The following is a 57671-nucleotide window of genomic DNA, read 5'->3' as shown; positions in this document are numbered from 1 at the left end:
TTAGGTATACTAATCTATTTAAGTGCGCATATCTACTTATCTATAATATTTAATGAATATATAATGGCACATATATTCTGTAAACCTAATTTATCAGAACGATAGACTTAAATTGATTTATATTTTAATGTCAAATTTTGTTACATTTGGTGAAAACTCAATGTAAATGATAGAACATTTGAAGACCTTGTAATAAAATAGTCCGCAGAGAGTTATAGACACTTTTTATTACCTGTAGTGTGTTTATAATGAAACTTTAAATATTTTTTATCTAACTTTATATTTACTTTTTATGTAGCTTTTGAGTATAGCAGTGATTATATTTGTATATGATTAGGTAGTTTGTTCACAAAAACTTGTTGTAAACTATTTTAATTGTATATAAGCTATCATATGAATGTTTAAATAGTATCTAAACCTATGCTAAATTGGGTGTGATGCTGCAAATTAGTGGTATATAAAGTTTATTCATACAATAATTGTCCTTTGGAGGAAGTTTATGAAACTTAATAAAATGACGTTAGCTATAATTGCTGCAGCTACTGCACCAATGATCGCTTCAGCTGGTGTAACCGTTAGTCCATTATTACTTGGTTATCACTATACCGATAACGGTGATACTGTAGAAGACATGGAAAAAAAGCTTGGCTTCTCTGAAGAAAGCGATCTGTATACAGGTGCTGCTCTTGGTATTGAATTAACACCTTCTACTCAATTCCAAGTTGAATATGGTGTTTCTGATTCTGATGCTACTACTAACGATGGCGATGTAAAAATTGGTAAATCAGAGCATGAAATGATCTCTGGTAACTTCTTAGTAGGTTTTGATCAGTTTTACGGTTATAACGACAGCCCATTTCGTCCATACGGTTTGATTGGTGCTGGTCAGTCTAAAATTGAACTTACAAAAGATTCAGGTGCAACTGCCTCTACTAAAGATACTATTGGTAACCTAGGTTTAGGAGCTATGTATCGTGTCAATGATGCTTTAAGCTTACGTGGTGAAGCGCGTGCAATCCATAACTTCGACCATGACTGGTGGGAAGGTATGGCTTTAGCAGGTCTTGAAGTCGTTCTTGGTGGTCACTTAGCACCAGCTGTTGCAGCACCTGTACCACTTGTTGAACCTACACCACCTGTAATCCTTATTGAAGCAGATAAAGATACAGACGGTGACGGCGTACTTGATAAGTTTGACCAATGCCCTAATACACCACCTAATGTTGTGGTTGATAGCGTAGGTTGCCCAGTTCAAGAACAATTGGTTGATGAACTGAAAATGGAACTACGTGTATTCTTCGATAACGACAAATCTGTAATCAAACAGCAGTATATGCCTGAGATTGCTAAAGTTGCTGAGAAGATGCGTGAATATCCTAACTCTTCAGCTAGAATTGAAGGTCATGCTTCAAAAACTGGTCCATCAGCTAGTTATAACCAACGCTTATCTGAAGCACGCGCTATTGCTGTTAAAGGTGCTTTAACTAATCAGTTTGGTGTTGCACCAAACCGCTTAAGCACAATTGGTTATGGTTATGAGCGCCCAATCGCGCCTAACGATACTGAAGAAGGTCGTGCTATGAACCGCCGTGTATATGCTGTTATCACTGGTAACAAAACAATGACTGTTGATAAAACTATAAACTAAAATTATTAGTAATTTCCTAATTATTTAATAATGATTTGTTTAGTTTCAAAAAAAGTCACCAACTTGGTGGCTTTTTTTAATGCTCTAGATTTAATAGTTAGCAACTCATGTCAACACATATTTAAAACTAATTATTAACTGTCATATATTAGTGTTATACTGCACCCCTTAAAAAGTAGTTATTTATTACCCGCAAAATATTGAGTCTTTAAAATTATGTCAAATGAAATAGAAAATTTACGCAATATCGCTATTATAGCTCACGTTGATCACGGTAAAACCACTCTTGTTGATAAACTATTACATCAATCAGGTACGTTCGATGATCGTGCAAATATTGCAGAACGCGCAATGGATTCAGGCGCAATTGAGCAAGAACGAGGCATTACGATTCTTGCAAAGAACACAGCCATCAAATGGCAACATCCTGATAGAGATACAGAATACCGAATTAATATTGTAGATACTCCAGGTCACGCCGACTTCGGTGGTGAAGTTGAACGTGTCATGTCGATGGTAGACTGCGTTTTACTTGTAGTTGATGCTATAGATGGCCCTATGCCACAAACGAGATTTGTTACCCAGAAAGCTTTTGAACAGGGTTTAAAACCTATTGTTGTTATTAATAAGATTGATCGCCCTGGTGCTCGCCCTGACTGGGTTATGGATCAAATCTTTGATTTGTTTGATAATTTAGGTGCTAGTGATGATCAGTTAGACTTCCATATTGTCTATGCTTCGGCCTTAAATGGGGTCGCAGGTTTAGACGCGGACAATCTTGCTGATGACATGACGCCACTATTTGAAACCATAGTAGATGTTGTTGAACCACCACAAGTAGATGCTGATGCACCGTTTCGTATGCAAATCTCTAGTCTTGACTACAACAACTTTGTTGGGGTTATCGGTATAGGACGTATTGAACGTGGTCGTGTAAAAACAAACACACCAGTAACGGTTATTGATAAAGATGGTAAAACACGTAATGGCCGTATTCTAAAGATTATGGGCTATCATGGTCTTGAACGTATTGAAGTTGATAACGCTCAAGCGGGTGATATTGTATGTATCACAGGTATTGATCAACTTAATATTTCAGACACCATATGTGATCCTGATCATGTCGAAGCGTTACCGCCTCTAACAGTCGATGAACCTACGGTTTCAATGACGTTCCAGGTTAACAATTCGCCTTTTGCTGGTCGCGAAGGGAAATTTGTCACCTCACGTAATATTCGTGAACGTCTAGATCGTGAACTTATTCATAACGTTGCATTACGCGTAGAAGATACTGATTCAGCAGAGAAATTTAAAGTTTCAGGTCGTGGTGAGCTTCATTTGTCAGTACTAATCGAGAACATGCGCCGTGAAGGTTATGAATTGGCTGTATCTCGTCCTGAGGTTATCGTAAAAGAGGTAGATGGCAAACTTCAAGAGCCTTATGAAAATGTTATATTTGATGTTGAAGAAGAGCATCAAGGCGCTATTATGGAACAAGTTGGGTTGCGTAAAGGTGAAATGTCAGACATGCAGCTTGACGGTAAGGGTCGTATTCGTATCGAAGCGACGATGCCAGCACGAGGCTTAATTGGATTTCGTTCTGAGTTTCTAACTTTGACCTCGGGCTCTGGTATTTTAACCTCAAGCTTCTCACACTATGGTCCGCAGAAAGCTGGTGAAGTTGGTGGTCGTACAAATGGTGTATTAATTTCTATGGCTAATGGCGTTTGTTTAGGTTACGCATTATTTAACTTACAGAAGCGTGGTAAGCTCTTCGCTGAGCCTCAGCTTGAAGTTTATGAAGGTATGATTGTTGGTATTAATTCACGTAGCGATGACATGGTGGTTAATCCAACTACAGCTAAGCAGCTGACTAACGTACGGGCGAGTGGTACTGATGAAGCCTTGACATTAGTTCCGGCGATTAAGCTGACATTAGAGCAAGCGCTTGAGTTTATCGAAGATGATGAATTGGTTGAAGTGACACCTAAGTCTATTCGTCTTCGCAAGCGTTATTTGACTGAAAGTGAGCGTAAGCGCCACGGCCGTAAGAAAGAGAAGTAATGGATAGTGAGTATTATTAAGTTGTTGATATATTTAATATTAATTTAGCTTACAAATTAAATACAGTAACGCTTATATCTCAAGGGTTAACATAGCACACTTATGTTAACCCTTATTTTTATAAATTTTATTTGGAGAACAGTTTATGAGTATGATGTCAGAATTTAAAGAATTTGCCTTGAAAGGTAACGTCATGGATCTTGCGGTAGGTGTTATCATTGGTGGCGCATTTGCTACCATTACGACTTCATTGGTCGAAGATATCATCATGCCTATAGTGGCGTTTATATTTGGCGGAGAATTAAACTTCGAAAATATGTTTGTTATTTTAGGAGACAAGCCAGAAGGCGTAATGATGTCATATGAAGCTTTAAAAGAAGCAGGTGTACCTGTTTTAGCTTACGGTAACTTTATTACTGTACTTATAAACTTCTTAATCTTAGCATTTATTATTTTTATGATGATCAAAGGAATGAACTCACTTCGCCGTAAAGAAGAAGCACAAGAAGATGCGCCTGAACCATCAGAAGAGGCTTTATTGTTACGTGAGATTAGTAGCAAGTTGAATAAATAATTGAATAGATAAATAAATAGTTTGTATATAATTATTTAGATATTTGCGCTTCGTAATATACTTAACGAAATCTAATGCTATAAATGATATCTAAAAGCGTTGAAACTCAAATTTATAGTCAAACTAAAGGGGTGAACATTATTGACATGTTCACCCCTTATCTTTTTATTAGTTAGTTCAATTGAGCGATACACATAGCTTATATAAACTATTCAGGTAGTACGATCACATTATCATTGGTATTAATTAAAATCTCTGAAGGCTGATCTACAATAATTCTAATCTGATTGTCAGTTTCTACCTGTGATTTATAATAATTATCTTCAGCGACGGTACATCCTAAACATCGATTCATGGCCTCCCAAGGCTCTGCGACCATTTTCTGCGCTGCCATATCACTGTTACCGCCCGCAATAGAGAAAGGAAGGCTTACGACATAAGCGGCCGTCCCAACGATGGCATTGACCAGTTGTAGGGGTTTACTAACCACTGTATCTACAACCATAGTTTCATAGGAGGGGCCGAAGTCCTGTTCATCAATCTCTATGGCAGCAAAACTTGGCGTCGCTATCGTTAACGCTAATCCAAGTGCGGCAATGGTACTAAATTTACTGTTTTTAAATTTAATGGTGCTGGATTTAAATGACATGTTATATCCTTAAGAGAAACTCAAGTTAATAATTCTTGGATTCGTCAACAAACTCTAGGCTTTGAAATTTGTATAAAAGTTTATTAAAGCAAGTTGTGTCTTCTTAATCAAGCGATGAATCAATTAATTCAAAACTAAATAAATATGAGGCTCAGTTAAACATTCAAATATGGAACTGGCGGTGACTATTTGTATTCAATAAGTAGAGAAATTTTGGACACTTAGTCTTTCTAAGATATAAAATTTATCAATGCAGTGGAATAAAGTAGTCCTAATATATGAATGTTTAACAGACCCTAGTTCAACTTTATACTAATTTAAATGCTGACAGTTAGGACAATAAGTACTTGATCGTCCTGAGATAACGGTCTTTTCTATAGTGGTGTCACAATTGGGACAAGGTTTATTAGGTTTGCCATAAATATTTAACGTTTGTTGAAAGTATCCAGTTGTACCTGCAGCAACTGTAAAATCACGTAGCGTTGTACCGCCCTTTGTGATTGCACGTTTAAGAATTTCTTGTATATGAAAGGCAAGCTCATTCAGTTGTTTTTTATTTAATGTATGGGCAGGCGTACTAGGATGTATCTTAGCAAAAAACAAACTTTCAGTTGCGTATATATTCCCAACACCAACGACAAATGTTTGATCCATAATAACCGATTTAATTGGGCGTTTGATAGGCTGTAAAGGACGCTTTGAGCTCTTTTTAGACAACGTGTTTTGAGTAATACGGTGAATACGATCATAAAGGTAGTCACCCGTAAATGCATCGCTTAATGGCTCCGCGCCTAGATGATCAAATAGTTTATTAGCATAGTCATCAAACCACAATACTGCCCCAAATCGGCGAGGATCATGATAATGAAGCTGAACAAGGGGCTGATTGATCGCGTCTGGTTGATGTAGATTCAGCTGAAACTCAATAATTAGATGATCGTGTTTACGTTTTTCAGTGCCAGCTTCAAATTGCTGCAAGCTTCCAGACATACCTAGATGAATGATCATCTTTTTAGTATAAATTAAATGATCTATCTTATTACAATCTTTGAACGTGGGTTCATCTTTAGTAAAAGTTAAAATAAGATATTTCGCTCGACGTTCAACATGTGTAAATACATAGCCTTTAAGTGAATCTAAGTCGCTAGGTATCGGCCAGCGTAATTTTGGTTGAAAGATTTGGATATTTTGAACTTGTGCACCTAATAAGGGATCAAGGCTTGATTTGGTAGTTTCAACTTCAGGAAGTTCAGGCATAACGATGGTGCTCATCAAAACAACAGCTTTGTACTTACTGTTTACTTATTAGAAGATATGGGGTTTAAATAACTTTAGGTAATGAAGCAATAGTTTCTGTAATAAATAATATTTGATAGCATAAAGCTTCTCGAACCATATACTTACATTTATACAGCGCGTCTTGCATGTAGAATACCGGGCTGCTGTTCGAGCTTAGCCAAAAGCTTGGACAATTGAGATAAGCCTGTCACTTCAAGTTTAAACTTTAAATGAGCGACATTATCATCATCACTATTGGTATCAACCCCTCTGATATTGATGTTCTCTTTATCAATTACCTGAGTTAAATCTCGTAGTAAGCCTCGTCTATCATAAGCTTCTACAATTATCTCGACAGGTTGGAAACTGGTTTGCTGAGAAACCCATGAGGCAGGGATCTGGCGTTCAGGCTCTCGCTCAATCAGTCGAGCGTACTCAGCACAGCCACGATTATGAATGGATACGCCACTACTCAAGGTGATAAAGCCAGCAATTGGTTCACCATAAATAGGCTGACAACAGTTAGCAAAACGCACTTGTATATTATCTAATCCATCTATATTAATTTTATAAGCATCTAAAGTGCCGGTTACTTTTGGATGGACACTTGGCGTATATTCTTTTTCTTCTTTGTCAGAAACTAAGTCAAGCTCACGAGATATGTGACCGGTTAGCTGATGCAGGCCAATATCACCAGTAACCAGCGCCACTAAGATATCATCAGGATTATTAACGTTAAAATGCTTGACGTAATCTTTAAGGTTGATGCTGTTCGGATGTAGAGACAAACGCGTCAGCTCTTTGGTAAGCATTTGTTTACCAATTTCTAAGTTTTTATCACGGTCTTGTTTATTAAACCATTGGCGTAATTTGGCGCGCGCCCGCGTCGTATGAATGTAACCAAGAGAGGGTACCAACCAATCCCGGTTAGGTTCACGCGAAGATTTGGTTATGATTTCTACCTGCTCACCTGTTTTCAATTGATAAGTAAGGGGAACATAGCGCTGGTTTACACGGGCAGCTTGCGCACTATTACCAACTTGCGTATGGACATAATAAGCAAAGTCCAATACGGTTGCGCCTTTTGGCAATTCAGTGATATCTCCGTCTCGACTAAAGACATAAATATGTTCAAGCTCGCCAAAGTCATCTAGGGGCTCTTCATCTTCATCATTATCAAAGTCATCAATGAGTTCACTGGGTAGGTTTTTATTGGTGGTATCACTACCCGCTAGTAATAGCTGACGTAAAGAATTTATTTTTTGATTCAGATAAGTATCTTGTTTGGTTTTGCCACCTTCTTTGTAATTAACATGCGCACACATGCCAAGCTCTGCTTCAAAATGCATTTGATGTGTGCGAATTTGAATCTCTAAGGATTTATGATCAGCAATAACCGCCGTATGCAGTGAACGGTAACCATTGGCTTTAGGATTAGTGATATAGTCATCAAATTGATCGGGAATATGACGCCACATGCCATGTACCAAACCTAGAGCGTGATAACATTCTGCTTGGGTATCTACTAGGACTCGTAGGGCCCGTATATCATAGAGCTGATGAAAAGACAGGCCTTTGAGCTTCATCTTTCGGTAGATTGAATAAATATGTTTAACACGCCCAGATACCTCAGCCTTGATACCAGCGTCTGCTAAAACTTTTTCGAGCGCGTCTTGTACCTGTTCGATATAAGTTTCACGCTCACTACGCTTTTCGGACAATAGCTTAGCAATTTCTTTATAACGCTCTGGCGCAAGATATCGAAAGGCAAGATCTTCTAATTCCCATTTAATTTGAGCAATGCCCAACCTGTGTGCTAATGGCGCATAAATAGTCATGACTTCGCGGGCCACACGTTGGCGACGTTCTTCGCTAGCATAAGAAAGCTCACGCATCGCAAACGTACGTTCTGCAAGTTTAATGAGCACGACACGCACATCATTGGTCATGGTAATCAGCATGCTATAAATATTTGATAATTGCTCACGCTGATTTTTAGCAAAATGATCTTCTAAACGTTTATTACTCTCAATCGTATCAGAGAGCTGACCCATTGCGAGCGCATCTTTAACCAGCGTTGCAACTTCACTACCAAACTCTTCTTTAATACGTTCGCTTGAAATAAGTTTGGTACGTGCTGCACGATACAGCATTGCCGCAGTGAGGGCATCTTCATCCTGATAAAGATAGGTCAAAATATCTGTCATACCAATACCCGTCATATATGCAGTAGAGCGCTTTCCAGCTTCTGCCTGACTTGATTTGGTACCTATAATTTCGCATGCTCTAGCCAAATCAGGTAAATCCTGAATATCGACACGCTCAGAGACAGCCTTTAGCCACGCTGGTAAGTCAATAATAGTATTAATGGCTAAGGTGTCATCTTTGGCAGGCTCATCAGTAAAGTTGCATTTAGCCTCAGACTCTAAGGACATTGACTCTGAATATGCGGGGTCTTTATCATTATGAGAGTAGGTGAGACTATCAAACTTAACCCTTTCAATTAAGTTTGCATCGTTTAGGGGAAGATAGTCTGCTTGAATAGAGCGATCCATAGCGGTCGTCAGCTTAGAGGTAGCCAACTGCTTTTTTAGGTCTTCGTTCAATAGATTAAAGGAGGTGCGTGAACCTGGTTTATAGTATCCATGTTGTTGCTGTGCAATCATCTGTGCAGCTAGGGAAGCACTGTCTTCTGTAGTTGTCTGACCATCTATTAATGGCAATCCATCACGAACCTTTACCAAACCTTCCTCCCTAAACATAGATTTATAGCAAGCCACACAGCTAAGCTTTATTCTATTAACAATTTATATCCAAAATACTTTATAACTTATCGTTTTATAATTAATCGCTTTATACCCATTTCGATTCAGCCCCATATGATGTAGATCCAGTCGCTCTTAAACTGAAATTAGGGTCTGTTTAACCATCAATAGTAATATCTAACCATCAAAAATAACATTTCTAAAAATTAGAATATTAACCACTCATATAATTAAATATAAGCACGATAAGAGAGGAATAAGACTATAAAGCTCTATTATTAAAACTTGATGTTATGGTACCACTCAATTATCTCTAATATGCCTCAAAATTCAATACGAGCTATGTTAGCGGCTGTCATACGCCAGTAACAATACTAACCTTTATTAACCTTTTCAAAACGTGCAATTGATTCCACATGGCCGGTGTGACAGAACATATCCATGACGCCTGCATGAGTTAAACGATAGCCTTGTTCGATTAGCGCTTTAGTATCGCGAGCTAGCGTTGCAGGATTACAAGACACATAGACTATACGCTGTGCATCAAAACGAGGAAGATATTGCATCATCTCCCATGCTCCCGAACGAGGAGGATCTATTAAGATGGCATCAAAGCCTTGCTGGGCCCACGGTTGGTCACTAAAATCCTGCGTAAGATCTTGATTGTAAAATTCGGTATTAGTAATCCCGTTTCGTTTGGCGTTGTCTGATGCGCGCGCAGTCATGGCATCAGAGCCTTCAACACCAATTGCCAGACCTTGCTTACCATCGGCGCCGCCAACTAGACGAGCTAAAGGCAAGCTGAAGTTACCCAAACCACTAAATAAATCTAAGACACGTTCACCAGGTTGTAACTCAAGCAAATCACATGCCAGTTTGGTCATTTTGCGATTAACCGATAGGTTAACTTGAGTAAAATCAGTTGGTATGAACTCATAGGTTAAATCAAACTCAGGTAGCTGGTAGTACAAACGCCCAAATTGCTGCGTGGTATCATCTTGATCATGTAAGGCGATGCGCTCAATGCTATCGGGTCCTTTAGGTTGCAAATAAAGCTGCCAGTTACGTGCTTTAAAAAAAGCTTTGAGCTTATCAATGTCTTGTGAGTCTAAGGGCTTGAGGTTTCTTAAAATGAGCGCGACTGGTTGAGTACCATCTGGTAGTTGTGATTGAGTTTCACCCATCGCAAGTTCAATTTGCGCAATATTTGAGCGGGCATCAAGAGAGCTTATTAGTGCCTTTAGGTTTTCAATTTCAAACCCTATACGCTCATCCAAAATATGACATTCATTTAATTCTGCTAAGAAGTTGCTATTACGTTCCCTAAACCCTACTAATGCCGTTTCTTTTTTAGGGACATAACGCACACCCATACGCGCCTTAGTGCGATATCCTAAGCGGTCACCAATGACAGGCGCAAGCCAATTATCAGGTTGCACACCCGCTTGATGCTCTAGCAGTTCGGCCAATACCGTCTGTTTGAATGCAATTTGTCCGTCTGGTTGCCAGTGCTGAAGGCTACACCCGCCACATACGCCAAAATGTGGACAAGGCGGTGTTTGACGCTCAAGATGGGCGTTATCAATCAGTGCTACCGCATCGCCTTCCTCAAAACTTTTACGGCTATTGGTTAAGCGTACTTGTACGCTTTCATTGGGTAACGCAAAGCTTACGAACACTTTTTTACCGTGTTTATCTTCAATATGACCATCATCAGTGCCGTATTCATTACCGTAAATAGCTACGCCGCGACCATCATGGGACAGCCCATCTATCTTAAAGGGAAGTGGGGGTGCATCTTTTAATCGCCGACGCACTCTTGAGCTTGGTTTAGATAGCTTTTTGCTTGGGGCGTCAGCAATAATTTGTTTTTTAGATGTGTTTCTTGAGGGATTATCTTGCATCGTATCAGTATCGGTGGGCTGCATAGACCTGCCTTTAGGTTTAAAAGTACTTAGAAGAAATGTTCAACAGACCCTAAACTACATGAATGTATCAAGGATATGTATTTAAAACAGTCATATATAGAATTAACTGTCTTATAATTGAGTAAAATGAATAAACAGATAGGTTGTGAATTACTAATAGGTTGTGAGTTACTAATAATATATGGAGATGATTTTAACACATTAATAGCAGAGTGAATGAACCGCGCTAGGAGACTAATGTAAAATAAAGGGGACAAAGAAAATTTAGTTTACTTAAAGCCAGTTGTCCAAGAAACTTTGATGACGCACATCGCCGTTTTCTTCAAGTTTTGAGGATAAATAAGAACGGGTTTGCGACTCCCATGCGATATAGTCATCATTGCTAATCTTACCAGATAAGCGTTGCCAACGAAGATAGATGAGCCATGTATTTAATACATCAGATTCACAATAAACAGCAACAGAATCTAGTTTATTATCGCGAACCAGATCGCCCACCATACTGCCTTCAATGTCTGTCTTTCCAGGAAAGCCATACAGACTTGCAACCACATCCATCGCCTCACGTCGGCTAGCTCCATATTGACTAAACCTGTCCATCAAATCTAAATGGCGAGTATGGAAGCGATTTACATAATTATCAAAGCGCAGGTTTTGGAGTCTATCGCCTTGTTCGAACAATAAGGGAGCCGATATTTCATATTGCATGGCACGATAGATAAGTACGGGAATATCAAACCCCGAACCGTTCCAGCTGACTAGTTGTGGCAAGCTAGTAACGTCTTTAAAGGCGCGAAAGAACTTTTCGATAATTTGCCGCTCGCTCATAGTTTCAACTGTCAAAGAGAACAGCGACAAATTGCCGTCTTTGATATATAACGCGGATATACAGACTATACGCTGTAGAGGCAAACGCATAAATTCATGTCCAGCTTCTTGAACACGTAGGCTCGTTAGCGCCGTTAGGGTTTCTTCATCATTGAGTGACGCAAGCTCAGGATACACACGTCTTGCCCCATCAATATCAGCAATTGTCTCGATATCAAATACCATTAATGGTGAGCTTAGGAATGGTGAGCTTAGGAATGGCGAGCTTGAGGACGGCGAGCTTGAGGACGGCGAGCTTGAGGACGGCGAGCTTTGGAATTCCGAGCTGGGATAAGACGAGTGGGAGAATTTGTTTGCCATTAGTAGACCTTAATGCAATCAATGAATGAAATGACCTTCAAAGTTTTTTGAAAGTTATTCAGCGGTGAATAACCCCGTTGATAAATAGCGATCACCGCGATCGCAAACGATAAATACGATAACAGCCTCTGGCTGAGTGTCTTTAATTTCTTTTGCAACTTCAAGAGCGGCCCATGCGGCCGCTCCAGAGGAGACGCCAGCAAGTATGCCCTCAGTACGAGCAAGTTTGCGCATATAGACTTCGGCAGTATATTGATTGATATCGATAACGCGGTCTACCACACTAGCGTCATAAATTTCTGGACGATATGCCTCTGGCCAGCGGCGGATGCCAGCGATTGAAGACTCATCATCAGGCTGAAGCCCTATTATTTGGATATCTGAGTTTTGCTCTTTGAGGTATTTTCCAGTTCCAGATATGGTGCCTGTTGTTCCCATAGAGCTTATAAAATGGGTGATGCGCCCCCCAGTTTGCTCCCAAAGCTCTGGGCCCGTTGAGTAGTAATGTGACGCACTATTATCAGGGTTTGAAAATTGATTAAGTAGAACGCCCTTACCTTGTGCTTGTAGTTGTAATGCTTGATCACGAGCCGCTTCAATACCCTCATCCACTTCAATAAGCGTGGCACCATAGGCTGCCATCGCATCTTTTCGCTCTTGGGTGGAATTGGTTGGCATCAATAGCACCATCTTATAACCGCGCATAGCAGCCACCATGGCGAGTGCAATACCTGTATTACCACTTGTTGCTTCAATTAACGTATCGCCAGGAGCAATATCACCACGCTTTTCAGCTTGTAATATCATATTAAGTGCAGGACGATCTTTGACGGAACTGGCAGGATTATTACCTTCAAGTTTAGCCAAAACTTGTACATGCTCATTCGCACCTTCAAGTTTGGGCAGCCGCTGTAGTGCGACTAAAGGCGTATCACCGACAAAGTCCGATAAGGTTTTAATTTTTGAGATTGGATCTGCATTGAGGGCAGGGGTATCTTGTGAGACAGGATTAAACTCTGACATAAAATCTCTCAATATTCATTTGAAATTGGGTTTGTAAAAATTTGGTTTGTGAAATAATAGCTCAGATTATATCACTTTGTTAAACACCAAGTTATCTGCAATAAGTGCAAAAACTGTTACACTTAGTCTATATAGCCCCTATATTTATATTCGTGCATTTGGGTGCTTATGTTGTATAAGCTTATGTTTAATAAGCTCAAGTTGCAAAAGCTGATGTTGTAAACGCCACTGCAAAACAGTAGGTATCATAAAGGTTTAACTATAATGCGAAAGAAGTTGCTAAAGACAAGTAGTGCCTACTCTCAGCTCATCCTAATGGTTTTTATACCTATCGTGATATTGGCAGCTGTTGGCGCGTATCTTGTTAAAACCGAATCTGATCGATCAATCCGATCGCAACAGCGAAGCCTTGCTATTGCAGCATTGGTGCGATATGAACCCATGATTGAGAGTATATTGCCAGATATTATAAGCCATCGGAACACATCTGAGGGTTATCCAAATGCTGATGCTAACGATGATATTATGAAAGGTAATAGTAATGCTCCTATTACTGATACGGCCAATGACGGGAATATTAGAGATAAGGGTATTGGAAAAGGGGATATTGGAGAGGGTGATGTTGAAGACGAGGAAAATATTGCCTCTCCAGGTAAACATATTGCTTCTGTAGATGAAATTAATTCTATAGATGAGATACATAGCAGCATCGGCTCATTACTTACCTCAATGAATAACAACCAACACATTCAGCGAATTGCTATCTTCAATGATCACGGTAGTATAATTGCCTTTTCAGGTAACCATGAGCCATTGAACGGACCCACCCATTGGCATGATTCGCAAAAAGAAAATAGTGCGTCACCAACTTTTGCAGAAAATATAGCGCAAAAGATAAGTGAAAATAATTCTACATTTATTGAAAGTATCCCAACCTCAATGGGTACGGCTTATGGGCATTTAATCGGCACCTATGCAGGGCAGCGCTATTGGATGTTCATAGAGATGGATGATGAACCTGTAACCATCGCTAGGTTAAAAGTATGGTTGGGTCTCGGTATCACCGGACTGTTTACATTAATTATTCTATTATTAACCCTAAATATTTATGCCAAGCGCTGGATTGCGCCTATATATGACTTGCGGCTCCATCTACAGCAAATCACCCCTGAAAATATGTTCCATCCTGTCAATATTAATTCAAGCGGCGAGCTGAATTTATTGCAACAAGATTTGGTTAAAACATTGCGCCGCTTGTATGCAGGCTTTCAAGATTTAAAAGATCATGCGGATCAAACGGAGGCAGATTTAAGGGATGCTTTTGATGAGATGGAGATGCAAAACATTTTCATACGTGAAGCACGCGACCAAGCTATAACAAGTAGCCAAGCAAAATCGGCTTTTTTAGCCAACATTAGTCATGAGCTGCGCACCCCTCTTAATAGTATTGATGGTTTTATTAACTTATTAGCGCGTCATGGAGATCTAACCTCAGAACAGGATTTGTATGTACAAACCATACGCAAATCTTCTGCGCATTTATTAGCACTTGTTAACGATGTATTAGATTTTTCTAAAATTGAAGCAGGCAAGCTGGTATTAGATAAACATGAGTTTAGTCTATATTCTACTATCTACGACGTTATGGACATGCTATCCCCATTGGCAGCTGAGAAAGGTCTGCGTATGGCGGTCATGTACTATAACGATGTGCCAAATAGCATTGTCGGCGATGCATTGAGGGTTAAGCAAGTCCTTACCAATTTAGTAGGTAATGCCATTAAGTTCACGGATGTTGGTGAGGTTGTGGTGCGCGTGGGGATAGATCATGTTGAAGCGCTAGAAGCAGATGATTTATCCTTTAGTCATAGCACTAAAGACGAGTCTTTAAATAAAATGTCTAAAGCCAATATGGGTATGATTCACATCGCCATTCAGGATACTGGACAAGGTATTCCTGATAATGTTAAAAAAGAGCTATTTAAGAGCTTTAGCCAAGGTGATCCTTCAATCACCCGTCAATATGGTGGAACAGGGCTCGGTTTAGTCATCTCAAAGCAATTGACGCGTATGATGGGTGGTTATATTGGTTTTTATGACAACAACACCCAAGCTGAGGGAGATGGCCGGGCACTGGTTGATGCAAGTTATGTCGTACCTACAGTCACTAAACATCAAGTCAATACAGGAACTACCTTTTGGTTTAGTATTCCTTCAAATATAGTGCTAGATGACCCAGATGATATTGTGTTCGGAGCCAACCTTGATGAGTTAGAAGGTGAAGAGGAATTAAAGCTTCCTGTTTTACATCCATTCGGCGAAGGCGCGCATCAACAAGACCAGCCTATTGAGATGCTGACTTGGATTAGCCACACACCTACCATGCAGGTATTTTCAGCAATGCTTCGGCCGCTGAGTATTAATGTTAGCGTCGCTCGATCACTTGCTGGAGCGCTCGAGAAGCTCAAGGAGAGTAGCAATCGCTGGGACTGGGTCATTATTGATGGCGGTGATAGTCAAGGTAGAGAAGATAGGGCGGCGTTATTAAAACAAATTAGACTGCATTATCAGGGCAAACTTGCGATTTATGGATATCAAGTGTCTCTAGATGCGACCTTGCTGGAGCGCTATAAGGCTTCTGCATTGTATCAACCACTCGATAAACGTCAGCTTTATCGTCTGCTTGACACCAGCTCATCTGATAAGACCGCGATGGTGGCAGCGCCCACATGGAAAGGAATAACCGTACTGGCGGTAGATGATCATTTGCCAAACCTACTTGTCTTAGACGCCTTGTTAAATGAGCTTGGCATAGAGGTAATCACTGCCAATAGTGGCTATGATGCTATTGATATCATTAACAAACAGATTCTGTTCGAAACTCATCAATTAGCAACTGGAGATAACGAGGAATTTGAGCAGACAACGGATAGCCAGAAATCTAATCGCTTAAAGTCTGATAGCTTGAAGTCTGAGAACATACAGTCAAGTCGCTTAACATTTAATAACCAGCAGCCTAGCCATCATAGAAAAATAGATTTAATCTTTATGGATGTACAGATGCCGCGTATGTCAGGCGATGAGGCCGCGAGTAAAATACGTCAGTTAGAAAAAGAAGCTCGAAAAGAGTTCAAGGATTATCAGCGTCATATACCTATTGTGGCCTTAACCGCACACGGTATGGCAGATGGTAAAGATAAGCTGATAGCTGCGGGTATAGACGATTATGTGGGTAAGCCTATAAGTCGTCCACAGCTACTACAAATCTTACAGCGCTGGCTGGGTAAAAGTAGTGATATATTAACCAGTGAGCTGAGTTCGATGCAGCCAATGTATAAAGATGCGCTAACTAATTCAGATTTAGCTGATCATGTTGATGCTGAGGATTTGATGGTGGTGGACTGGAAAGATGCGCTTGTACGTTCAGCCAATAAACCGGAGCTTGCAAAACAGCTGCTAACGATGATGCAAGAGTCTGTGCCTGATGAAATAGAAGCATTAGTAGCTGCTTGGGAGATGAAAGATCGTGAAGAGTTAGCGCAAATAGCACATCGTATATTGGGTGCTAGCCGCTACTCTGGCGTCCCGCAAATAAGGCAGGCCAGTCAAGACTTTGAAGACAAATGTTTGTTAAACGTGCAGCATACCACGCCGGCTCAGTTTGCGATGCTCGAAACATATTATGACGCGCTGATAACGGCGTTACAATCGCTGCAAGCTCTAGATATTCAAGCTCATATCAAGGAGCAGATGGCGGCTAAAGATGATAAGCCGCTTAGCGAGAATGACATGACTTGGAAAATGATCTAATGATGTGATTCAGTCAAAAACCAAATCCTATAGTTAAAGAAGTCTAAAATGCAGACAAGGCAACCAAATTCAAGTACTACTCATGTCGGCTTAGCGAGGCAACACCGTAACCGTTTAGTAGTTCGCTGACTATATTTTAATTTGAACCCCAAATAACTACGACTTTAAAAGGTGACACCCTAATGTCAAAAATTTCTCAAAAAAACTACCAATTGTTAACGTTGTCTGAGGCGAACGATATTCTAACAGTAACGTTAAATCGACCACATAAAAAGAACGCCATGAGTCTAGATATGATGCGTGAACTTATTGATGTTGCAAAATATCTCAAAAAAGACCGTACAACACGCGCAGTTATCATCAATGGATCGGGAGACATCTTTTGTGCAGGTATAGATTTAGGTGATTTAAATAGTCCCAGTAACGCATTGTTTGGGTTGTATGAGCTGATTAAGCCCGTTCAAAGTATTTTTCAGCGGGTGAGTTTGATATGGCGTGAAGTTCCTATGCCCGTCATCGTTGCCACACATGGTTATTGTATTGGTGCTGGCATGCAGGTAGCCCTCGGGTGCGATATACGCATAACCTCACCAGAATGTAAGTTCTCTATCTTAGAAGCTAAGTGGGGACTGGTACCCGACATGGGGCTTACGCAATCTGCCTTTCATGTCTTGCCCGCCGATGTGTTAAAAGAATTAACAATGAGTGCCCGCATGGTAGATGCTCATGAAGCCAAAGAGTTTGGACTAGTCACCCATATTGACGATAATCCTTACGAACGTGCTCAAGCATTGGCTGAAGAATTTTCCAATAGATCTCCAGATGCCGTATTGGCAGGTAAACGGGTGATTAATTGCATGACAAAACAAAGTGCTGGCGCTTTATATAAAGAAAAAATGTGGCAACTTAAACTGATGGGAGGGGGACGTAATCGTAAACTTGCCATTAAAAGAGCCAAAGACAGCAGTGTTGAATTCTTAAAACGACAGTTTAGTTAGTTATCATCAGGTACAGCATGCGTAATTTTAATTAAACCATAGAGTGAATCATTAGGTAAAAGTAAACATATTGGGTATCATAGCTGCTTATTTAGTTTTTAGTCGTTAGGCCATTATATAGGCTACGGTTAAAATCTAGCGATTCAATCAAGTCATCGATAACTGCTCAGGATTAAACCAAACCCTACGATCTAAATAAAGACTGATATACCCTTTATTTAACACGTCATGTAAGAGCTTGAACATCCTTAAATATTAGATTAGCGTGCCTTTATGTCTACTAATTCCAACTATCAGAACCGCCCATTAAAAAGTAAAAAAGCATCCGACCCAAAGCTGCCAGTTGCTTGGATTATGATGTTAGGACTGATTGTAGCTATCGGTCCTTTATCTATTGATATGTATTTACCTGCCCTGCCTACTATGGCGGATGACTTTGAGGTGAGTACCGCTCGTATTGCAAACTCTGTACCCGCCTATTTTGCGGGGCTAGTATTTGGTCAATTGATTTATGGGCCACTAAGCGACCGTATAGGGCGGGTAAAACCTTTATATTTTGGCATGACCCTTTACGTTATCGCCTCAGTAGTTTGCGCAACGACTCAAAGTGAATATGTATTATTTGTGGCGCGGACTATGCAGGCTTTAGGCGCGTGTGTTGGCGCCGTGGTAACGCGTGCGGCAATCAGAGATACCCTTGCGCCAAAACAGATGGCAAAAGCGTTTTCAATAATGGTGCTGGTAATGGGTTTGGCACCTATTTTAGCCCCATCGCTTGGTGCTGCTTTTTTACAGTTTTTTGATTGGCATGCTATATTTTGGTTTTTAGCAGGTTTTGGGGTTTTAAATTTATTTTTAACTAAGTTCTTTTTCAATGAGACGCTGGCGGAGGAGAATAGAAGCTATCGGCCATTAAATACCATATTTGGTCAATATATAGATTTATTAAAAGATGCTTCTTTTGGCTATCCTGCTGTAGGTGCTGGTTTATTAATGGGCTCTATGTTCGTTTATATCAGTGCAGCGCCTGAGCTACTTATGGATGGGTATGGTTTGACTGAAGCCCAGTTTAGTATAATCTTCGGTATGAATGCTGCAGGTTTTATTTTACTGACGCAAGTTAATCAGTTCTTAACCAACCGCTTTCGTCTGATTCACTTACTGCGTTTCGGTGCAGTTATGCAGGCCATAGCTTCAGCATGTTTGTTACTGCTCGGTATTATTTATGGAGAGCAAGCTTGGCTACCTTTGGTTCTGGTTAGTATCTTTTTTTGTATTGCAGGATTAGGATTAACTCAGCCCAATGCATCCGCTATTGCCTTGGCTTTTCAGCGTCATCGTGCAGGTATGGCAAGTGCACTACAAGGCTCATTAATGTTCTTTGTGGGTATCTTTGGCGGACTGTTACTTAATATGTTCCCTGTAAATCCTGTATTCAAACTCGGTGTCACCATGTTTATATTGATGAGTCTTGGTACCTTTTTAATCTTTAAAATTGACAGCTCGCTAAATTTAGATGACGCGGATTAAAGTCGATTAATAAAAAGTCGCTTAATAAAAAGTCGTTTAAAAAAGTGAACGGTTGAGAGTGTGGTAAATAGCTAGCCAAGTAAATAACTAGCAGATCAAATAACTAGCAGATCAAATAACTAGCAGATCAAATAACTACCAAACTGGACGGGCATGCGGGGTGGACCAATATGGATGCATAAAAGAGTTGTATCGACCATGACTATATCCCCAAGGATAGGGAGTATACAAATAATCAAGATTTCGTTGACGCAAGTAATTGTAGCGACCGTCTCTATAGGCTTCTTCTAACGCCTCTATTCCTTCTAATGGACATACAGGCTGCCAAGTATACCCTTCACGCCCAAGCTTATAGGCATTTAGAGGAGTACAATATGACTTTAAACCCTCTTGACGTCCTTCTTCCCACAACATTCGATTGGGCGCACTGCCTAGTACATTCGTACAAGCATCAAGATGATTGCCAAAATAATCTCCTGAGCGGCCAAGTTCACCATCTTCAATACCAAGAACCTTCCAATTTGTAGTTTGACACTGCTGAGGGGATAGACCCTGAGTCGTGGCACATCCTGTTAACACCAAAAAAGCAACTGCTAAGTGGTAACGGCTTAATATAATATGTGATAAAGTCATGTTATTAACCTACAGTTTTGATAATGCTATCTCTTAAGTGTACCTTTGAATCAATACTTTATGTGTAAGTGTATATTATTTTAGGGTTCGTCGGATATTTTAGAGTTGATAGGCAATTGTTAGCCAATAATCAAACCACACTTATCATAAAAGATAGTGTTTTTGAGGGTTTAAATCTATAAGTTATTATAAGTTATTGAATTAATGATAATTTAGGGCGTGTGGAACATTTAAATGTGGAACTGTCAGGTGCTATTTTTTAGTCAATATGACGTAAAATTTTTGACACCTAGTCATTCTAGGTTAGAAAATTTTGCAATATATTGTCAAAAAATAGCCATGACTCCCTCTCGAGTACAGCTCTCGCATTGCGAACGGGCAAAGCAGTGCTTTGCTCGATAAACGTCCTCAGGGCTGATGTTAAAATCGTTCTAAACGATGTTGCTAATCTAGCTAAGGTCCAATACGCTTCGGGCATTATCGTCGATTAACGCCTAGTTTGGAACACAGTTTGGATTAATTGGTAGCTATCAGCAGTCCAAATATTTGAATACTCCAACACGCCCTAAGCGTATACAAAATGTAGAGTTTTTATTTGGGCATTCATATTTATAATCGGATAAAGTCGATATGAAAACAGTATTAGTAGCAAACCAAAAAGGTGGCTGTGGAAAAACCTCTGTTGCCATAACATTAGCATCCGCTTTGGCAAATCAAGGTCAAACCGTGGCGTTAGCAGATGCAGACCCGCAAAAATCGAGTTTGCAATGGTTAAAATATAGACCAAAGTCTGCTGCTAAAATCTATGCCATAGACTGGCAAGATGAAGAAGATATTGGTGATTTACCCAAAAAAGTAGCCAAAAGTTTGGGTAAAAAAGATTGGTTAATCATCGATGCACCGGGGTCGTTGAGTGCTGAACGTGCAGAGTCTCTTATTAGTGAGGCCAAAGCAATACTAATCCCAGTATTACCTTCTATTTTTGATGCGGATAGTACCAAAAAATTCCTAAAGTCCATTCAAGACATAAAGCGCATACGTAAGGGTAAAGTAGATATACATTTACTGGCTAATCGAATACGCCCTCAAACCAGTACCAATCAAACGTTACAGAGATTTTTTGATGAGCTTGAACAGCAGCCTATAGCGTGGTTAAGTGAAAGAAGCCTATATCCACAAATGGCAGAGCAAGGGCTAAGTGTCTTTGATCACCATCAAAAGCGTTATCGAGATATCCAAGCGCAGTGGCAACCGGTTATGGATGCCTTAATGCCAAAAATTGCCAGTAAATACGAACGTGTTTTAACCGATGCGACCATACCTTCGAGTTTAGAAGAATTGTCACGTCACTCTTCAACTGATAAGAAAAAACAGAAAGGCTCAGAACCTGAGATTACTTGGTATGAATAGTGGTAAAATCATTTTTATTTTTTTCACTTAGTCGTTTATAAAGCTTACGTTATTCTCATATCATATGGGTTATAAAATAACTATTAAGTTTTCATTATAGGTATCTTTAAGGTTGTGGTGTTTGTATGGGAATGGGTGGCTGGATAGCAATCGCGATTGTTTTGTTCGTGCTGGGCAGTATTATGGCATTAAAACCTAACGCGGTAGATGTGCGTCTCGACAAACTTAGAATGGCTGCGCGCCGTTTGGGTCTGCATCCTAAAGTGATCGGATGTCCTGACTGGATTCGAGGGGTTAATAACGAGTATGGGCATGGAATGATAGGACAGTATGCGATTATCGTGGACGATATAAAGCTGCCCGAGACACGCTATCAGGTCATCGATGGTTTGTTGCGATCTGATAGCTCAGTAATCAATAGCTCAGTAAAAAATAGTGCTAAAAGCCACCAACCCTCTACCATTCAACATGTTGTCAATACAAAAGATGAGATACCTCATATTAACCATGCTCTAGATAACCATGCTGTAGTTAACTATGCTCTAGATAAAGAGCCGCTTGAATTACCTGAGAGTATTCAACCATTAGTCAAAGCGGTATATAGCAAAGCAAATAGCATGGTTATATTTTGGCATGATAGCGGCTATGTTAAGCCCAATACTAATCCAAATTATAATCCAGAAAATATAGAACCTGATCTATTAGTAATGAAAGAGCGGCTTCAAGATTGGGCTATACAACTCTCCCTAAAACAATGATTTTATATTTAAAACAAGGTTATTAATTAATAATAAGCGGTGCCCCTTGAAAATCTTTGTTGACAGCGCAACAGTTAGCAGTGTAACGTCTTATCAGTTCACATGATGTGTATATAAAATATTCAAAAGAAAAATGTATTAACTCTATGAAAATTAGGGCGTTACCCTAATGTTTATCACCACGAATTTATTAAATAATACTTTCTAAGAAAAGTAATCTAGGATTGAAATATTAATGGCAAAATCCACACGTAAGACTAAATCTGCTCCTGCTGCCAATGCCAAAGGAAAAGCATTGGTGATTGTGGAGTCACCTGCAAAGGCAAAAACAATTAATAAATATTTGGGTGACGATTTTATTGTACGCTCAAGTATCGGGCATGTTCGAGATTTACCGACCAATAGCGGCGCGAAGAAAAAAACCACGAAAGATGACAATTTATCAAAAGAAGAAAAAGCCCAACAAGCCCTAGTGCGCCGAATGGGTATAGATCCTGAGCATGGCTGGAAGGCCGTGTATGAAGTGCTACCAAATAAAACCAAAGTAATTAAAGAGCTTAAAGCACTCGCCAAAGATGCGGATAAAATCTATCTTGCAACGGATTTGGATAGAGAAGGAGAGGCCATTGCTTGGCACTTACGTGAAGTAATCGGTGGGGATGACAGTAAGTATCGACGCGTGGTATTTAATGAGATTACCAAATCGGCCATCCAAAATGCTTTCAAACAACCCAGTAAACTTGATATCGACCGTGTCAATGCACAGCAGGCACGCCGATTTTTAGATAGAGTCGTTGGGTTTATGGTCTCGCCGCTACTCTGGCAAAAAATTGCACGCGGCTTGTCTGCCGGACGTGTTCAGTCAGTGGCTACACGCCTAGTTGTAGAGCGTGAGCGCGAGATTCGTGCCTTTATTCCAGAAGAGTATTGGCAGATACATGCTGATACTACGGTTAAAAGTGACACTAAGAATGCTGCTGAAGATACGCCTATCCGCCTAGAAGCAGTTAAGCAAGATGGTAAAACACTTAAGCTTAGTAATAAAGAGCAAACTGATGCGGTACTAGAGGTTTTAAAGCCTGCTAAATATATCGTTAAAGAACGTGAAGAGAAGCCTACACAGTCCAAACCCAGTGCGCCGTTTATCACCTCGACGTTACAACAAGCAGCAAGCACACGTTTAGGCTTCCCAGTTAAGAAGACTATGATGCTCGCACAAAGGCTATATGAAGCGGGTCATATTACGTATATGCGTACAGATTCCACCTTCCTTTCTGCCGATGCGCTATCTACCGTACGTGGTTTTATTGAAGACAATTATGGCAGCAAATATTTGCCGCCAAAGCCAAACTTTTATGGCAGTAAGCAAAATGCGCAAGAGGCGCATGAAGCAATCAGGCCTACCAATGCCAAACTTAAATCAACTCAGTTAAAAGGCGTTGAGCGCGATGCCATTCGTTTATATGAGCTAATCTGGCGTCAATTTATAGCATCACAAATGCCGCCTGCCAAATATAAATCTGTTAATCTGTTTGTTGAGGCAGATAATGTAGAATTAAAAGCACGCGGCCGTACCATGGTCTTTGATGGTTATACCAAAGTTATGGCGCCTTCTAAAACAGAAGACACGTTATTGCCGGATGTCAAAAAAGGTGACGAGCTTAATTTAGTTAAGCTTGATCCAAGCCAGCATTTTACTAAGCCGCCCGCACGTTATACAGAAGCAAGCTTGGTCAAAGAGCTTGAGAAAAAAGGTATTGGACGTCCCTCTACCTATGCATCTATTATTTCAACCATTCAAGATAGAGGGTATGTCAAACTTGAAAACAAACGCCTATATGCTGAAAAGATGGGTGATATTGTTACCGATCGCTTGACGGAAAGCTTCCCTGAACTCATGGATTATACCTTTACCGCAGGGCTTGAAGACGAGCTTGACCATGTGGCAAAAGGGGATGAAGATTGGAAAGATGTTTTAGACAACTTTTATAGTGATTTTAAAAATAAGCTTGAGCATGCCAAAGATAAAGAGGGTATGCGTCCGAACGATCCTACTGATGTGCCTGATGTGCATTGTGATTTATGTGACCGTCCCATGCAGCTACGAAACGGCTCAACTGGGGTTTTCTTAGGATGTACAGGGTATAATTTGCCGCCTAAAGAACGGTGTAAAGGTACCAAAAATTTAATGCCAGTCGAAGCTTTTGCTAATCTTGATGACAGTGAAAGTGATGATAATGCTGAAGTTAAAGAGCTGATGGAGAAAAAGCGCTGTCCAAAATGCAGCACTGCTATGGATGGTTATATTGTAGATGGTGGCCTTAAACTGCACATCTGTGGTAATAACCCTGACTGTGACGGCTATGTGCTTGAAGAAGGTAAATTTGAGGTACCTGGATCTGATGCACCGACTATCGATTGCAACAAATGCGATGGCCAAATGGAGCTGAAGACAGGCCGGTTTGGACCATATTTTGCGTGTAATAACTGTGATAATACCCGTAAAGTTCTAAAAAATGGGGAACCTGCGCCGCCGCGTATGGACCCTATAGATATGCCAGAGCTTAAATCAACTAAGCATGATGATCACTTTATACTTAGAGAAGGGGCGGCTGGATTGTTCTTGGCGGCTTCTAAGTTTCCTAAAGTACGTGAAACTCGTCCTCCTAAGCTTGCAGAACTTCGTGCTATCAAAGATAAAATGGAAGATAAGTTTCAGTATTTGTTTGAAGGTCCAGACGAAGATCCAGACGGCAATCCTACTATCCTGCGCTGGTCACGTAAGAAAAAAGAGCAGTACATCGGCTCTGAAAGTCTTAAAACGGGTAAGGCCACAAGATGGGGACTGTTCTGGCGTAAAGGCGAATGGGTAGAAGAGTAAGTTGGCACTATTTCAATATAAGCCTATAAACTAGCGCAGTACAGATTTTTATCTATTAATACAAAAGCCCAGCATTTAGCTGGGCTTTTGTTATTTCAAATAGTTGAGCATATAACATTTGAACATATGGGTAGGATATATATTATATTTAATGTTAACCATTAACCATTTCAATGGGATCGCAAATCTTCATTAGAGCTACAGTTAAGCAAGATTAGCTTTCTTTTTGCTCAAGTTTTGCATTGAGCTTTTGTTGTCTGCGCGCTTCAATGACGTCGCTCGCTTCGGCACCGATATGTGCTTCACCACGCTCTTTAGCCAGTTTTATTTGATATTGGCGTTCACGAAAGCGTGCGCGTTGCTCGTCAGTCGCTTTATCAATACAATGCGGGCACGATTCGCCTTTTACATAAGCAGGGTCTTGCTTGTCTTCTTCTTTAATAGGCATACGACACGCATAGCATTGGTCGTATTCGCCTTTTTCTAAGTTATGATTTACTGAAACACGGTTATCAAATACAAAGCAGTCACCTTGCCACAGCGATTGCTCAGGAGGGACTTCTTCAAGATATTTTAAGATGCCACCCTCTAAATGATAGACCTCATCAAAACCTTGTTCACGTAAGTAAGCCGTCGACTTCTCGCAGCGTATGCCGCCTGTACAGAACATCGCTACTTTTTTATGTTTATTGGGGTCAAGCTCTTGCTTAACGTACTCGGGGAACTCTCTAAAGGTATCAGTCTTTGGATTTACTGCATTCTTGAACGTACCGATTTGCACTTCATAATCATTGCGCGTATCGATAAGTAAAACATCAGGGTCACTTATCAAATCGTTCCATTCTTCAGGTTTAACATATCGACCTACAGACTCTAAAGGATCGATGCCTTCAACACCCATTGTTACAATCTCTTTTTTAAGTTTAACTTTGGTGCGAAAAAAAGGCTGAGTATCTGTAAAGGATTCTTTATATTCAAATTCACCTATAGCAGGGATGTCTCTTAAGTAGTTTAAGACCGTATCAATACCTTTACGATCGCCCGAGATAGTGCCGTTGATGCCTTCAGAAGCAAGTAATAACGTACCACGAACGTCATTATCTAACATTAGCTGTCTTAGTGGCTCACGATAGGCTTCATAGTCATCAAAACGGACGAATTTATAAAGTGCAGTCACCACTATTGGGTTATTCGCATCTTGAGTTGTTACTATGTTCATTGTTCTCTCCTGCTGGCTAGGTCGTAAACCTAGTGCGTGAAATAAGTACACTATAAAATATAGTGTACAGTTTGATGTCATTAATAAGAGGACATCCCTATATTAATTATCTAATGAATGAATATAGTTTGTTCAAATTAGTGTTTTAAAACATATTAGTATGTTTAATACTGCATGGTTTTCTAACCATTCGATTGAACCGAACTTTCTTCTCCTTGCTCAGATGTTTCAGGGTCATCAACGGGTTCAGGTTCACGTTCGCTTAAAGAGGCCTCTGGCGGTTCGATATCAGATGGAATCTTATGATTAGTTATCTCGCCACTTGATGCTTCAGAATCATCATCTTTTTCAGAAAGATTGATCACTTCTTGCTTTTGTAATTTAGATTTGGCTTTATTGTTGACACTCACCCATTGATATGGCGTTGATTTTAATTGTGTCCGCATAAAGTTAATCCAAATAGGTAGCGCTGCGACCCCGCCATATTCACCTCTACCCAAGGTAGAAGGCTGATCAAATCCTACCCACACGACAGCTACTTTAGTGGGATGAAACCCTGCAAACCAAGCATCTTTCATCTCATTAGTCGTACCTGTTTTTCCACCCAAATCACTACGACCCAGTGCTCGAGCGCGTTTACCAGTACCAATTTGAATCACGTCTTTAAGCATACTGGCCATCTCATAGGCCACATTAGGTTTCAAAATTCTTGGTGCTTGTTCTGCCACACTATATTGAAAAAGCGTCGGTTTTAGTCGGTCATTAAGAGGCGATGCATCATAACGTAACGCCTCAATTAATTTCTGTGTTTCTTTATCTATTGAATCATCATCTGCATTAGCCGCATCCGCCTCAGTCGGTTCAGCATCTGTAGCTTCAGTATTAGGGTCATCAGCATCGTTTCGTTCTAAACCTCCTTCTAGCTTTTGTAAGGTGGCTTCCCGCTGTTCTAGTGCCTCTTCTTGCTGTTTTTCATAGTCCTCAATGAGTGACTCATTTAACTTTTCGAGTTTGTCGTTAAAACATGTGGCGCATGCACGTTGCGGATTGGCTTTATATAACAGTTTACTATTAAAATCATAAATCTGGTCGATGAAGTAGGGCTGGATGCGGTGGCCACCGTTTGCAAAAGCTGCATAAGCCGTTGCCATTTGTAATGGGGTTGCTTGTCCCGCCCCTAACGCTAACGATAGAGTAGTGGGAAGCTTGTCTTTATCCAAGCCAAAGTGGTCTAGTAGTTGACGTGCCTCGGACGTACCCACCGCTTGCAATAGACGAATAGAAACCAGATTACGTGACAAATATAACCCGCGGCGCACGGTCATGTCGCCATAAAAACGGCCGTCGGAGTTTTTTGGTTCCCAGTCCCCTACACGTAGTGGTCCATCAGACACCATGGTATCTGGACGATAACCTTTTTGCAGAGCAGCTGCATAATTGAGCGGTTTAATGGTTGAACCAGGCTGACGCCAGCCCTGTGTGGCTCGGTTAAACTTACTATAACGATAATCAAAACCACCAACCAGCGCTGTGATGGCGCCTGATTCAGGATCTAAAGCTACAAGACTGCCTTGCACATCAGGGATTTGCGTCAATCGCCATTGAGTTTTGTCTTCATTTGCAATCAAGCGCACAATATCATCTTTAGATACGATATCTGCAGCACGACTCGGATAACTGCGAATACGGTTGGCATCTAAATAGCGTTTTGCCCACTGCATACCTGACCAAGGTACCGTGACTACCTCACCATCTTTAAGTTCTGCCTTGAAGCTTCGGTAATCAACGTCAGTAACCTTAGCAGGGATCATATTCCCAAAGGTTATAAAATCAGATAAAGGCTCACCATTAGCTTCTGCTCCGCGCCACCCATGACGATGATCGTAACCTATCAGGCCTTTTTTGATGGCAGTATAAGCGTCGATTTGCTCTTCGCTATTCACAGTCAACTTAACCCGCCATCCTGAGTTGACCACATTTTCACCAAAACGTTTTACTAGGGCGTGACGGGCCATTTCTGCCAAATAAGGCATATTAACATCAAGTTTTTCTCTATATAGCCGCACCCCAATCGGTTGGCTGATAGCATCATCATGTTCAGATTGGCTGATAAAACCAAGATCTAACATATGTCCGATAATCAGGTTACGGCGCTCTAACGCTTCATCTGGATTTGATACAGGGTTATTTTGTGATGGCGCTTTTGGTAAACCAGCTAGCGTTGCCATTTCGGCTATCGTTAAACTATCTAGAGATTTACTATAATATTTTTTAGCGGCAGCTTTAATGCCGTATGCCCCTTCACCCATATAAATTTTATTAACGTATAGCGTGAGAATCTCTTCTTTATCTAATTCGTCTTCGATTTTACGAGCAAGATATAATTCTGTCAGTTTACGATTAAAAGTACGTTCTGGACTTAAAAAATAATTCTTAGCAACCTGCATGGTAATAGTAGAGCCGCCTGTTTGGCGAGTATCATCGGTAATGACTTCGGTAATAGCGCGGCCTAAACCCTTAACACTAATACCACTATGCTCATAAAATGATGAATCTTCTGCTGCCAAAAAAGCATTTATTAATCCCTTAGGAATCTCATCGTAACTAACCGGTAATGACATACGATTGCCATACTGACCTACCAGCTTGTCATCTTTACTATAAATCTGTAAAGGCATCTCAAAGTTTGAGCTTCTCATCTCTGTCACACTAGGCAGACTTGGCGAGATATACATAGCCATCCCATAAAAGCCAATAGGAAAAGCCAAAGCCAATATAATGACAAAAGCAATAATCGCTAATAATGCGTTTATAAGGTGATGAAGAAAACGAAAAGATGTAGATTTTTGAGACATAGCGACTCTATATTTTAAAGACAAAAGAATATGAAAGACGAAAGATTGTTTAAAACTAAAATAGTAGACTCAGAACTAGCGAAATGAGTAAAAAATTTCATTATTAAAATGGGGTTAATTATAAAGCAAACGAAGAGGTTGTTATAGCGCAAACTGTAAAGTCACTATGAAATACTACATTTCGAATAAATATAGTGCACAGTCACCATCAAGATTTGAAACCGCTATAATGCGATGGCTATTATACGATAAATGTATTATATAACGAGACTTATGGTTATATTAGATACCGTATATACCAGTTAATTCATAATATGGAAAATAACAATAAGATAAATAACAATAAGATAAATAACATTGTTAACGATGTTTTAATTAAAGACTATGATTAGTTCAAAGTCATCATGTCTGCATCAGGCTTGTACATAATAGTGATGCGCGGCTAAAATAAATTGTCGATTAAAAAAATAATATTAATTAAATCAACAATTTAAAATAATAACCCATATAGAAGCTTATTTAGCAAATAATTGGTGAAGAAAATTAATATTAGATAAAATAACTATGTAGGTTGACAAAACCTTTACAATTAAATAATGTAAACACAAAGTAACTCAAGATTACCGATTGTTATTATTTCGTAAAATTATTAATTAACTTGCTTGCTCTTAACTCGGGTACGCTTAGCTCAATTAATGCCTAATTCTAATAAATTTAACTAGGGGCTGTATAGAATTGATTCATGGAACTGGCAGTGGCTATTTTTTAGTCAATATGCAGGGAAATTCTCGCAGCTTAGTTGTTCTAAGTTAGATAATTTCACAATATATTGGCAAAAAATAGCCCTGCCCTGTAAGGCTGATGCTAAAATTGCCCCAAACATTGTTGTAAACCTAGCTAAGGTCTAGACATTATCAGCGGTTTACGCCTAGTTTGGAACAATTTTAGCTGTCAGCAGTCCTAATTAATAAATTCTATACAACCCCTAGTATCGAGTATAGATAACTCTTTTAGAAATATAACTTTTAAGTTATTTTTTAAACAATTTGAATAATAAGTAATTAAATAATTAATTTATGCCATTTAGTTTATAATCTGAATTAATAACGGGCATACAATTTTCAAAAGGAATTTTTAGTGAGGCTATTTTCTTCAAAAAGCCGTCCACTCTTAGGTGTGGATTTGAGTGCTACCTCAATCAAAATGGTTGAGATAACGCACCAACTAGGAAGATACCACCTAAAAAATTACGGTGTAGACTATTTAGCTCAAGGTATTATAGTTGATGGTAATATCAAAGATATAGAAGCTGTCGGCAAATCCATATCACGGTTAGTACGTTATCTGGGCACTAAAACACGAAGTGCCGCTGTTTCTGTTTCAGGGGCAGCTGTTATCACTAAGCGCATTGATATGGAAGCTGATTTAAGTGACATCGAGCGTGAGGCTCAGATTCGCCTTGACGCCGATCAGTATATTCCTTACCCATTGTCTGAGGTGAATCTTGATTTTGAGGTTTTAGGACCATCTACGATTGATACCAATCTGGTAGAGGTGCTAATTGCAGCGTCACGTTCTGAAAATGTGAATCAGCGCGTAGATGCTTTAGCATTTGGTGGGCTTAATACCAAGGTAGTGGATATCGACTATTACGCTATAGAGCGTGCTTACCAGCTGATATACGATAGTCTGCCAAATTTTCCAAAGACAGTAGCCTTAATTGATATAGGTCATGACCATACGACGCTATATATTGCCAAAGATGGCGAATTTGTTTACAGCCGTGAACAATTATTTGGGGGTGTTCAATTAACAGAGGCCATCCAACAAAAATACGACCTAAGTTTCGATGAAGCCACGCGTGCCAAGCATGATCAGTCTTTAGGCGCGGACTATCGACATGACATTTTCATGCCCTTTATTGATAATCTCATCCAACAAGTCCATCGCTCCTTGCAATTTTATTTTTCTTCAAGTCAACAAACTCAAGTCGATCACATTTTATTAAGTGGGGGCAGCGCTTCATTGCCCGATTTGTCGTTTATTGTTCAGCATAAACTTGAAACGCCTGTATCTATTATTGATTCATTTCGTAATATGACCATTGATGAAGGTATAGATAAGAAACAACTGGCTTTAGATACGCCAAGTCTTTTGACGGCATGTGGGCTTGCTTTAAGGAGTCATGATTAATGGCTGAAATTAACCTTCTCCCTTGGCGTGAAGAGCGACGAGAACGCAAAAATAAAGAGTTTAGAATAATCTTACTCTTATCAATTTTACTGGCTTGTTTACTTGCATTTGCAGTGTGGACTTACTTCACCAACGAATTGAATGAACAGTTTGCTGCTAATGACTATGTTGCTGAGCAAAATTTAATACTGGACAAGCAGCTTAAAGAGATCGATGTTTTAGAACAGCGGCGGGGCGAAATTATAGCTCGCACCGGGGTTATTCAGGACTTACAGGGTAGACGACCAGTGCCGGTTCGTGTCTGGTACGACGTGGCGCGAGCGATTCCAGAAGCGATGTATATTAATGTTTTTGAGCGAGAAGATAATATCTTGTCCTTTACAGGCAAAGCTGACAACCCAAATGTGGTTTCAAGTCTGGTTAGAAACCTTGATGCAAGTGATTGGTTGGATAATTCAAGGGTTAAATTCATTAAACAAGACGTCGCAGCATACGAAACAGGGGTACCTAAAAATCTTAATCGAGACGATGAAACGGTATCGCCTGAGTCGAATTTTATTGATTTCGTCGTAACGTCACAAATTGTTGAGTTCAAAAATGGTGAGACATTTGTGCCTGAAACTGACTCAGAGAAGGTGGGTGAGTAATGGCTAAATATACTTTCGATAAACCAATAAATACAGGCTTTTTTAACAAACGCCGTTCAATGAATCTAAAAACATTTTGGCGTAGCTTACGTAATTTGGATATGCAGAACTATGGCAGTTGGCCGCTTGCTATCAAAGTATTCGTAATTGCGCTGATTATGTTGCTAATAGCTGCTTTAGCTTATGCCCTACCTATCAGTCAAAAGATTGAAGAGATAAAAGCTGCTGAAGCCGAAAAACAAATACTGTTGGATTCATATCGAGTTAAAGAGTCTAAAGCACGTCATTTAGATGCTTACGTGACTCAAGTTGCTCAAATGGAGATTGAGTTTAATCAACTGCTAGATCAGCTTCCTAAAAATACACGGGTATCTGAGCTGGTAGAAGGTATTAATATGACGGGTATTGGCAGTGGTATTCGCTTTCAAGACATCTCTATTGAACCAGAAGTTGAAAAAGAATTATTTATTGAACAACCCATACGTATTGTTGCCATCGGTGAGTATCACCAGTTTGGTGCTTTTATCAGTGGGTTAGCTGCGTTACCACGTATTATTACTATGCACGATTTTGAGGTATCGAATTCCAAACCGTCGCTTGAAACCTTACCTGAATTAACACTAAAGTTAGATACAAAAACGTATCGATCAAAAGACATCATAAATAGCAATCAAGACATGACAGAAGAGACAGAAGAAGAAGTTATCGAAGCAAATACAGCGGAGGGGGAGTAGATGTCGACTAATAAACCATTACCTCACTTTCCAGCAGAATATAAAAGCGAGCTGCCTAGCAAGCAATCTTTAACTCGCAAGCATTCTTTAACCAATAAGCATTCTTCAAACAATAAGCATTCTTTTAAAATTATCAAAATTGCCCTGTGTTGTACTGCCATAGCTTTGGTAACTGGATGCAATGATCGAATTGAAAATACTGAAAATGAGATGGCAGCCATACGGGCATCAGAATCTATTCCAATAGAACCTATACCGGAGCCTGTATTGGTCGAGGACTATATATATGAGCCGGGTAATATGCGTAGTCCATTCATGCCATTAAGTTTGATGTATCAACAACGCACTGTCACTGAAAGTGATGTTGCGCCTGATTTGAACCGCAGTAAAGAAGTACTAGAGAGTTACGAGTTATCACAACTGGTATATCGCGGAATGGTGGTATCACCCGAAGGAGTACAACATGGACTTATACAGCGCCCTGATGGGGTTATTGAAAGTGTAGAAGTGGGTAATTATATGGGACTAAATGATGGCCGGATTGTTGAAATAACACCGACTCAAATTAACCTAGTCGAGATAATACCTGACAATCGAGCAGGATTTGTAGAAAAACCTGCCTCTGTGGTTTCACCCATTTAACACCGCTTTAGGGATTTAAAAAATGATAATTAGTAATAAGACTACTCGTCTAAAACATCTTAACCAGTCATGCTTTGCTATGACAGCGATAGCCTCGACAGTAGTTATGGCAAGTGCCACCGCTCATGCTAACCAAACTTTAACGTCATTGAGCGTGACAGAGCCTACAGCATCTACCACGTTGTTAAGACTGGATTTTAGCGAGACTCCCACAGTTCCTGAAGCTTATCAGTTAGAAGACCCAGCACGGCTTGTGTTGGACTTCTCAGAGGTGTCAAATGGACTTTCTCGCTATAACGATTTGAATCAAGGGCTGATTAAAGACATTACTTCACTAAGTAATGACTCAACAACGCGCTTAATTATAGGTTTAGATGGTAATTCACCAAAAGATTTTATGACCCGTGTTGAAGACAACGCTCTATTGGTTAATATATCACGTCCTGTTACCCCAAATTCACAGGCAGCGCCTGTTATGAGTGGATCTAGTGAAGCTTACGCTAATGAAGTCATCGCTGCCACCTCATTGCCTAATGATGTTCAGAATGTACAAAATGCGCCCTCTGCTTATGTTCAAACAGCTTATCAGCCCGTATCTAATCAACCTGTATATGGAGAGTCAGTAGACGCTTATATACAAACAGATCGTGCCGCTCAACCTAAAGATAGCATGGTCGTAAAGGTAAACCCACTATTAAATCCCGCTTATGCCAATACCACACAAACTTATAACTATTCAGGCCTTAATAATGTGACATTTACAGGGTCAAGTGATGGCGGTGGTGTGATCAATATTGGTTTGGTGAATGAAAGCATTCCTATCGATATTCAGCGTCAAGGTAACAAAATCCTTATGCGTATGACTGGGGCGACAGTCCCCTCGAATCTCGTGCGCCAGCACAATGTAACAGGCGGTCTGGTATCGTCAGTCAGTGCGCGTAACAGTGGTAAAAATGGTGTGGTCACCATTGCTATGAATGATGACTTTGAATATCAAGCATTTCAATCAGGCAATTTAGTGAACATCATTGTCAAGCCGCAAAAGATGCTACGAGAGCCAACTATTGAAGAAAAGCAATATACAGGTGAACCCATATCAGTAGATTTTCAAAACGTAGAAATACGTAGTGTTCTTCATTTATTGTCACAGTTTACTGAATTAAATATCGTTGCCAGTGATAATGTGAGTGGTTATATTACTTTAAATTTAATCAATGTTCCTTGGGATCAGGCGTTAGATCTTATTCTTAAAAGTAAAAACTTAGATATGCGTAGTAATGGTAATGTCATCTTAGTAGCCCCTGCTACAGAGCTTGCCGAACAAGAGGCGCAAGAGCTTGAAGCGCAGCGTAAAGTTGAAGAATTTAAACCTTTAAGAACTGAATATATTCGTTTGAACTATGCCAATGCAGCCGATTTAATGACCCTTATATCTCAAGGTCGTAACTCAGGTGTAGATAACGAGTTAGGTCGAAGTAATAGAGATTCAGGGTCATTATTATCCGATCGCGGCACCGTAACGGTGGATACCCGAACTAATACTTTAATCATCAAAGACATATCAGAGAGCATTGAGAATATCAGGGATTTGATTGATAAAGTCGATATCCCCGTACGTCAAGTGATGATCGAAGCACGTATTGTCAGTGCCTCGGATAATTTTAGTAAAGAGTTGGGTGTCAAGTGGGGTATCTTATCTAATGGTGCTGCAACCAATCGTGATTTGTTAGTGGGTGGTAGCGATCAGACTTTAGCTGATCTTAAAGACTTTACTTATGAGACTTCTAATATCAACGGTCAGCAGCAAACTTATCCCAGTTATTCGATATCCCGTCCTGATAACTTAAATGTGGATTTAGGCGTACTTAATCCTGCCGGTCGAATCGCATTTGGTTTGCTAAGTATGTCAGACTTAATGATTGATCTTGAGCTTTCTGCCATGCAAGCAGATGGCAGAGGTGAAGTTATTTCTACCCCTAAGATTTTGACGATGGATAAGCAAACAGCGAAAGTATCATCCGGGACAAAAATTCCGTATCAAGGGGAGTCAGAAGGCGGTGGTACAACCACACAGTTTGAAGAAGCGGTATTGAGTTTGGAGGTCACCCCAAATATTACACCTGAAGGCAAAATATCCTTAAAGCTAGATATCGAAAACGGCAGACCCAATCCCACTAGTGATGGCACCATCTTAATTGATACTGACATGCTCAGCACTAACGTAATAATAGATGATGGTCAGACTATCGTATTAGGAGGGATATTCCGTAATCAAATATTTGACAGTACAGAAAAAGTACCTTTCTTAGGGGATATGCCGTATGTGGGACGTCTATTTAAAAAAGATTTGCGTAGAAACGACAAACAAGAGCTTTTAATTTTTGTGACACCAAAGCTTATAAATAATGGGGTTAGCCGTTTTTAACATTAAGCTTTCAACATTCATAAGACAATTTTAGGCATTATCGCTAAGTATGTACTAAATCTCCCATCTTGAAATGAAATGTATAGAATAGGCAGTCTTTTGACTGCCTTTTTTGTAGCATACAGTTTAATAGCAAGAAGTTTAATAGCGGGCAGTTTGAGAAAGTACAGCTCCTAACACAAACTTAATAAATCCCTTATAAATTGAAAGGGTTTTAGGATACATAATAGTTATTAAAATGTAGGTTTGATGGTCTAGAATATATATAAATATGTAAAACTCAATGGCCCATTGGCATTCAATTTAAAAATAACTGTATAATCTGTAATTTTACGTGAGATATGATAATGCAATCATCATTGCCATCATTATTTATTGTAGGCCCTATGGGAGCAGGGAAAACTACGGTTGGAAAACTGCTGGCTAAACACTTTAATCGTCAGTTTTTGGATAGTGATCATTATATAGAAGAGCAAACAGGCGCTGATATTCCTTGGATTTTTGAAAAAGAAGGGGAGACAGGTTTTCGCGAACGAGAATCTCGTGCTATTGAAGAGCTGACTAAACTGCCGTCTATTGTTTTGGCTACAGGTGGCGGTGTGGTCATGCAGCCACAAAATCGAGAATATCTAATAAATCGTGGCATCACTATTTATTTACGGGCGAGCGTAAATGTTCAAATGAAACGAACTTCAAAAGATAAATCTCGTCCTTTACTGCGTGCTCCTAATCCGCGTGCAGTTCTTGAATCGTTATTTGAGGTTAGGGATCCATTGTATCGAGAAGTTGCCGACATCATTGTAGAAACGGGTGAGGGCTATCCTAGACATATGCTGCGTAATGTTGTGGCCGCTATCAATCATAAATATCCTGAATTTTTAACGACGTAATAATGGCCTAAACTTAGTCGCCATTTTTAAGAGCCGTATTTTAGTATATGGGTTGTTAGGCGTTTAAGACATATCACTCATTATTTTAATTTAGCATTTTACCAACCTATAGCTATACCTAAGCAATTATAAAAAAAGCTTTGACTAAAAAAGATATAGAGAGACATATGAAAACTAATTTGACCGTACACACTCAAAGCCACGATTATCCCATTGTGATAACGAGCCAATGCGATATGGCCACTGAAATATCTCCTTATATCAAAGGCAATCAAGTGATGATTGTGACAAACGATACAGTGGCACCTTTATATCTGGATGCTTTAGTTGCAGGTCTCAAAAATCAATTTAATGTCATGTATGTGATACTGCCTGATGGTGAGCAATACAAAAACCAAAAGCATATTGATATGATTTATGATGCATTAATGGACAATCATTGTAGTCGTGATGTTACGCTTGTGGCCTTAGGCGGCGGCGTTATTGGTGATATGACTGGATTTGCAGCGGCCTCATTTATGCGCGGTGTTGATTTTATCCAAATACCGACGACGTTACTGTCGCAAGTTGACTCAAGTGTCGGCGGTAAGACTGGCATTAATCATCCCAAAGGCAAAAACATGATAGGTGCATTTTGGCAACCTCAAATGGTGCTTGCAGATATGCATACATTGACCACGCTGCCAGAGCGAGAATTGTCAGCGGGTATGGCTGAGGTTATAAAATACGCGCTTATTATGGATGAAGCTTTTCTCAACTGGCTTGAACAGAACATGACAGAATTGATGTCGCTCAATGAAAATGTATTGGCAGAAGCTGTGGCTAGATGTTGTCAGTATAAAGCTGATATTGTGGCTCAAGACGAGCGAGAAGTAGGCAAACGCGCCTTACTAAATTTTGGTCACACATTTGGTCATGTTATAGAGACTCATGAGGGTTACGGTCAATGGCTGCATGGCGAAGCTGTTGCTGCTGGTATGGTACAAGCCGCTCGATTATCGCAGCATATGGGCTGGATAGCTACTACCGACGTGATGCGTATCTGTGCAGCAATCGAAGCTGCTCATCTGCCTACTCATCCGCCTCGTATTGATATCCAAACGGCTTTAGGACTTATGCAACATGATAAAAAGGTTAAATCAGGACAAATTCGACTGATTTTGTTAAAATCTATAGGTCATGCAGTGGTTACCTCAGAGTTTGATACAAAACTTCTCGAAAAGGTATTGGCCAAATCTGCAAGATAAAATAACTAATATCGGCTCTTAAATAACCTTCTTTATTAGTTATGGATATGCGCTTTTAATAATATTTGACTCTTTGACTGGACTTGCTCTATGGCAATTACCAAAAAACCTGCACCTATGAAAAACTCTGAAAAAGCTTTAAAACCTACTAAGACTAAGAAGCGGGTGATTATCAGCGTATGGTTCATAATGGCGTTATTAGCCGTAGCTGCCGCATTGGCATTATGGATGTTTAGTGCCACACCGTCGAGCCCTACTCAAACGCAAAATGAAAGTGATGATCTAGAGATGGCTGAAGAGCCATCGGATACTATGTCCAAAGTCACACGTGTTGAACCTCTGCATGAATTAGATGCTGATGTTAGACCCATATCATTTGATGCGTTAATCCATGATTTAAGGGACTATCCACCAGAATTCAAAGACTCAAGATACCTTAAAAAGCATAAGAACAAATGGACCGTTCAGGTCATGGATGTGTCTGAACACAACATCATTACGGACTATCTAAACGGACGTGATGATCGTAAAAAGTTCGCATACTTTCGTTATCGTGATGAAAACAATAAACCTCGTTATGTTGTAACTTATGATGTTTTAAAAACACCACAATTGGCTAAAGGTAAAGCCAGCAGTGTAGATTTTGGCTTACCTGAAAATGTTCGGGTTATTCCTGAAGAGATAAATTCGTATCTAGATATTATTGAAACCTATGAATTGTCAGGACCCATTAAAGATTTGTCTTCTAACCGTACTCGGGGTGTTAGATTAAAACCCACAGAACGCCAACTAGCATCACGTCGCCGAGCAGCAGCTCAGAATAAGCAAGATCAATCCGCTGAGCAAAATTCTGAACCGTCTGATATTGAATCATCGGATGATAAAAACGATACCTTATCCGTTCAAGAAGATCGCGACTCGGTAGATGCGGTAGAACAAATTATAAATGATGATTTCAAAAACAATGCTTCTAATAATCAAGGCGAAGATAGGAAAATTGTTCCTTTAAGTGAGTCAGACCCTAATGCAAGTACAGGTAATAATTCAAACGACTCTGCATCCAATTCACGTAACAACAATTCAAACAGCAATTCGAATAATAATTCGAACAAAGCCAATAACAAGCCTAGACCCTCATCGAATACGAATAATCAGCAACAGGAGCCACAGCCGAAACCACAACAAAAGCCGCAACAACAAAATACAGCACCTTCTAAGCCTGAGCAGAATAAACAGGTCGATAGTATTGAAGCGATAATTCAGGAAAATAACTAGGGGCTGTATAGAATTGGTTAATTAGGACTGCTGATAGCTAAAAATTTTTCCAAGCTGTGTTCCAAACTAGGCGTAAACCGCTGATAATGCCCGAAGCGTATTGGACCTTAACTAGGTTTACAACAACATTTGGGGCAATTTTAGCATCAGCCTTGAGAACGGTTCTCGAGCAAAGCACTGCTTTGCCCGTTCGCAAGGCGAGAGCTGTGCTCGAGAGGGGGCAGGGCTATTTTTTGCCAATATATTGCGACATTCAATAATTAAGAGATCTAACTTAGAACGACTAAGATGCGAAAATTGCCCTGCATATTGCCTAAAAAATAGCCTCTGCCAGTTCCATGTATCAATTCTATACAGCCCCTAAATAAATGCTGTGTGCTTAAAACTATTAACTTTTGACCCTAATATTTTAAAAGTGCAATATAATAATAAGTAGCATTTTATAAGTCGCATTTTATAATAGCATGCAGGTACGTTCCTTAAATAAGATTAAGAATTGATGAATATGATTATAAGTTGTGCAAAATTTTTGCCAAAAGCGTCTAAATTCATAGAATATAAGAATAAATATTCACATCGGTCATGAAATTTAACTGGATTTTACATAAATGTTTCTCTAGTATGGTTGATATTGATGTTTAGCAATGTTATTGCAGGTATTTTAATTATTGATAGTGAGTGAATAGGTTTTTCAATTTTACTTTTAATTAGTCTGCTTCTCATGATTTATAGCTATGTTCAACCACTCTATATTTAGAAACGTTTTTAATAAAAAACCAGCTACGTTAACGGCCTAGTATTGTTAACGACTTAATTTTTTAACCTGTATTAAACACTTTCATCCTAACCGTAAATTACTTTTATGCTATTTAATAGTTATGGCAAGTAAATAGTTAAAACAGTTTGAAAGTTAGTCTAGAATAAAAGTTAAACCAAGCCAGAGTTGTACAACTCAAGCGTTTATTAAGTATGGTCGCAAGTATCAATCAAGTACCTTAGAATTGAATACTGCTAAAAGTCATTACCACCTGCTAAACATTTTAATATTGATAAACAACTAAGTCAGCCTAAAATCATAATTTTTATCTTGGCTAGCTTCATACATCAGCTGTCACTATTCTTACAGCTGCGCATACCTAAAGTAATTATGCATAACGCTTTATATCGCGTTATACCAACAAAGGACACGCCATGACCCAGACTTTTAAAGCCAATCCTACCTCTTTGAATTATCAGCATACTCAATCACAGCCATCTATCGAAGATAACAAAACTTATTTAGCCTCTCCGGATGACTTTAAAGACAACTGTGGTTTTGGTTTGGTTGCTCATATAGAAGGTGAGCCAAGTCATCATTTAGTCAAAACAGCCATTCACAGTTTGAGCTGTATGACACACCGTGGTGGTGTCGCAGCGGATGGTAAAACAGGGGATGGGTGTGGCTTGCTACTTGCAAAACCTGTAGAGTTTTTTAATGCCGTTGCAAATGAGCTTAATATCGAATTAACCGAAAATTATGCCGTGGGTATGGTTTTTTTAAATGACGATGAAACGCTAGCTGCACATAGTCAAGAGGTATTGAATAAAGAAATAGAAGCTCAAGGTTTGACAGTAGCAGGGTGGCGAGATGTGCCAGTCGACTTATCTATAGTTGGTGAAATAGCACGCGAGACCCTACCAGTATTTAAACAGGTTTTTGTAAATTCAAAAGAAGCTATAAAAGACGAAGATTTTAATAGAAAGCTATATGTTGCTCGAAAAAAAGCAGAGATTTCACTTACTGATGATCCTTTGTTTTACGTCACCTCTCTAAATTGTCAGACGGTTATATATAAAGGTCTGGTAATGCCATCAGACTTACCCGCATTTTATAGTGATCTACGTGACAAACGTTTGCAGTCTCATATTGTAGTGTTCCATCAACGTTTTTCTACCAATACATTACCGCGTTGGCCGTTGGCGCAACCGTTTAGATATTTAGCCCATAATGGCGAGCTTAACACCATTACCGCAAACCGCAATTGGTCGGTTGCCCGTACTCCGAAACTTGAGACCGAAAAACTTCCTGAGATAACTCAATTGCATCCGCTCGTGAATCGTACCGGTTCAGACTCTTCAAGTTTAGATAACATGCTTGAAGTGTTAATCAGCGGCGGTATGAGTTTATTCCATGCCATGTCTATTTTGGTACCGCCTGCATGGCAGAATGTCGATAGTATGGATACCGATCTGCGCGCTTTTTATGAGTTTTACTCTCAGCATATGGAGCCATGGGATGGGCCAGCAGGTCTGGTTATTCAAGATGGCCGCTATGCGGTATGTATGTTAGATCGTAATGGTTTACGTCCATCACGTTGGGTGACTACCCAAAACGGTTATATCACTGTGGCGTCTGAAATAGGGGTTTGGGACTATGCGCCAAATGATGTGATTGCTAAAGGCCGCGTTGGTCCTGGGCAAATGCTGGTTATTGACACTCTAAATGGCGAAGTGCTAGATGATCAAGTTATCAGCAATCGCTTGAAAAAAGCGCATCCATATCGTAAGTGGTTACGAGAAGAAGCCACTAGAGTGCACGATAATGAAAAGATTGAAGAGACGCTACTTGATGAAGGCTATCGAGGTGAACCGCTTAAATCGCTTCAGAAGATGTTTAACATCACCAATGAAGAGCGTACTGAAATTATTCGTCCGAATGCAGAAAATGGACAAGAACCAGTCGGCTCAATGGGTGATGACACTCCAGTAGCTGTATTATCTAGTCAGATACGTAATGTCGCCGATTTCTTTAGACAACAATTTGCGCAAGTGACCAATCCACCGATTGATCCGCTGCGTGAATCTATTGTGATGTCACTGCAAACGTGTTTGGGTGCTGAAACGAATATCTTTAATCCGACGCCGCGTGATGCGCATCGTATTATATTGTCTACGCCTGTCTTGTCGCCAAGTAAAATGCAGCAGCTAGAAGGGCTTGAAGATCCGGCATTTTTGAGTCAAAGAATAGATATTAATTATGATGAATCTTTGAGCTTAAGCGATGCTATCAAGCAAATCTGTGAAACGGTTGAACAGGCAGTTCTAGACAACAAGACCTTGATTATTCTGTCAGATAAAAACATTCAAAAAGGTAAGATTCCTGCCAATGCTGCAATGGTCACGGGCGCTGTGCATCATTATCTTATCCAAAAAGGACTGCGTACCGATGCTAACTTAATTATAGAGACTGGCATTGCGCGTGATTCTCATCAAGTTGCCGTGCTTATTGGTTTTGGGGCAACCTGTGTTTATCCTTATCTAGCATATGATGTTATCGCTGATCTTGTGGCTTCAGGTGAGTTGTTAGGAGATCCAATTCAAGCGCGTACTAACTTCCGTAAGGGTGTGGATAAAGGTTTATTAAAAATCTTATCTAAAATGGGTATTTCTACCATTGTTTCATACCGCGGCGCTCAGTTATTTGAAGCGGTTGGACTGTCTGAAGAAGTGGTTAATTTATGCTTTAAAGGGGTTCAAAGCCGTATTAAAGGCGCAACCTTTGAAGATTTAGAAAAAGATCAAAGACTATTGGCAAAAAATGCCTTTAGTCGACGTACCCCAATCGATCAAGGCGGTATGCTTAAGTTCGTATTTAATAAAGAATATCATGCGTTTAATCCAGATGTAATCAATACACTACATAAAGCGGTCCGTACGGGTGATTTTGAAAATTATCGTGAGTACGCAAATCTTGTTAATAACCGCCCTGTTGCCACATTACGTGATTTACTTAAATTAAAGCCTGAGAGCATTATCGACATATCTGAAGTGGAAGGTATTGAAGAGATTTTGCCACGTTTTGATTCAGCGGGTATGTCTTTGGGCGCATTGTCCCCTGAAGCACATGAATCCATAGCTTTGGCGATGAATACCATTGGTGGTCGTTCAAACTCAGGTGAGGGCGGTGAAGACCCAACTCGTTATGGTACTATGCGTAACTCAAAAATCAAACAAGTTGCGTCAGGTAGATTCGGGGTTACGCCAGCCTACCTACGATCAGCTCATGTGATGCAGATTAAGGTAGCTCAAGGTGCTAAACCTGGGGAAGGTGGTCAGCTGCCAGGTGGTAAGGTGAATACCTTAATTGCGCGTCTTCGTTACTCAGTTCCGGGTGTGACGCTGATTTCACCACCACCGCATCATGATATTTATTCTATTGAAGATTTAGCACAGCTTATCTTTGACTTAAAACAGGTCAATCCAGATGCGTTGGTTTCAGTCAAATTAGTCTCGCGTCCAGGGGTAGGCACTATTGCAACTGGTGTGGCTAAAGCTTATGCTGATTTAATAACCATCTCAGGTTATGACGGTGGTACAGCAGCATCACCTTTATCTTCTATTCACCATGCCGGCTCACCTTGGGAGCTTGGCCTTGCAGAAGCGCATCAGTCCCTACGTGTTAATGGCTTGCGTGATAAAGTTCGTATGCAGACCGATGGCGGTCTTAAGACGGGGCTTGATGTGGTGAAAGCGGCTATATTAGGGGCTGAGAGCTTTGGTTTTGGTACCACTCCGATGATTGCCGTTGGTTGTAAATACCTACGAATCTGCCATTTAAATAACTGCCCAACGGGTGTTGCTACGCAAAAAGCCGGATTACGTGATGAGCACTTTATTGGTGAAGCAGAAATGCTGATAAACTTCTTCAAGTTTATCGCGACAGAAACCCGTGAATGGTTAGCATTTTTGGGCGTGCGTAGTATGGAGGAGCTGGTTGGACGAACCGATCTTCTTGAAGTTTTAGAAGGGTTTACTCCAAAACAGCGTAATCTTGACTTAAGACCGTTACTTGAGGCGCACCCTGCTGCTCAAGGTAAGCCGCAGACTTGTCAAGTAGAACGCAATAAGCCATTTGATAAAGGCTTATTAGCAGAACGCATGGTTGATGATGCTATTAGTGCAATTCGTCAAGGTAAAGGCGGAACATTTAGCTATCAAGTAGGCAACTGTGACCGTTCTATTGGTGGACGTTTGTCAGGTGAAATTGCCCAAGTATGGGGTAATATTGGTATGTCAGATAAACCAATTAATCTGCATCTAGCGGGTACAGCTGGTCAAAGCCTTGGCGTTTGGAATGCTGGTGGATTAAACATTGAGCTTGAAGGCGATGCTAACGATTATGTTGGTAAAGGTATGGTAGGGGGTGAAATCGTTATTTATCCGCCAAAACACTCTAACTTTGCATCGCAAGATACAGCCATCATTGGTAATACTTGCTTATATGGCGCAACGGGTGGAAACTTATACGCATCTGGTACCGCTGGCGAGCGATTCGGTGTTCGAAATTCGGGCGCGCATGCTGTTGTTGAAGGGGTGGGCGATCACTGCTGTGAGTATATGACAGGTGGCGTTATTACCGTACTTGGCAAAACAGGTCTTAACTTTGGTGCGGGGATGACGGGCGGATTTGCTTTCGTATTGGATTTGGACAATACGTTCTTTGATCGCTGTAATCACGAGCTAATCGATTTACACCGTATTTCAAGTGAGCAAACGGAGGAGCACCGTAGTTTCTTAAGAAGTATCATTGAAACGCATGTAGAGAAGACGGGTAGTAGTTGGGGCCGTCAAATCTTAGCTGACTTTGAAAACTATGCACGTAAAGTGTTTTTGGTGAAACCAAAAGCGGCCAATATTACCTCACTACTACATAGCACGACAGCGGATCCTCAATAACGCAGGCCCATTTATTGAATTAAAAGATTAAAAGTTATCATCACATATATTTTGTCCAAGGGAGGAGGTCATCCCTCTTGTGGCAGGTTTTATAGGCACTCTTATCTGTCAAATTATTATTATATTTGACTAGATAAGTGCGCCATAATTCCAACTTAAGGAGACAAAACCCTAATGAAGCGTATTATTAACAACTTTCAGTTTCTAGATGTGCCGCGTATGGATCCTGAAAAAAAAGATATTGTGACACGCTCAACAGAGTTTGTAGAAATTTATACACCATTTGAATCACAAGAAGCTGCTCAGCAATCGCACCGCTGCTTAGAATGTGGTAATCCATATTGCGAATGGAAATGTCCAGTACATAACTATATTCCAAACTGGTTAAAACTTGCCACCGAAGGTCAAATATTTCAGGCCGCTGAACTGTGTCATCGTACCAATACGTTGCCAGAAGTATGTGGCCGCGTATGCCCACAAGATAGATTGTGTGAAGGCGCCTGTACATTAAATGATGGCTTTGGCGCTGTGACCATTGGTAGTGTTGAAAAATATATTAACGATACCGCTTTTGCATTAGGATGGCGTCCTGATATGAGCGGAGTTGAATGGACAGATAAAAAAGTGGCGATTATTGGAGCTGGGCCAGCAGGTTTAGGCTGTGCCGATATATTAGTTCGCGCTGGGGTCAAGCCTGTTGTCTTTGATAAACGCCCTGAAATTGGCGGCTTATTAACTTTCGGTATTCCAGAATTTAAAATGGAAAAAGAGGTGATGCGTAATCGCCGTACCATATTTGAAGGCATGGGTGTTGAGTTTCGCTTAAATACTGAGATTGGTACAGACATTACAGTCGATGAATTGTTGGCTGAATATGATGCTATCTTCATGGGTATGGGAACATATACCTATATGCGAGGTGGTTATCAGGGTGAAGAGTTAAATGGTGTTTATGATGCCCTAGATTATTTGATTGCTAACGTTAACCGCTGTAATGGCTGGGAGCAAGACGAAGAAGAATATATTGATTTAAAAGAAAAACGCGTTGTAGTCTTAGGTGGTGGTGATACCGCCATGGACTGTAACCGTACAGCTATTCGCCAAGGTGCTGAGAGAGTAGTGTGTGCCTACCGCCGTGATGAAATCAATATGCCAGGGTCATTACGTGAGGTCAAAAACGCAAAAGAAGAAGGCGTTGAGTTCTTATTTAATCGTCAGCCTACTGAAATTATTGGTTTAAATGGTGATGTTACCGGCGTAAAAGTGGTGACTACTCAATTAGGTAAGCCCGACAACCGTGGACGACAACGTCCTGAACCCATTCCAAATTCAGAAGAAATTATTGATTGCGATGCGGTCATTATGGCATTTGGATTCCGTCCAAGTCCTTCCGATTGGTTTGAATCAGTAGAGGTTAAAACTGATGATTCTGGCCGAGTCGTTGCTCCTGAAGAGCAGCTGTATAAATTTCAGACCAAAAATCCCAAAATTTTTGCCGGTGGCGATATGGTACGCGGTTCTGACTTGGTCGTAACCGCAATCTGGGAAGGGCGCGAAGCGGCTAATGGAATCTTAGACTATTTAGAGGTTTAAGTTTAAGCGCTAAAGTTATTCAAACTTGAGTCATTGTAGATTAAATGTTGAAGCTTGAATTATTTAAGCTTGAATTTGATGTCTAAAAGTAAATGCTTTAATCGACGTTTTATTTATGTTTATAATATAACCCTCTATAGTGAGGGTTTTTATTTGTTTATTTATTTGTTTACTTATATGTCTATAAAAACGCTTTCTTACCATAACTTCAACAATTAAGAGATTATATATGCCAATTAAATCCCCTGCTGAACGGCCCAAAAATGGTAAAGAGGCTTTAAATTGGCTTCGTAAAGGTAATGAGCGTTATGTTAACAGCCTAACTTATATAGATGAATCACTGAGTGGGCGGCCAGAACTGGTTGAGGAGCAGCATCCTTTTGCGATTATATTAGGCTGCTCTGATGCCCGTGTGCCTGTTGAGATTGTGTTTGATCAAGGCTTGGGAGACTTGTTTGTTATTCGAGTGGCTGGTAACGTAGTGGCACCGTCACAAATTGGCTCCATCGAGTTTGCAGTTGAGAAATTCAATACAAAATTAGTCGTCGTATTAGGTCATTCTAACTGCGGGGCAGTGACTGCTTGTGTTGAAGCATTGATGGATCCGGAGAAATACTATACCCCAAATTTACAATCTATAGTCGATCGTATTCGTCCTAGTGTCTATAATTTGCACGAATTGGCAACAGCAACTGGCGCTGACGTTGATGCGCAAGAGCTTATTGACCGGTCTATCAGTGCTAATGTACGTATGTCTGTTAGTCAGCTTAAGCATGGTTCTCGACTATTAGAAGACATGCACCGTTCTGGAGAGCTACTTATCGTTGGCGCAGAGTATGATCTGACGACAGGACAAGTTGAGTTCTTACAGGATTAAGTCGTATAGACAACACCTGTACAGCCCCTATACGGCCACTAGCTGTTAATTTGATCTTTATTTAAAACAAATAAAATAAGTGAGGATACTATGTCAACTACTAATATCGATCAGCCCCAATCATCACAAACAGTCGCTGGTGTTCAGCCCATTGCTAATCAAACTGAAGGATACACTTTCAATCACACCATGCTACGTGTCAAAGACCCAAAGGCCTCTTTGGCATTTTATACAGGCGTGCTTGGCATGACTTTATTAACCATCAAAAAATTTCCAGAAATGGAATTTGATCTATATTTTTTGGCCAAATTAACGCCAGAAGAGCGTCAAAATTTACCTAAAGAAGATGATTTGGCGATATACACGTTCCGCCAACGTGGTATTTTAGAGCTGACTCATAACTATGGAACTGAAACAAAAGAGGGGCGTATTTACCATGATGGTAACGAAGAACCTCAAGGCTTTGGGCATATATGCTTTAGTGTTCCAGATTTAGATGCAGCCGTTAGGTGGTTTGATCAAAACGATGTCGAATTCAAAAAACGTCCGCATGAAGGTAAAATGAAGAATGTGGTGTTTATCAAAGATGTTGATGGATATTGGATAGAAATCGTTCAAGCTGAGCTTATGGGGTAATGGGCTGCATACAGCATCATGTTGATTATAAATGTGGTTAAATTGAAAAACTGAAAACATCAGCCAGTATGATGGTTAATAGCGGATTAATAATGAGGGATGTATTGGATGGCAGAAGTTAGTGTAGGGGATAAGGTTGGCGATAAGATAGACGAGTATCAAACCATTGCATCAGCAGGCAACCAGATGATAGATGGCTTTCTAGAACGCCTTCCTTATTTTATTGTTGCACTTGTTGTCGTGCTAATATTTTGGTTTCTCTCCAATATTTTTAAAACAATAGTCACTAAGCTATTGTCCAAGAGCCATACGCATCGTAATCTAGTTAAGGTATTTCAACGCGTAGGTGGCGCCTTAATTCTATTTATTGGTCTTATGATAGGTATGGTAATTGCTATACCAGGGTTCACGCCTGCAAAATTAGTAGGGGCGCTGGGTATTGGTTCGGTCGCCGTCGGTTTTGCTTTCAAAGACATTTTTCAAAACCTATTATCAGGTATCTTGCTCTTGTTATCTGAGCCGTTTAAAATAGGGGATCAAATTATTTCGGGTGATTTTGAAGGTACGGTTGAAGATATTAAGGTACGCGCAACTACGATTAGAACGTATGATGGCAGGCAAGTTGTTATCCCCAACTCACAGCTATACACCAGTGCATTAACTGTTAATACAGCTTATAAGCGCCGCCGTTTAGAAGTGGAGGTGGGTATAGGGTATGATGATGATATTCGTACTGCTCAGCAAGCGATACTAGAATCTTTGGACAAGTCAGACACAGTCTCTAAGCTTGCTGAACCTTCCGTAATTGCAACTGCATTTGGTGGCTCTAGTATTGATTTAAAGGTGAGATGGTTTATTGATGATGGTACTCAGGCTAATAAAGTAGTGTCTATTGATGAGGTGGTTGTAGGGATCAAGAAAGCCTTAGATGCGGCTGATATCAATATACCTTTCCCAATTCGGACCCTTGATTTTAGTGATGGTTCAGCAAGACAGCTCGCGGAACAAGTCATTGAAACTAAAGAGACACAATCAGGAAATAACCACTGACTTTAACTTATCTACTAAGGCCATATAAAGCAGATAAATGGTCTAGGTTCATTAAATTCGGAATAATTAAACGCAGGATAGTTAACTGCAAGATAGTTATACGCAGGATAGTTAAACGCAAGATAGTTGAACTGACCTAAAAAAGCCCTGATATCAGGGCTTTACTATAATCTTTGGATTATTTACGCTCTATTTATCATCAGGAACTTTAAAGTCTTCATGGCAAGATTTACAGCTATCACCCACAGGCTTTAAGGCAGGTAGAATCTCTTGTAAGCTAGTAGAGTTCTGGGCAACCGTATTAAGCTCAGCAGTCACTGTTTGGAACTTTTCAGCTTCAGCTTCAAAGTCAGCCGCGTTACTCCACACCGCTTCGGTAGCGCCGCCCATATCATTTGCATCGCCAAAGTGAGTCCATGGCGTTGCGGCACTATCAGCCAGATATTGAGCATTTTCTTGAAATACAGCAAGATCAAAGGTATCTGGATTTTCTGCCATACCTCCCATGACTTCCATAGCATCTTTCCAGTTCTTCATCGCGTCTTGACGAGCACTAACATCTTCACTAACACTAGTACCGCAGGCGGTAACGACTAGGCTAAGAGGAAGTAGAGTGGCTAGCAATATATTTTTTAATTGCATGGCTATATCCTTATAACTGTAATTTAATTGAGGAAACGGTATTACAATATCTATACTATTCTAATCCGTATATTAATAGCAATAATGCCATAAGTGAACAAGCTTTGAATAGGTCTAAATATTAGCATAACATTGTTATAAAATTTTGTTTAAGTTATTAAGTTTTATTTAACGACAACCATTCTTGAGGTTTAAGATAAAATTCAGTTAGCTTATGCTCAGGGGTATTTGGCTGAGGCTCATAGCGATACTGCCATCCCGTTAACGGCGGCAAACTCACTAAAATAGACTCGATACGTCCATTGCTTTGCAGCCCAAATAAAGTTCCTCGGTCATAAACAAGATTGTATTCAACATAACGACCACGGCGGTACAATTGGAACTCGCGTTGTTGCTCAGTAACTGGCGTTTTTTTGCGTTTATTAAAAATAGGTAGGATCCCATCAAGATATCCTTGACCTACCGCCTGCATAAAATCGAAACACGTTTTAAAATCCCATCCTCGACTTTCTGTATTGACATCATCATAAAATAACCCGCCCACGCCGCGCTGCTCATCACGATGACGTAGATAAAAATACTCATCACACCACTGCTTAAAATCAGCGTAGATAGTGTCACCAAAGGGTTGACATAAATCATGACAAACCTGATGCCAGTGTACACAGTCTTCTAGGACGGGATAAAATGGTGTCAAGTCAAAGCCGCCACCAAACCACCAAATCGGATCTTCGCCTTCTTTTTCCGCCACAAACAATCGAACATTGGCATGACTCGTTGGTACGTGCGGATTGCGTGGGTGCACAACAAGCGAAACGCCCATTGCTTGTGCGGCACGTCCAGCAATATCAGGATGACGCGCAGTTGCAGAAGCAGGTAAATTACTGATATTGATATGACTAAACATAACGCCTGCTTTCTCTATAACCTCGCCATCTACCATGACGCAAGAGCGCCCACCACCGCCTTCAGGTCGTTGCCAGTCATCGGCAATAAAAGTAGCCTCGCCGCCGCCATCGGCTTCTTGCTGTTCAAGCGCCGCACAGATCTTCGCTTGAAGATCCACTAAGAATTCACGCACTTTTAAAATATCTTCATGGGTTGGTGAGCTGACTGCTGTGTCAGACGCGATAGGTGCACCGTTGGCATTAGGTGGTTCGGTTGGCAGTGACATGCAATACTCCATTTTGGACGTATAAAGTGTGTTGAACGTTAAACGTGTTAACTGTATTTGCTATGAATAAGCAAAGAATACACGTTAGTCATCAGATACTGGGTTAAATTGATGCGATGAGATGTCATCCGATAGATAATGTCCCATACGTTCACGTTTCGTTGCTAAATAATCTGCATTATAAGGATTTAAACCGACAACTAGGGGTATGCGCTCTACCACCTCAAAACCCAAATCTTCTAAATAATTTAGCTTTTTTGGATTATTGGTCATCAAGCGTAGTTTTTTAACCCTCATATAATCTAGCATGGGTTTACACATCTCATAAGTACGCGCATCAGCTGGCAATCCCAATTCAAGGTTTGCATCTAGTGTATCATGGCCTTGATCTTGCAGCGCGTAGGCCCGTATTTTATTCGTTAAACCAATACCTCGTCCTTCTTGTCTAAGATACAATATTGCGCCGCACCCATACGCTTGTATGGCTTTCATGGTTGCATTAAGCTGCGGTCCGCAATCACAGCGTAGTGAAGAAAATGCATCACCTGTTAAACATTCTGAATGAACTCTTACCAGAGGTATCTTTTCATCTTCGATAATCTCAGCGCTTTGAGAAGGCTCATTAACCAGTGGTAGCCCGCACGTTAACATAACATGCTCTTGTTTTTGAGCATTTTCAAACACATATATATCGAACTCTCCATGAGCAGTAGGCAGTTTTGCTTTACTAACAAACTGATAAGGAGAGGCGGGTATGTTTTGAGATGTATTTGTATTTTTAGAATAGTGTTGAGACATTACAGGCCTAGAAAGCAATTTTAGTGAGTATGTAGGTTGAAGATTATAGATATTAAAGTATGGATTGTTATGCACATATAAGGAAACCATCGCACATATAAGGAAACCATCATCCCCTATTATAATTTTAAATTTAAACGGGTATTGATAGATATAACCTCAATGAGGGCATTAGTAACATAATTAAATCAAAATCATAGAAATTTCACATATGAAATATGATGTATAAAGCGCTTGATGAAAAAAAATGGTATTATGCCATACTCTTTATTTCTATACAGTGTTTGCTAGCGATTGACAGTGTCATAATAATAAGAAATTGATCGTATTGTTTTTCTAACGTTAACTTTATAGTTAAAACGTGATTCTAAATTTAAAAGCAGATCAACCAATAATAAATGCGCGTCATGCCCGTTATGCACTTTAATTAATAAACATTCATCCAAAATATTCATCCACAATGATGCTAGGCCAATAATGAAAACATGTATTTATAAGTGTTTGGCCATAATTGATATACTATTTAGATCAAATTTATTAGAAGCATCGCTATACTCAGATTTGTAGGTTTTGTAAGGTCTATGCAGCAATCATCTCATTCAAACTCTAACCAGACTGCGCCCTCGCAAACATCAAGCTCATTGCAAGACCGTGGTACTCAAGCCGACGCTGCTACATTAGGGCATCCGGGTATGCGCTTGTTTACTGATATTCCTGCTACCCGTCCTCTAACGCCTATTTTAGACAGTATCGAATCACCAGATGATATCAAGCCCTTGAGCCAAGAGCAGCTTATGCATTTGGCGGATGAGCTGCGTGAATACTTATTGTATTCAGCCGGTAAAAGCGGTGGGCACTTTGGGGCAAATTTGGGCGTTGTTGAACTGACCATAGCGCTTCATTATTTGTATGAGACGCCTAAAGATAAAATAGTTTGGGATGTCGGCCATCAAGCTTATGCGCATAAAGTATTAACCGGCCGCCGTGAGCTTTTGCCTACTATCCGTGCTAAAGATGGGCTGACTGCGTTTCCAGAACGTCAAGAATCAGAATATGATACATTTGGTGTTGGGCATTCTTCAACATCGATTTCAGCAGGTTTGGGCATGAGTCTAGCGCTGCGACACCTACAATCTGATGCCAAAGTTGCTTGTGTTATTGGTGATGGTGCAATGACAGGCGGAATGGCTTTTGAAGCGATGAATGACGCTGTTCAACAAAATGCAGATTTACTAGTCGTACTCAATGATAATGACATGTCAATTTCATGTTCGATAGGCGGCTTTTCTAGACATTTAGCGATGTTATGGGAGTCAGGCTATCAAGTAAACATTACGGAGTCTGGTAGACCAAAGCTTATTTATCGACCTGAAATTCCGCTTACCGAGCGTCGTGCTCGCCATAGTGAACAGCGTAATATTCCTAAAGTTGCAGACAATTTGTTCAAAGCCATTGGGTTTAGCTACTTTGGCCCATTTGATGGTCATGACCTGCCAGAGCTCTTGCGAGTTATTAACCTTGCCAAAAAAGTATCAGGTCCAGTACTGGTACATATCTATACCACCAAGGGTAAAGGCTTTGTGCCGGCAGAAGGTGATCCGGTCAAATACCATGCCATAGGTAAGCTGCCTGAACAGCTCGTTACCGTAGCTGACACCGACAAGGCATCAGAGACTCATAAAAAGAAATTTTCTCAAGTATTTGGTGAGTTTATCTGTGATAAAGCAAGTATTGATAATACGCTTATGGCCATTACGCCAGCTATGGAAGAAGGCTCTGGCATGACCGAGTTTGCTCAGAAGTTTCCTGATCAATTTTTTGATGTGGCTATTGCAGAGCAGCATGCTGTCACACTCGCCGCTGGTATGGCAACTATAGATGTGAAACCCATCGTTGCTATCTATTCCACCTTTTTACAGCGTGGCTATGACCAACTTATTCACGACGTTGCGCTGCAAAATTTAGATGTAATGTTTGCTATTGATCGGGCAGGCTTGGTCGGTGAAGATGGTGCAACCCATGCTGGTGTCTTTGATCTTGCTTATATGCGCTGTGTTCCAAACTTGCTCCTCGCAACGCCTAAAGATGAAAATGAATGTTATCACCTATTGAACACATGTTATCAGCATAATGGTACCACAGCTGTTCGTTATCCTCGTGGCACTGGTACAGGTGCTGAAATTATAAAGCCTGCGCAAATCTATCCTTTCGGCAAAGCCGTCCTTGAGCAAACGTATCGATCTGATATGAGTATAGAGGATGCAAGTATCATATCTGCAAGTACCATATCTGCAAGTACCATATCTAATAGCCAATTTGTTAATACTCAGTCAAAAACCCCCCTATTAACAGATACACTTTTAGATGATAATACGGATAACCGTCATATTAAAGTTGCATTACTCGCATTTGGCCCCATTACTCATACTGCCGATATCGTTGCCCAAACACTTGTCAATAATAGTAAGTTGATTAAATCTTTAGCAAAAAATAGTGAGTCGATTAAATCTGTCGTGTTAGAAATAAGCGTCGTCAATATGCGCTGGGTTAAGCCGCTGGATACGCAAATGATTGATACCTTAATAGACCAAGGCTATAGTTATTTAGCTACCTTAGAAGAGCATGTCGTACTGGGCGGTGCTGGTAGTGCCGTCAACGAATACATTCTAAATAATTCAGCGTATAGCAAACAAGGGCTTAAGATAAAAAACATTGGTATTGAGGATGAATTTATCCCGCATGGTAGTCATGAACAGCAATTGGCTGAATGTGGCTTAGATGTTGATGGTATCATAGCGACGCTGACAGCAATGCTAGCTTGATGCTGAGAAGTGCCAAATAAATGCCGAATTAAAATAGACAGTTTCAAGTAGGTTAACCATAAAGGTTTTGCCACGCATGACGTTACGCTTATGAATTTGAGCCTTTGAGTTTCAGACTAGGATTTCAAGCTTAAAACATTATACTTAAGAAGCTAAGTTTAATGTGACACCAAAACTCAACTATTTAACCGAATTATTAACTCTTCTATAACTTATATAATAGCTCTCACACCGCATATTTTACTGAAAAACCCAAAGATGTTAATAGGAAAATTATGGAACCCATGGTCGTTATCGCAGCGCGTGCTGCTGAGAAAGTTGGCGCTGAGCTTTTAAAAGCCCATCATAACCGTCATAAAATTGAATTCGATACAGAATCAAAAGGCTTAGAAGGTTTAGTGACCAAAATAGATCGCTTTAGTGAAGAGCTGACGATTGAAACCTTAAAGTACAATTATCCTAACCATTCATTTCTAGGTGAAGAGTTTGGTATGCAAGAGGGGCAGGGTAGCGATTCTGAATGGTGCTGGGTAATTGACCCACTAGATGGCACTCATAATTTCGTTCACGGTGTGCCCCATTTTTGTATCTCTATCGCAGCTCAGCGCAATGGCGTTACCGAGCATGGTGTTATTTATGATCCTGTTCGTGATGAGATGTTTACCGCCAGCCGTGGCAAAGGTGCTCGATTGAACCAACGCCGATTGCAAGTAACCCAGCGCAAAACAATTGAAGGGGGATTGTTTACCACCGGACATCCGCTTGAGCGTCAAGAAGGCGATAAAGTGGTGTCTTATGCAAAAGAGCATTTTGCGACACTACAAAAAATTGCCGAAGAAGGCGGGCAGGTGCGCCGTTTAGGTTCAGCTGCTTTAGATTTAGCCTATGTAGCTGCAGGACGCTTTGATGGTTACTTTGAAATGAAGTTAAAGCCGTGGGATATCGCAGCAGGTGAGCTTATTGTTAACGAGGCGCGTGGTGTGGTTGTTGATCACAATGGTGCTCAAAATGCGATGCAAACAGGGTCTATCTTCGCTTGTAATGTTAAGCTATTAAAACCACTCATGAAAATGGTCGTACCCACTTGGGGCAATGCAGTTCGCTAGTCTAAGCGTATTGGTAGCAGCTGTAATGCTTAGCAGATTTGCATTTATATGCTCTAATAGAACAGGTTGCCTTAAAAATATAAGTCTTAAGACTACCTTAGCCCATATAAAACATAAGCCCATTAATCTTAACGATTTTTGGGCTTATTATTGCTTACATCAAGACTGGTTTTAAGGCTGTTCTATTAAGACGGTTTAGTGGTTAGATTAATGACATAATGGTAAGGCTCGTGAACGATTGAATCGCCGCACTCGCACCATAGTCAGCGAACTAATAAACGGTTACAGTGTTAACCTCGCTAAAGCTACAAGATAGTATTTGCACCTAGTTGACTTGAAACCCTTGTAGACTTCTTTGACGATATATTTTGTTTAAATCACTTTGTTTATATCGCTTTGATTGATTATCTTGCCTTACTATAAGTTAATAGAACGCTTATTTAATCATGCCATAGGATATCATATGAAACGCTATATCAATGCCACGCTATCAACATCATTACTCGCCACTTTACTACTATTAATAGGATGCGATAAAGAAGCTACAGATGATGAAGCAACTAAGTCTCAAAACATGGCGCATGACAATATGGCGCATGAGGGTAGCGCTCACACCGAAGATGTGGCGCCTGTAGGGCATACTCAAAGTCATGTAGAGTCACAAAACACTACTGCGACCACTAGACCAAATTTTGGTATATTAGCCGCAGAATATGGTAAAGAAGTCAATGAGCTATTAGCAGACACAGAATTGGCGGATAAAACCTCTACAGATATAATAGAAGGCAATTCTGGGAATGGTTTTGTTGTAGATTATCCGTATCAAATCAGCCTTAGTGGAGCTGTTAATGATTCAGGAAAATTAAGCTCATTAACTTATACCATGCCATTAAACGATGACATTGAGCAATCTAGACAAAAGTTGTCACAGCTTATGACGGCATCAATGCAGGTTCTAAATCATGAGCAAACTAAAGCAGAATCAGAAGCCAAAGTCGCAAGCCTATTAGATCAAGCATATTCAAATTTTATTATGCAGGGTACACAGCAACGCTCAATCGGTAAAGTAGATAATAATATTTATGTCTGCGACATATCAGACCGAGGAGTCCGTCTAATCATCGAGCCTGTTGAAGGCAGTCGTTACAACCAATTAAGTGACCGTAATAATAATTGAGTTTGTATCAAATGAGCTGTTTTCTATTTCTAATATAGAAAAACACCACAATGCCTAAAGCGATCCAAAATGCCAAACTAAAATAAGAAGGCAGAGAGATATTTGAATCAAAAAATGGTGTTAATAAAAACACTAAAAATGCAAATGAGACGAACATACCCAGGCTACTTAGTACTTTATCTTTATTATTTTTAGCAATTTTATAAGCACATAAACAGGTCATAAAATACGCTACTGATGCACCAATAGAAGATAAATCAACAAACCACAATAGGGCAGTACGTCCAAAGAAAGGCACAATAATCGCACAAGCCCCAATAAAATAAATCACCCAACGTGGTATGGTGCCATTGCCTGTTTTTAAAGCGCCTTCACGTTTACCTACCTTATAATCATCACTCATGGTATCAACCAATCGACTTGAGCTGATGAAAAATCCATTTAATCCAGACACAACGGCACCAAACATGGCCACGGCCAAAAAGTAAAATATACCTTTGCCGACGAGGATTTTGACCGCTTCACCCGTTGCCCAAGCAGAATTAGTTAAAGAATCACTGGAGATACCAAGCGCAGTGACTACATTTAACACATTATAGATAATAGCGCCTATCACAATGGCGAGCATGGTAATGTGGGACACTGATTTAGATGATAACTTATGGTCACCTGAGAGTTGAGCCACAGCATCGAATCCTATAAATGCCCAGGGAGCAAAGGCAATAATCCGCACCACTGAGGACATATTGAGCTCACCCCAATTAGAATTCAGGTTCTCAATTTGAGTGCTCTTTATATTAAGTATCGAGATTAGGAC

37 protein-coding genes and 1 pseudogene (1 of these 38 cut by a window edge) are annotated in these 57671 nt (G+C 40.2%); 25 read left to right on the top strand and 13 right to left on the bottom strand.

The window, feature by feature from the left end:
• Positions 1-499: 499 nt before the first annotated feature.
• The 3 genes from AC2SLP_RS00945 (at position 500) to mscL (ending at position 4286) form a co-directional block, all read left to right on the top strand.
• Complete coding sequence (locus tag AC2SLP_RS00945; RefSeq protein ID WP_486534748.1) at positions 500-1648, top strand: OmpA family protein; 1149 nt, start codon at positions 500-502, stop codon at positions 1646-1648.
• A gap of 216 nt (positions 1649-1864) precedes the next feature.
• Complete coding sequence (typA, locus tag AC2SLP_RS00940; RefSeq protein ID WP_486534747.1) at positions 1865-3712, top strand: translational GTPase TypA; 1848 nt, start codon at positions 1865-1867, stop codon at positions 3710-3712.
• Positions 3713-3857: 145 nt separating this feature from the next.
• Positions 3858-4286: a large conductance mechanosensitive channel protein MscL gene (gene mscL / locus AC2SLP_RS00935; RefSeq protein WP_486534746.1), complete on the top strand. Its 429-nt coding sequence runs from the start codon at positions 3858-3860 to the stop codon at positions 4284-4286.
• A 208-nt stretch (positions 4287-4494) separates the two neighbouring features.
• On the opposite strand, the gene AC2SLP_RS00930 is transcribed toward mscL, so the two are convergent.
• The 6 genes from AC2SLP_RS00930 to cysM all read right to left on the bottom strand — a co-directional run bounded on the left by AC2SLP_RS00930 (position 4495) and on the right by cysM (position 13117).
• Complete coding sequence (locus AC2SLP_RS00930; protein WP_486534745.1) at positions 4495-4935, bottom strand: hypothetical protein; 441 nt, start codon at positions 4933-4935, stop codon at positions 4495-4497.
• Between the two features lie 312 nt (positions 4936-5247).
• On the bottom strand, positions 5248-6192 hold the full coding sequence (gene mutM, locus AC2SLP_RS00925; RefSeq protein ID WP_486534818.1) for a bifunctional DNA-formamidopyrimidine glycosylase/DNA-(apurinic or apyrimidinic site) lyase: 945 nt from the start codon (positions 6190-6192) through the stop codon (positions 5248-5250).
• Between the two features lie 149 nt (positions 6193-6341).
• Positions 6342-8975 (bottom strand): RelA/SpoT family protein, encoded by a 2634-nt coding sequence (locus AC2SLP_RS00920; protein WP_486534817.1) that lies wholly within the window; start codon positions 8973-8975, stop codon positions 6342-6344.
• Between the two features lie 377 nt (positions 8976-9352).
• A complete protein-coding gene (gene rlmD / locus AC2SLP_RS00915) occupies positions 9353-10906 on the bottom strand; it encodes a 23S rRNA (uracil(1939)-C(5))-methyltransferase RlmD (RefSeq protein WP_486534744.1) in 1554 nt (517 codons plus the stop codon).
• 273 nt (positions 10907-11179) lie between these two features.
• Entirely contained in the window at positions 11180-12094 is a 915-nt protein-coding gene (locus AC2SLP_RS00910) for a 3'-5' exonuclease (RefSeq protein ID WP_486534743.1), read from the bottom strand.
• A gap of 54 nt (positions 12095-12148) precedes the next feature.
• Positions 12149-13117 carry a cysteine synthase CysM gene (gene cysM / locus AC2SLP_RS00905; RefSeq protein WP_486534742.1) on the bottom strand — a complete coding sequence of 323 codons (969 nt, stop codon included), beginning with the start codon at positions 13115-13117 and terminating at the stop codon, positions 12149-12151.
• Between the two features lie 264 nt (positions 13118-13381).
• On the opposite strand from cysM, the gene AC2SLP_RS00900 reads away from it, so the two are divergent.
• From AC2SLP_RS00900 to AC2SLP_RS00890, 3 genes are all read left to right on the top strand, one after another.
• A complete protein-coding gene (locus AC2SLP_RS00900) occupies positions 13382-16927 on the top strand; it encodes a histidine kinase dimerization/phospho-acceptor domain-containing protein (protein ID WP_486534741.1) in 3546 nt (1181 codons plus the stop codon).
• Positions 16928-17109: 182 nt separating this feature from the next.
• Positions 17110-17925 (top strand): crotonase/enoyl-CoA hydratase family protein, encoded by an 816-nt coding sequence (locus AC2SLP_RS00895; RefSeq protein WP_486534740.1) that lies wholly within the window; start codon positions 17110-17112, stop codon positions 17923-17925.
• A 273-nt stretch (positions 17926-18198) separates the two neighbouring features.
• Positions 18199-19455, top strand: a complete 1257-nt coding sequence (locus tag AC2SLP_RS00890) for a multidrug effflux MFS transporter (RefSeq protein WP_486534739.1) — start codon at positions 18199-18201, stop codon at positions 19453-19455.
• 135 nt (positions 19456-19590) lie between these two features.
• Here the strand turns inward: AC2SLP_RS00890 and AC2SLP_RS00885 are convergent, their stop codons facing one another.
• Complete coding sequence (locus tag AC2SLP_RS00885) at positions 19591-20088, bottom strand: DUF2799 domain-containing protein (RefSeq protein WP_486534738.1); 498 nt, start codon at positions 20086-20088, stop codon at positions 19591-19593.
• A 630-nt stretch (positions 20089-20718) separates the two neighbouring features.
• Here AC2SLP_RS00885 and AC2SLP_RS00880 point away from each other — a divergent pair.
• The 3 genes and pseudogenes from AC2SLP_RS00880 to topA all read left to right on the top strand — a co-directional run.
• A pseudogene (locus AC2SLP_RS00880) lies at positions 20719-21360 on the top strand (ParA family protein); the annotation flags it as partial.
• A gap of 320 nt (positions 21361-21680) precedes the next feature.
• Complete coding sequence (locus AC2SLP_RS00875; protein WP_486534737.1) at positions 21681-22256, top strand: hypothetical protein; 576 nt, start codon at positions 21681-21683, stop codon at positions 22254-22256.
• Positions 22257-22491: 235 nt separating this feature from the next.
• A complete protein-coding gene (topA, locus tag AC2SLP_RS00870) occupies positions 22492-25137 on the top strand; it encodes a type I DNA topoisomerase (protein ID WP_486534736.1) in 2646 nt (881 codons plus the stop codon).
• Between the two features lie 214 nt (positions 25138-25351).
• Here topA and trhO read toward each other — a convergent pair whose 3' ends face one another.
• Together trhO and AC2SLP_RS00860 are read right to left on the bottom strand one after the other, a co-directional pair.
• On the bottom strand, positions 25352-26356 hold the full coding sequence (gene trhO / locus AC2SLP_RS00865; protein ID WP_486534735.1) for an oxygen-dependent tRNA uridine(34) hydroxylase TrhO: 1005 nt from the start codon (positions 26354-26356) through the stop codon (positions 25352-25354).
• Positions 26357-26538: 182 nt separating this feature from the next.
• Positions 26539-29211 (bottom strand): penicillin-binding protein 1A, encoded by a 2673-nt coding sequence (locus AC2SLP_RS00860; RefSeq protein ID WP_486534734.1) that lies wholly within the window; start codon positions 29209-29211, stop codon positions 26539-26541.
• Positions 29212-30348: 1137 nt separating this feature from the next.
• Here AC2SLP_RS00860 and AC2SLP_RS00855 point away from each other — a divergent pair.
• The 13 genes from AC2SLP_RS00855 (at position 30349) to AC2SLP_RS00795 (ending at position 49135) form a co-directional block, all read left to right on the top strand.
• A complete protein-coding gene (locus tag AC2SLP_RS00855) occupies positions 30349-31404 on the top strand; it encodes a pilus assembly protein PilM (protein ID WP_486534733.1) in 1056 nt (351 codons plus the stop codon).
• Positions 31404-32051, top strand: a complete 648-nt coding sequence (locus AC2SLP_RS00850) for a PilN domain-containing protein (protein WP_486534732.1) — start codon at positions 31404-31406, stop codon at positions 32049-32051. The genes AC2SLP_RS00855 and AC2SLP_RS00850 overlap by 1 nt, the downstream gene beginning before the upstream one ends.
• Entirely contained in the window at positions 32051-32785 is a 735-nt protein-coding gene (locus tag AC2SLP_RS00845) for a type IV pilus inner membrane component PilO (RefSeq protein ID WP_486534731.1), read from the top strand. The genes AC2SLP_RS00850 and AC2SLP_RS00845 overlap by 1 nt, the downstream gene beginning before the upstream one ends.
• A complete protein-coding gene (locus tag AC2SLP_RS00840) occupies positions 32786-33427 on the top strand; it encodes a pilus assembly protein PilP (RefSeq protein ID WP_486534730.1) in 642 nt (213 codons plus the stop codon).
• A 22-nt stretch (positions 33428-33449) separates the two neighbouring features.
• The gene (locus tag AC2SLP_RS00835) at positions 33450-35852 is read left to right on the top strand and encodes a type IV pilus secretin PilQ (protein ID WP_486534729.1); all 2403 of its coding nucleotides are present in this window, start codon (positions 33450-33452) and stop codon (positions 35850-35852) included.
• Positions 35853-36199: 347 nt separating this feature from the next.
• Complete coding sequence (gene aroK / locus AC2SLP_RS00830) at positions 36200-36742, top strand: shikimate kinase AroK (protein ID WP_486534728.1); 543 nt, start codon at positions 36200-36202, stop codon at positions 36740-36742.
• A gap of 167 nt (positions 36743-36909) precedes the next feature.
• Complete coding sequence (aroB, locus tag AC2SLP_RS00825; protein ID WP_486534727.1) at positions 36910-37989, top strand: 3-dehydroquinate synthase; 1080 nt, start codon at positions 36910-36912, stop codon at positions 37987-37989.
• Positions 37990-38079: 90 nt separating this feature from the next.
• Positions 38080-39264, top strand: a complete 1185-nt coding sequence (locus tag AC2SLP_RS00820) for a hypothetical protein (RefSeq protein WP_486534726.1) — start codon at positions 38080-38082, stop codon at positions 39262-39264.
• Positions 39265-40455: 1191 nt separating this feature from the next.
• Positions 40456-44979: a glutamate synthase large subunit gene (gene gltB / locus AC2SLP_RS00815; protein WP_486534725.1), complete on the top strand. Its 4524-nt coding sequence runs from the start codon at positions 40456-40458 to the stop codon at positions 44977-44979.
• Between the two features lie 174 nt (positions 44980-45153).
• The gene (locus tag AC2SLP_RS00810) at positions 45154-46572 is read left to right on the top strand and encodes an FAD-dependent oxidoreductase (protein ID WP_486534724.1); all 1419 of its coding nucleotides are present in this window, start codon (positions 45154-45156) and stop codon (positions 46570-46572) included.
• 229 nt (positions 46573-46801) lie between these two features.
• Positions 46802-47449 (top strand): carbonic anhydrase, encoded by a 648-nt coding sequence (locus AC2SLP_RS00805; protein WP_486534723.1) that lies wholly within the window; start codon positions 46802-46804, stop codon positions 47447-47449.
• Positions 47450-47539: 90 nt separating this feature from the next.
• Complete coding sequence (gene gloA / locus AC2SLP_RS00800; protein WP_486534722.1) at positions 47540-48085, top strand: lactoylglutathione lyase; 546 nt, start codon at positions 47540-47542, stop codon at positions 48083-48085.
• A 108-nt stretch (positions 48086-48193) separates the two neighbouring features.
• Positions 48194-49135, top strand: coding sequence for a mechanosensitive ion channel family protein (locus AC2SLP_RS00795; RefSeq protein WP_486534721.1), 942 nt, complete (start codon positions 48194-48196; stop codon positions 49133-49135).
• 189 nt (positions 49136-49324) lie between these two features.
• On the opposite strand, the gene AC2SLP_RS00790 is transcribed toward AC2SLP_RS00795, so the two are convergent.
• From AC2SLP_RS00790 to ribA, 3 genes are all read right to left on the bottom strand, one after another.
• On the bottom strand, positions 49325-49777 hold the full coding sequence (locus AC2SLP_RS00790) for a c-type cytochrome (protein ID WP_486534720.1): 453 nt from the start codon (positions 49775-49777) through the stop codon (positions 49325-49327).
• Positions 49778-49934: 157 nt separating this feature from the next.
• Positions 49935-50951 carry an oxygen-dependent coproporphyrinogen oxidase gene (gene hemF / locus AC2SLP_RS00785; protein WP_486534719.1) on the bottom strand — a complete coding sequence of 339 codons (1017 nt, stop codon included), beginning with the start codon at positions 50949-50951 and terminating at the stop codon, positions 49935-49937.
• Between the two features lie 84 nt (positions 50952-51035).
• Positions 51036-51749, bottom strand: coding sequence for a GTP cyclohydrolase II (gene ribA, locus AC2SLP_RS00780; RefSeq protein WP_486534718.1), 714 nt, complete (start codon positions 51747-51749; stop codon positions 51036-51038).
• Between the two features lie 581 nt (positions 51750-52330).
• On the opposite strand from ribA, the gene dxs reads away from it, so the two are divergent.
• From dxs to AC2SLP_RS00765, 3 genes are all read left to right on the top strand, one after another.
• Positions 52331-54571 carry a 1-deoxy-D-xylulose-5-phosphate synthase gene (gene dxs, locus AC2SLP_RS00775; protein WP_486534717.1) on the top strand — a complete coding sequence of 747 codons (2241 nt, stop codon included), beginning with the start codon at positions 52331-52333 and terminating at the stop codon, positions 54569-54571.
• Between the two features lie 275 nt (positions 54572-54846).
• Positions 54847-55677, top strand: a complete 831-nt coding sequence (locus AC2SLP_RS00770; protein ID WP_486534716.1) for an inositol monophosphatase family protein — start codon at positions 54847-54849, stop codon at positions 55675-55677.
• Positions 55678-56140: 463 nt separating this feature from the next.
• A complete protein-coding gene (locus AC2SLP_RS00765; RefSeq protein WP_486534715.1) occupies positions 56141-56854 on the top strand; it encodes a hypothetical protein in 714 nt (237 codons plus the stop codon).
• A 7-nt stretch (positions 56855-56861) separates the two neighbouring features.
• Here the strand turns inward: AC2SLP_RS00765 and AC2SLP_RS00760 are convergent, their stop codons facing one another.
• A protein-coding gene (locus tag AC2SLP_RS00760) for an APC family permease (protein ID WP_486534714.1) crosses the window boundary here: on the bottom strand, positions 56862-57671 show its 3' portion. Its footprint extends 522 nt past the window's final position; 810 of the gene's 1332 nt are visible here — the last part of the coding sequence; its start codon lies off the right edge, out of view; the stop codon is at positions 56862-56864.

It is taken from the genome of Psychrobacter sp. CX21, from assembly GCF_057396255.1.
This window is presented reverse-complemented; position numbering and strand designations above follow the sequence as displayed.

Bases quoted from the DNA above. Each gene is read 5' to 3' on its own strand.
- AC2SLP_RS00945 (WP_486534748.1), top strand. From the start codon at position 500: ATGAAACTTAATAAAATGACGTTAGCTATAATTGCTGCAGCTACTGCA.
- typA (WP_486534747.1), top strand. From the start codon at position 1,865: ATGTCAAATGAAATAGAAAATTTACGCAATATCGCTATTATAGCTCAC.
- mscL (WP_486534746.1), top strand. From the start codon at position 3,858: ATGAGTATGATGTCAGAATTTAAAGAATTTGCCTTGAAAGGTAACGTC.
- AC2SLP_RS00930 (WP_486534745.1), bottom strand. From the start codon at position 4,935: ATGTCATTTAAATCCAGCACCATTAAATTTAAAAACAGTAAATTTAGT.
- mutM (WP_486534818.1), bottom strand. From the start codon at position 6,192: ATGCCTGAACTTCCTGAAGTTGAAACTACCAAATCAAGCCTTGATCCC.
- AC2SLP_RS00920 (WP_486534817.1), bottom strand. From the start codon at position 8,975: ATGTTTAGGGAGGAAGGTTTGGTAAAGGTTCGTGATGGATTGCCATTA.
- rlmD (WP_486534744.1), bottom strand. From the start codon at position 10,906: ATGCAGCCCACCGATACTGATACGATGCAAGATAATCCCTCAAGAAAC.
- AC2SLP_RS00910 (WP_486534743.1), bottom strand. From the start codon at position 12,094: ATGGCAAACAAATTCTCCCACTCGTCTTATCCCAGCTCGGAATTCCAA.
- cysM (WP_486534742.1), bottom strand. From the start codon at position 13,117: ATGTCAGAGTTTAATCCTGTCTCACAAGATACCCCTGCCCTCAATGCA.
- AC2SLP_RS00900 (WP_486534741.1), top strand. From the start codon at position 13,382: ATGCGAAAGAAGTTGCTAAAGACAAGTAGTGCCTACTCTCAGCTCATC.
- AC2SLP_RS00895 (WP_486534740.1), top strand. From the start codon at position 17,110: ATGTCAAAAATTTCTCAAAAAAACTACCAATTGTTAACGTTGTCTGAG.
- AC2SLP_RS00890 (WP_486534739.1), top strand. From the start codon at position 18,199: ATGTCTACTAATTCCAACTATCAGAACCGCCCATTAAAAAGTAAAAAA.
- AC2SLP_RS00885 (WP_486534738.1), bottom strand. From the start codon at position 20,088: ATGACTTTATCACATATTATATTAAGCCGTTACCACTTAGCAGTTGCT.
- AC2SLP_RS00875 (WP_486534737.1), top strand. From the start codon at position 21,681: ATGGCATTAAAACCTAACGCGGTAGATGTGCGTCTCGACAAACTTAGA.
- topA (WP_486534736.1), top strand. From the start codon at position 22,492: ATGGCAAAATCCACACGTAAGACTAAATCTGCTCCTGCTGCCAATGCC.
- trhO (WP_486534735.1), bottom strand. From the start codon at position 26,356: ATGAACATAGTAACAACTCAAGATGCGAATAACCCAATAGTGGTGACT.
- AC2SLP_RS00860 (WP_486534734.1), bottom strand. From the start codon at position 29,211: ATGTCTCAAAAATCTACATCTTTTCGTTTTCTTCATCACCTTATAAAC.
- AC2SLP_RS00850 (WP_486534732.1), top strand. From the start codon at position 31,404: ATGGCTGAAATTAACCTTCTCCCTTGGCGTGAAGAGCGACGAGAACGC.
- AC2SLP_RS00845 (WP_486534731.1), top strand. From the start codon at position 32,051: ATGGCTAAATATACTTTCGATAAACCAATAAATACAGGCTTTTTTAAC.
- AC2SLP_RS00840 (WP_486534730.1), top strand. From the start codon at position 32,786: ATGTCGACTAATAAACCATTACCTCACTTTCCAGCAGAATATAAAAGC.
- AC2SLP_RS00835 (WP_486534729.1), top strand. From the start codon at position 33,450: ATGATAATTAGTAATAAGACTACTCGTCTAAAACATCTTAACCAGTCA.
- aroK (WP_486534728.1), top strand. From the start codon at position 36,200: ATGCAATCATCATTGCCATCATTATTTATTGTAGGCCCTATGGGAGCA.
- aroB (WP_486534727.1), top strand. From the start codon at position 36,910: ATGAAAACTAATTTGACCGTACACACTCAAAGCCACGATTATCCCATT.
- AC2SLP_RS00820 (WP_486534726.1), top strand. From the start codon at position 38,080: ATGGCAATTACCAAAAAACCTGCACCTATGAAAAACTCTGAAAAAGCT.
- gltB (WP_486534725.1), top strand. From the start codon at position 40,456: ATGACCCAGACTTTTAAAGCCAATCCTACCTCTTTGAATTATCAGCAT.
- AC2SLP_RS00810 (WP_486534724.1), top strand. From the start codon at position 45,154: ATGAAGCGTATTATTAACAACTTTCAGTTTCTAGATGTGCCGCGTATG.
- AC2SLP_RS00805 (WP_486534723.1), top strand. From the start codon at position 46,802: ATGCCAATTAAATCCCCTGCTGAACGGCCCAAAAATGGTAAAGAGGCT.
- gloA (WP_486534722.1), top strand. From the start codon at position 47,540: ATGTCAACTACTAATATCGATCAGCCCCAATCATCACAAACAGTCGCT.
- AC2SLP_RS00795 (WP_486534721.1), top strand. From the start codon at position 48,194: ATGGCAGAAGTTAGTGTAGGGGATAAGGTTGGCGATAAGATAGACGAG.
- AC2SLP_RS00790 (WP_486534720.1), bottom strand. From the start codon at position 49,777: ATGCAATTAAAAAATATATTGCTAGCCACTCTACTTCCTCTTAGCCTA.
- hemF (WP_486534719.1), bottom strand. From the start codon at position 50,951: ATGTCACTGCCAACCGAACCACCTAATGCCAACGGTGCACCTATCGCG.
- ribA (WP_486534718.1), bottom strand. From the start codon at position 51,749: ATGTCTCAACACTATTCTAAAAATACAAATACATCTCAAAACATACCC.
- dxs (WP_486534717.1), top strand. From the start codon at position 52,331: ATGCAGCAATCATCTCATTCAAACTCTAACCAGACTGCGCCCTCGCAA.
- AC2SLP_RS00770 (WP_486534716.1), top strand. From the start codon at position 54,847: ATGGAACCCATGGTCGTTATCGCAGCGCGTGCTGCTGAGAAAGTTGGC.
- AC2SLP_RS00765 (WP_486534715.1), top strand. From the start codon at position 56,141: ATGAAACGCTATATCAATGCCACGCTATCAACATCATTACTCGCCACT.